This is a genomic window from Mesorhizobium sp. CA15, from assembly GCF_020165215.1.
GTDB lineage: Bacteria > Pseudomonadota > Alphaproteobacteria > Rhizobiales > Rhizobiaceae > Mesorhizobium.
Map to the genome: position 1 here is coordinate 1 of NZ_JAIUHQ010000004.1, position 57,479 is coordinate 57,479.

The 57,479-nt window shown below is 63.9% G+C and carries 51 protein-coding genes and 1 pseudogene (1 of these 52 running past the window's edge); 29 read left to right on the forward strand and 23 right to left on the reverse strand.

Going from position 1 to position 57,479, the window contains the following annotated elements:
- Positions 1–177 precede the first annotated feature (177 nt).
- The 6 genes from LB515_RS09300 to LB515_RS09325 form a co-directional block, all read right to left on the reverse strand.
- Entirely contained in the window at positions 178–1,017 is an 840-nt protein-coding gene (locus LB515_RS09300; RefSeq protein WP_224707519.1) for an alkaline phosphatase family protein, read from the reverse strand.
- Between the two features lie 220 nt (positions 1,018–1,237).
- Positions 1,238–2,893, reverse strand: a complete 1,656-nt coding sequence (locus LB515_RS09305; protein WP_224638057.1) for an ABC transporter ATP-binding protein — start codon at positions 2,891–2,893, stop codon at positions 1,238–1,240.
- Positions 2,893–3,717, reverse strand: a complete 825-nt coding sequence (locus LB515_RS09310; protein ID WP_224532594.1) for an ABC transporter permease — start codon at positions 3,715–3,717, stop codon at positions 2,893–2,895. The genes LB515_RS09305 and LB515_RS09310 overlap by 1 nt, the downstream gene beginning before the upstream one ends.
- An 11-nt stretch (positions 3,718–3,728) precedes the next feature.
- Positions 3,729–4,688, reverse strand: coding sequence for an ABC transporter permease (locus LB515_RS09315; RefSeq protein ID WP_095769415.1), 960 nt, complete (start codon positions 4,686–4,688; stop codon positions 3,729–3,731).
- A 16-nt stretch (positions 4,689–4,704) separates the two neighbouring features.
- On the reverse strand, positions 4,705–6,291 hold the full coding sequence (locus LB515_RS09320) for an ABC transporter substrate-binding protein (RefSeq protein ID WP_095769414.1): 1,587 nt from the start codon (positions 6,289–6,291) through the stop codon (positions 4,705–4,707).
- Between the two features lie 148 nt (positions 6,292–6,439).
- Positions 6,440–8,425, reverse strand: coding sequence for a CocE/NonD family hydrolase (locus LB515_RS09325; RefSeq protein ID WP_224638058.1), 1,986 nt, complete (start codon positions 8,423–8,425; stop codon positions 6,440–6,442).
- Positions 8,426–8,610: 185 nt separating this feature from the next.
- Here LB515_RS09325 and LB515_RS09330 point away from each other — a divergent pair.
- Positions 8,611–8,864: pseudogene (locus LB515_RS09330) on the forward strand (BrnT family toxin).
- A complete protein-coding gene (locus LB515_RS09335) occupies positions 8,851–9,162 on the forward strand; it encodes a BrnA antitoxin family protein (protein WP_140679043.1) in 312 nt (103 codons plus the stop codon). The pseudogene LB515_RS09330 and the gene LB515_RS09335 overlap by 14 nt, the downstream one beginning before the upstream one ends.
- Positions 9,163–9,172: 10 nt before the next feature.
- Here the strand turns inward: LB515_RS09335 and LB515_RS09340 are convergent, their stop codons facing one another.
- The 4 genes from LB515_RS09340 to puuE are packed head-to-tail and all read right to left on the reverse strand — an operon-like array spanning position 9,173 to position 12,569.
- Entirely contained in the window at positions 9,173–9,766 is a 594-nt protein-coding gene (locus tag LB515_RS09340) for a nucleoside deaminase (RefSeq protein WP_224638059.1), read from the reverse strand.
- A gap of 15 nt (positions 9,767–9,781) precedes the next feature.
- Positions 9,782–10,273: an ureidoglycolate lyase gene (locus LB515_RS09345; RefSeq protein ID WP_224707520.1), complete on the reverse strand. Its 492-nt coding sequence runs from the start codon at positions 10,271–10,273 to the stop codon at positions 9,782–9,784.
- A complete protein-coding gene (locus LB515_RS09350; protein ID WP_224707521.1) occupies positions 10,270–11,130 on the reverse strand; it encodes a bifunctional allantoicase/(S)-ureidoglycine aminohydrolase in 861 nt (286 codons plus the stop codon). The genes LB515_RS09345 and LB515_RS09350 overlap by 4 nt, the downstream gene beginning before the upstream one ends.
- Positions 11,131–11,144: 14 nt before the next feature.
- Positions 11,145–12,569, reverse strand: a complete 1,425-nt coding sequence (gene puuE / locus LB515_RS09355; protein WP_224707522.1) for an allantoinase PuuE — start codon at positions 12,567–12,569, stop codon at positions 11,145–11,147.
- Positions 12,570–12,738: 169 nt separating this feature from the next.
- Here puuE and uraH point away from each other — a divergent pair, with 169 nt between their 5' ends.
- Genes uraH through xdhC form a run of 4 tightly spaced genes read left to right on the forward strand, consistent with a single transcriptional unit; the run spans position 12,739 to position 17,911 of the window.
- Entirely contained in the window at positions 12,739–13,113 is a 375-nt protein-coding gene (gene uraH, locus LB515_RS09360; protein WP_224532603.1) for a hydroxyisourate hydrolase, read from the forward strand.
- A 3-nt stretch (positions 13,114–13,116) separates the two neighbouring features.
- Positions 13,117–14,592, forward strand: coding sequence for a xanthine dehydrogenase small subunit (xdhA, locus tag LB515_RS09365; RefSeq protein WP_224707523.1), 1,476 nt, complete (start codon positions 13,117–13,119; stop codon positions 14,590–14,592).
- A complete protein-coding gene (gene xdhB / locus LB515_RS09370; RefSeq protein WP_224707524.1) occupies positions 14,592–16,955 on the forward strand; it encodes a xanthine dehydrogenase molybdopterin binding subunit in 2,364 nt (787 codons plus the stop codon). The genes xdhA and xdhB overlap by 1 nt, the downstream gene beginning before the upstream one ends.
- 53 nt (positions 16,956–17,008) lie before the next feature.
- Positions 17,009–17,911, forward strand: a complete 903-nt coding sequence (xdhC, locus tag LB515_RS09375; RefSeq protein WP_224707525.1) for a xanthine dehydrogenase accessory protein XdhC — start codon at positions 17,009–17,011, stop codon at positions 17,909–17,911.
- A 37-nt stretch (positions 17,912–17,948) separates the two neighbouring features.
- Here the strand turns inward: xdhC and dps are convergent, their stop codons facing one another.
- Complete coding sequence (dps, locus tag LB515_RS09380; protein ID WP_140628686.1) at positions 17,949–18,437, reverse strand: DNA starvation/stationary phase protection protein Dps; 489 nt, start codon at positions 18,435–18,437, stop codon at positions 17,949–17,951.
- A 225-nt stretch (positions 18,438–18,662) separates the two neighbouring features.
- On the opposite strand from dps, the gene LB515_RS09385 reads away from it, so the two are divergent.
- The gene (locus LB515_RS09385; RefSeq protein ID WP_224707526.1) at positions 18,663–19,493 is read left to right on the forward strand and encodes a PhzF family phenazine biosynthesis protein; all 831 of its coding nucleotides are present in this window, start codon (positions 18,663–18,665) and stop codon (positions 19,491–19,493) included.
- 90 nt (positions 19,494–19,583) lie between these two features.
- Here the strand turns inward: LB515_RS09385 and LB515_RS09390 are convergent, their stop codons facing one another.
- Positions 19,584–20,504: a LysR family transcriptional regulator gene (locus tag LB515_RS09390; protein WP_140844725.1), complete on the reverse strand. Its 921-nt coding sequence runs from the start codon at positions 20,502–20,504 to the stop codon at positions 19,584–19,586.
- A gap of 275 nt (positions 20,505–20,779) precedes the next feature.
- Here LB515_RS09390 and LB515_RS09395 point away from each other — a divergent pair, with 275 nt between their 5' ends.
- From LB515_RS09395 to LB515_RS09410, 4 genes are all read left to right on the forward strand, one after another.
- Entirely contained in the window at positions 20,780–22,006 is a 1,227-nt protein-coding gene (locus tag LB515_RS09395) for a urate hydroxylase PuuD (protein ID WP_224707527.1), read from the forward strand.
- A gap of 2 nt (positions 22,007–22,008) precedes the next feature.
- Complete coding sequence (gene guaD / locus LB515_RS09400; protein ID WP_224707528.1) at positions 22,009–23,325, forward strand: guanine deaminase; 1,317 nt, start codon at positions 22,009–22,011, stop codon at positions 23,323–23,325.
- 307 nt (positions 23,326–23,632) lie between these two features.
- On the forward strand, positions 23,633–24,136 hold the full coding sequence (locus LB515_RS09405; protein ID WP_224707529.1) for a heme-degrading domain-containing protein: 504 nt from the start codon (positions 23,633–23,635) through the stop codon (positions 24,134–24,136).
- Positions 24,133–25,392, forward strand: coding sequence for a glycerate kinase (locus LB515_RS09410; RefSeq protein ID WP_224707530.1), 1,260 nt, complete (start codon positions 24,133–24,135; stop codon positions 25,390–25,392). Before LB515_RS09405 ends, LB515_RS09410 begins: the two co-directional genes overlap by 4 nt.
- A 275-nt stretch (positions 25,393–25,667) precedes the next feature.
- Here the strand turns inward: LB515_RS09410 and LB515_RS09415 are convergent, their stop codons facing one another.
- The 5 genes from LB515_RS09415 to LB515_RS09435 all read right to left on the reverse strand — a co-directional run bounded on the left by LB515_RS09415 (position 25,668) and on the right by LB515_RS09435 (position 31,627).
- Positions 25,668–26,462, reverse strand: coding sequence for a UdgX family uracil-DNA binding protein (locus LB515_RS09415; RefSeq protein WP_318012618.1), 795 nt, complete (start codon positions 26,460–26,462; stop codon positions 25,668–25,670).
- Positions 26,463–26,489: 27 nt separating this feature from the next.
- Positions 26,490–27,896, reverse strand: coding sequence for a glutamine synthetase family protein (locus tag LB515_RS09420; RefSeq protein WP_224707531.1), 1,407 nt, complete (start codon positions 27,894–27,896; stop codon positions 26,490–26,492).
- A gap of 11 nt (positions 27,897–27,907) precedes the next feature.
- On the reverse strand, positions 27,908–29,284 hold the full coding sequence (locus LB515_RS09425; RefSeq protein ID WP_224707532.1) for an aspartate aminotransferase family protein: 1,377 nt from the start codon (positions 29,282–29,284) through the stop codon (positions 27,908–27,910).
- Positions 29,285–29,379: 95 nt separating this feature from the next.
- Entirely contained in the window at positions 29,380–30,354 is a 975-nt protein-coding gene (locus tag LB515_RS09430; RefSeq protein WP_224707533.1) for a WD40 repeat domain-containing protein, read from the reverse strand.
- 229 nt (positions 30,355–30,583) lie between these two features.
- A complete protein-coding gene (locus LB515_RS09435) occupies positions 30,584–31,627 on the reverse strand; it encodes a CobW family GTP-binding protein (protein WP_224707534.1) in 1,044 nt (347 codons plus the stop codon).
- 372 nt (positions 31,628–31,999) lie between these two features.
- Between LB515_RS09435 and LB515_RS09440 the strand changes: the two genes are divergently transcribed.
- Positions 32,000–32,473, forward strand: coding sequence for a MarR family winged helix-turn-helix transcriptional regulator (locus LB515_RS09440; protein WP_027169177.1), 474 nt, complete (start codon positions 32,000–32,002; stop codon positions 32,471–32,473).
- Positions 32,474–32,732: 259 nt separating this feature from the next.
- On the opposite strand, the gene LB515_RS09445 is transcribed toward LB515_RS09440, so the two are convergent.
- The gene (locus LB515_RS09445) at positions 32,733–33,593 is read right to left on the reverse strand and encodes an AraC family transcriptional regulator (RefSeq protein WP_224707535.1); all 861 of its coding nucleotides are present in this window, start codon (positions 33,591–33,593) and stop codon (positions 32,733–32,735) included.
- A gap of 44 nt (positions 33,594–33,637) precedes the next feature.
- Here LB515_RS09445 and LB515_RS09450 point away from each other — a divergent pair, with 44 nt between their 5' ends.
- The 5 genes from LB515_RS09450 (at position 33,638) to LB515_RS09470 (ending at position 37,984) form a co-directional block, all read left to right on the forward strand.
- A complete protein-coding gene (locus LB515_RS09450) occupies positions 33,638–34,045 on the forward strand; it encodes a DUF2000 family protein (protein WP_095769391.1) in 408 nt (135 codons plus the stop codon).
- A gap of 426 nt (positions 34,046–34,471) precedes the next feature.
- Complete coding sequence (locus LB515_RS09455) at positions 34,472–35,356, forward strand: DMT family transporter (RefSeq protein ID WP_224638127.1); 885 nt, start codon at positions 34,472–34,474, stop codon at positions 35,354–35,356.
- Positions 35,357–35,422: 66 nt separating this feature from the next.
- The gene (locus tag LB515_RS09460) at positions 35,423–36,445 is read left to right on the forward strand and encodes a LacI family DNA-binding transcriptional regulator (protein WP_095769389.1); all 1,023 of its coding nucleotides are present in this window, start codon (positions 35,423–35,425) and stop codon (positions 36,443–36,445) included.
- Positions 36,442–37,422: a 2-hydroxyacid dehydrogenase gene (locus LB515_RS09465; protein ID WP_224707536.1), complete on the forward strand. Its 981-nt coding sequence runs from the start codon at positions 36,442–36,444 to the stop codon at positions 37,420–37,422. Before LB515_RS09460 ends, LB515_RS09465 begins: the two co-directional genes overlap by 4 nt.
- Positions 37,423–37,597: 175 nt before the next feature.
- The gene (locus tag LB515_RS09470) at positions 37,598–37,984 is read left to right on the forward strand and encodes a hypothetical protein (protein ID WP_224531570.1); all 387 of its coding nucleotides are present in this window, start codon (positions 37,598–37,600) and stop codon (positions 37,982–37,984) included.
- A gap of 18 nt (positions 37,985–38,002) precedes the next feature.
- Here LB515_RS09470 and LB515_RS09475 read toward each other — a convergent pair whose 3' ends face one another.
- Positions 38,003–38,776, reverse strand: coding sequence for a gamma-glutamyl-gamma-aminobutyrate hydrolase family protein (locus LB515_RS09475; protein WP_224707537.1), 774 nt, complete (start codon positions 38,774–38,776; stop codon positions 38,003–38,005).
- Between the two features lie 267 nt (positions 38,777–39,043).
- On the opposite strand from LB515_RS09475, the gene LB515_RS09480 reads away from it, so the two are divergent.
- Complete coding sequence (locus LB515_RS09480) at positions 39,044–40,153, forward strand: TRAP transporter substrate-binding protein (protein ID WP_224707538.1); 1,110 nt, start codon at positions 39,044–39,046, stop codon at positions 40,151–40,153.
- Positions 40,154–40,385: 232 nt separating this feature from the next.
- Here the strand turns inward: LB515_RS09480 and LB515_RS09485 are convergent, their stop codons facing one another.
- From LB515_RS09485 to LB515_RS09500, 4 genes are all read right to left on the reverse strand, one after another.
- Positions 40,386–41,414, reverse strand: coding sequence for a zinc-dependent alcohol dehydrogenase family protein (locus LB515_RS09485; protein ID WP_224707539.1), 1,029 nt, complete (start codon positions 41,412–41,414; stop codon positions 40,386–40,388).
- 8 nt (positions 41,415–41,422) lie between these two features.
- On the reverse strand, positions 41,423–43,213 hold the full coding sequence (locus tag LB515_RS09490; RefSeq protein WP_224707718.1) for a TRAP transporter large permease subunit: 1,791 nt from the start codon (positions 43,211–43,213) through the stop codon (positions 41,423–41,425).
- Positions 43,213–43,818: a TRAP transporter small permease subunit gene (locus tag LB515_RS09495; protein WP_224707540.1), complete on the reverse strand. Its 606-nt coding sequence runs from the start codon at positions 43,816–43,818 to the stop codon at positions 43,213–43,215. Before LB515_RS09495 ends, LB515_RS09490 begins: the two co-directional genes overlap by 1 nt.
- A 187-nt stretch (positions 43,819–44,005) precedes the next feature.
- The gene (locus LB515_RS09500) at positions 44,006–44,911 is read right to left on the reverse strand and encodes a branched-chain amino acid ABC transporter permease (RefSeq protein ID WP_224707541.1); all 906 of its coding nucleotides are present in this window, start codon (positions 44,909–44,911) and stop codon (positions 44,006–44,008) included.
- A gap of 93 nt (positions 44,912–45,004) precedes the next feature.
- On the opposite strand from LB515_RS09500, the gene LB515_RS09505 reads away from it, so the two are divergent.
- The 11 genes from LB515_RS09505 to LB515_RS09555 all read left to right on the forward strand — a co-directional run.
- Positions 45,005–45,613: a CGNR zinc finger domain-containing protein gene (locus LB515_RS09505; RefSeq protein WP_095769381.1), complete on the forward strand. Its 609-nt coding sequence runs from the start codon at positions 45,005–45,007 to the stop codon at positions 45,611–45,613.
- On the forward strand, positions 45,606–46,136 hold the full coding sequence (locus LB515_RS09510) for a hypothetical protein (protein ID WP_224707542.1): 531 nt from the start codon (positions 45,606–45,608) through the stop codon (positions 46,134–46,136). The genes LB515_RS09505 and LB515_RS09510 overlap by 8 nt, the downstream gene beginning before the upstream one ends.
- A gap of 207 nt (positions 46,137–46,343) precedes the next feature.
- Entirely contained in the window at positions 46,344–49,817 is a 3,474-nt protein-coding gene (locus tag LB515_RS09515) for an indolepyruvate ferredoxin oxidoreductase family protein (protein ID WP_224707543.1), read from the forward strand.
- A 149-nt stretch (positions 49,818–49,966) separates the two neighbouring features.
- Complete coding sequence (locus tag LB515_RS09520) at positions 49,967–52,282, forward strand: putative bifunctional diguanylate cyclase/phosphodiesterase (RefSeq protein WP_095769378.1); 2,316 nt, start codon at positions 49,967–49,969, stop codon at positions 52,280–52,282.
- Positions 52,283–52,649: 367 nt separating this feature from the next.
- Positions 52,650–53,342 carry an N-acyl amino acid synthase FeeM domain-containing protein gene (locus LB515_RS09525; protein WP_224545347.1) on the forward strand — a complete coding sequence of 231 codons (693 nt, stop codon included), beginning with the start codon at positions 52,650–52,652 and terminating at the stop codon, positions 53,340–53,342.
- A 149-nt stretch (positions 53,343–53,491) separates the two neighbouring features.
- On the forward strand, positions 53,492–53,641 hold the full coding sequence (locus tag LB515_RS09530) for a DUF3096 domain-containing protein (protein WP_023729728.1): 150 nt from the start codon (positions 53,492–53,494) through the stop codon (positions 53,639–53,641).
- A gap of 149 nt (positions 53,642–53,790) precedes the next feature.
- Complete coding sequence (locus tag LB515_RS09535) at positions 53,791–54,015, forward strand: aa3-type cytochrome c oxidase subunit IV (protein WP_095769375.1); 225 nt, start codon at positions 53,791–53,793, stop codon at positions 54,013–54,015.
- 85 nt (positions 54,016–54,100) lie between these two features.
- On the forward strand, positions 54,101–55,378 hold the full coding sequence (locus tag LB515_RS09540) for a Re/Si-specific NAD(P)(+) transhydrogenase subunit alpha (protein ID WP_224707544.1): 1,278 nt from the start codon (positions 54,101–54,103) through the stop codon (positions 55,376–55,378).
- A complete protein-coding gene (locus LB515_RS09545; protein WP_140545871.1) occupies positions 55,378–55,797 on the forward strand; it encodes an NAD(P) transhydrogenase subunit alpha in 420 nt (139 codons plus the stop codon). Before LB515_RS09540 ends, LB515_RS09545 begins: the two co-directional genes overlap by 1 nt.
- A 1-nt stretch (position 55,798) precedes the next feature.
- Complete coding sequence (locus LB515_RS09550) at positions 55,799–57,196, forward strand: NAD(P)(+) transhydrogenase (Re/Si-specific) subunit beta (RefSeq protein ID WP_224545349.1); 1,398 nt, start codon at positions 55,799–55,801, stop codon at positions 57,194–57,196.
- Positions 57,197–57,225: 29 nt separating this feature from the next.
- Positions 57,226–57,479: the beginning of a phosphotransferase family protein gene (locus tag LB515_RS09555; RefSeq protein WP_224707545.1), read on the forward strand. The gene runs 607 nt beyond the window's last position; only the first 254 of its 861 coding nucleotides appear in the window; it begins with the start codon at positions 57,226–57,228; the stop codon falls past the right edge of the window.

Sequence of the window (57,479 nt, forward strand, 5' to 3'; positions counted from 1 at the left end):
GTGGCCAGTCGGGCCGCTCTCCCTTCTCCCCTTGTGGGAGAAGGTGTCGCCGAAGGCGACGGATGAGGGGTGCTCCAGGGAATGCCGACGTCTCACTGCGCTGGAACACCCCTCATCCGTGTCGGCGCTGCGCGCCGATCCACCTTCTCCCACAGGGGGAGAAGGGAGAGGTGGCGCTTACCCCAAAAACGCCTTCGCCTTCATCGTCTCCGGTATCGTCACGCCAAGCCGGCTCAGCACCGTCGGCGCAAGCTGCAGCTGGTCGAGCAGCGTGTCGGCCTCGGGCCCATTCGCAGGTCCGAAATAATAGAGCGCGAAATCCTGCATCTCGTCATCATGGCCGCCATGGTGGCCACGGTCGGTCTGGCCATGGTCGGCCGTCACGATCACTTCATAGCCGGCTGCGCGCCATTGCGGCAGGAAGGCGGCGAGCATTCCGTCCATCGCGTAGCAGGCATGGTCCATCTCGTGGCAGTCATGGCCGAAGCGGTGACCCATCGAATCCAGCGTGCAGGTGTGCAGGATGCCGTAGTCGATGCGATGGCGTTTGGTCAGCATCGTCAGCGTCGCGAACAGGTCGACATCGCTTGGCGTCATCTGATTCTTGAGATTGTAGCCGGTCATGGTGTGGAAGCGGCCATGCGTGATCGGCCCGCTTGGCTCGTCGAACTCCATGTCCTCGATAAGGTCGAACGGATACGAGCGGAAGAATTCCGACCAGTAGGAATGGGTCACGGCGCCCGTCCTGCCGCCGGCCTTGCTCACTTCCGAAAAAATGTCCGGCTGCGTGACGCGAAAGCGGTTCTCGTTGGAAAGAATGCCGTGCACCTGCGGCGTGACACCGGTGTGGATCGAGGCGTAGCAGCAGGCGGACGTCGACGGCAGCACCGAGCGCATCTTCCACACCTGCGCCTCGCCCGATTGTGCCCAGCCCTCGAGATTGCCCATCAGCCGGCGCCAGTTCCGGTAGGGCACGCCGTCGAGGATGATGAGCAGCAGTTTGGATTTGAGCGCCACGGAACGTTCCTGGGATTGTTCTTCGAAACGAGAGCGCCGCGTGTCGCGGACACGCGGCGCCCTTGGATAGCGTGATATCAGGCGTTCAGCCAGCACTCGCAGAGCGCGTAGCCGTCCGTCATCTCGCCATCGGGGTTCTTCACCAGCCACCGACCTTCTTGGTGTTGGCGGCGACGCTACTCCGTGCGGAAAGCCGCTTAACAGTTCTGCGGGAATTGCGTCAGTTGCCGGCGCTTTCCATGCGCCGGCCCTTGATGGCCTTCTCCAGCCAGCCGATTTCCATTTCGGGAACGGAGGACAACAGAAGGTCGGTGTAGGCGTCGAAGGGCGGCGTCAGAACCTTGCTCTTGGAGCCGTAGCGCACCACCTCGCCGCGATACATCACCGCGATCGAATCGGCGATCGACTTCACCGTCGCGAGGTCGTGGGTGATGAAGAGGTAGGCCACCTCCTCGATCTGCTGCAGGTTGAGCAGCAGCTTGAGGATGCCGTGGGCGACCAGCGGATCGAGCGCCGAGGTCACCTCGTCGCAGATGATCAGCTTCGGCTTGGCGGCGAGCGAGCGGGCGATGCAGACGCGCTGCTTCTGGCCGCCGGAAAGCTCGGCCGGATAGCGGTCGATGAAGCCCTTGCCCATCTCGATCTCGTCGAGCAGTTCGGCGACGCGCTTGTCGCGCTCGCGGCCCTTCATGCCGAAATAGAACTCCAGCGGCCGGCCGATGATGGTGCCTACCGTCTGGCGCGGATTCATCGCCACGTCGGCCATCTGGTAGATCATCTGCAGCTGGCGAAGGTCCTCCTTCGGCCGGTCGGCGAGCCTGTTGGCAAGCGTGCGGCCGTCGAAGACGACGCTACCTTTCTCGGGCGGCAAGAGACCGGTGATGGCGCGCGCCAGCGTCGATTTGCCGGAACCGCTCTCGCCGACCACGGCCAGCGTCTGGCCCGGAAAGATGTCGACCGAAACGTTCTTCAGCACCTTGACGTGGCCGCCGCCATAGGCGGCCGTCACGTTCTTCACCGATAGCATCGGCGTCGTGCCCGGCTGCTGTTCCTGGTGTTCGATCTGATGCACCGAGACCAGGGCGTTGGTGTATTCCTGGCGCGGCTCCTTGATGATCTGGCGGGTGCCGCCCCATTCGACGAGCCGACCGTGACGCAGCACCATGATCTCGTCGGACACTTGTGCCACGACGGCTAGATCGTGGGTGATGTAAAGGGCCGCGACATGGGTGTCGCGGATGGCATCCTTGATCGCTGACAGCACGTCGATCTGCGTCGTCACGTCGAGGGCCGTCGTCGGCTCGTCGAAGACGATCAGGTCCGGCTCCGAGCACAACGCCATCGCCGTCATCACGCGCTGCAGCTGGCCGCCCGATACCTGGTGCGGGAAGCGTTGGCCGATCGTTTCGGGATTGGGCAGGCTGAGCTTCCTGAACAGGGCGACGGCGCGTTTCTCGGCTTCGGCGCGGGTCGCGGTGCCGTGCAGGAGGGTAGCCTCCACCACTTGGTCCATCAGCCGGTGCGCCGGATTGAAGGCCGCCGCAGCCGACTGGGCGACATAACAGACTTCGCGGCCGCGCAGCTTGCGCAGGCCTTCCTTGCCGCCTTTCAGTATGTCGCGGCCGTTGAGGATGACCTCGCCGCCGGTAATCCGAACGCCGCCGCGGCCATAGCCCATCGACGACAGGCCGATGGTCGACTTGCCGGCGCCGGACTCGCCGATCAGCCCAAGCACCTTGCCCTTCTCCAGCGTCAGCGAAACGTCGTGGACAAGCGTGATGGTCCTAGGTGCTTCGCCCGGCGGATAGACCGTCGCTTCGATGCGCAGGTTGCGGATGTCGAGGAGAGGACCGGACTTTGCTTTGCCGTCAACCATCAGCCGCGTCCTCCCTTCAGGCTCGTCGTGCGATTGAGCACCCAGTCGGCGACGAGATTGACCGAGATCGCCAGTGCCGCGATCGCCGCCGCCGGGATGAGCGCCGCCGGAATGCCGAACACGATGCCGTCCTTGTTCTCCTTGACCATGCCGCCCCAGTCGGCATCCGGCGGCTGCACGCCGAGGCCGAGGAAGGACAGTGTCGACAGGAACAGCACGGCATAGATGAAGCGCAGGCCTAGTTCCGAGACCAGCGGCGACAGCGCATTGGGAAGGATCTCGCGGAAGATGATCCAGCCGCTGCCTTCGCCGCGCAGCTTCGCTGCCTCGACATAGTCCATGACGTTGATGTCGACGGCGACCGCGCGCGACAGTCGGTAGACGCGGGTCGAATCGAGGATGCCCATGACCAGGATCAGCGTCACTAGGTTCGACGGCAGCACCGAAAGCACGACGAGGCCCATGATCAGCGTCGGGATCGACATGAGGAGGTCGACGAGCCGCGACAGGATCGTGTCGTACCAGCCGCCGAATACCGCCGCCGAAAAGCCGAGAATGGCGCCGAGCGAGAACGACAGCGCCGTCGCCAGCACTGCGATGAACAGCGTGATGCGGGCGCCGTAGATCATGCGCGACAACAGATCGCGGCCGAGATTGTCGGTGCCCAGCCAGTGCGCGGCCGACATCGGCTCCCACACGTCGCCGATGATCTCGGCGTTGCCGTGCGGCGCGATCAAGGGCGCGAAGATTGCCGCCAGCACGAACAGCGCGGTCAGCACCAGGCCGACCAGCGATGGCAGGGGGATGCGTCTGATATCGAGCATATCGGCCGCCCCTACTTCGGATGCCTGAGTCGCGGATTGGCGACGATCGCCGCAATGTCTGCGATGATGTTGAGGGTGATATAGACGGCGGCGAAGATCAAGCCGACCGCCTGCACGACCGGCACGTCGCGCTTCGTGACGTGGTCGACCAGATATTGCCCCATGCCTGGATAGACAAAGATCACCTCGACCACGACGACGCCGACCACCAGATAGGCAAGGTTGAGCATGACGACGTTAATGATCGGCGCGATCGCGTTCGGGAAGGCATGCTTGCGGATAACGGCAGCGGCCGACAGCCCCTTGAGTTCCGCCGTCTCGACATAGGCCGACTGCATGACGTTGAGGATCGCCGCACGCGTCATGCGCATCATATGGGCGAGCACCACCAGAGTCAGCGCCGCCGCAGGCAGCGCGATAGCCTGCAGGCGCTCACCCAAAGGCATTCCGTCATAGACGGTTGAGATGGCCGGGAACCACTGGTGCTGGACTGCGAAGTAGAAGACGAGCAGATAGCCGATGAAGAACTCCGGGAAGGAGGTCGAGGCAAGCGCCACGCCGGAGATCAGCTTGTCGACCCAGCCATTGCGGTAGCGCACCGCGATCAACCCAAGCGTGATCGCCAGCGGGATAGCCACGATGGCCGCCCAGAAGGCCAGGAACAGCGTATTCCACAGCCGTTCCTTGATCGAAGTCGCGATGTCCTGGCCGCTCGACATGGCGGTGCCGAGATCGCCGGTCAGCACGCCGCCCAGCCAGTGGAAGTAACGGATATAGGCAGGCTGGTTGAGCCCGAGCTGCTCGCGCAGATTGGCCAGCGACTCCGGGGTCGCCGATTGTCCAAGGATGGCTTGCGCGACGTCGCCGGGCAGAATCTGCGTGCCGGCGAAGATCAGGACCGAAACGGCCAGCAGAAGGAGGATGCCCAGCGCAATGCGCTGGGCCACCAGTTTCACGATGGGTGAGGACATCTCCGCAAGGCCGTGCTCAGGCTTCGAGCCAGCACTTCGCCAGCGCGTAGCCGTTGCAAAGCTCCTGATGCGGATCCTCCACCCAGCCAGCCACCTTGGGGCCTGTTGCGTCGATGAACTGATTGAACATCGGCAGGATCAGGCCGCCTTCGTCGCGCACCATGACGGCCATGTCGTGGTAGATCGCCTTGCGCTTGGCCTCGTCGAGTTCGGCGCGCGCGGCCAGCACCATCTTGTCGAAGTCCGGGCGCTTGAAACGCGTGTCGTTCCAATCGGCGGTCGACAGATAGGCGGTCGAGTACATCTGGTCCTGGGTCGAGCGACCGCCCCAATAGGAGGCGCAGAAGGGCTGCTTGTTCCAGACTTCGTTCCAATAGCCGTCGCCGGGCTCGCGCTTGAGCTCGATCTTGATGCCGGCCTTTGCGGCGCTCTGCTGGAAAAGCTGGGATGCATCGACAGCGCCCGGGAAGGCGACGTCTGAGGTCCTAAGCAGCACAGGGCCGTCATGGCCGGACTTCTTGTAGTGGAATTTGGCCTTGTCCGGATCGTACTTGCGCTGCTCGATCTCGGTGAATAGCGGGTAGGAGGCGTTGATCGGGAAATCGTTGCCGAGCGAGCCGTAGCCGCGTAGCACTTTTTTCAACATCTCCTCGCGGTCGATCGCCAGCTTCAACGCCATCCTGAGATCGTTGTTGTCGAACGGCGCCGTGTTGCAATGCATGATGAACACGTAGTGGCCCGGACCGGAGTGGTTGCGGATGGTGACGCCAGGCACGCGCTTGATCAGATCGACGATCTTTGGCTCGACGCGGTTGATCATGTTGACCTGGCCGCCCTGCAGGGCCGCCGTGCGCGCTGTCGCATCGTTGATGACGATGATTTCGATCTGGTCGGCGTGGCCCATCTTGTCGCCCTGCCAGTAATTGGCGAAGCGTTCGCCGCCATGGCGCACGCCGGGCTCATTGACCTTGACCTTGTACGGACCGGCGCCGATGCCCGCATCGGCCTTGTCCTTGCCGCCGTTCGGCTGCACGATCAGGTGATAGTCGCTGAGGAGGTAGGGGAGGTCGGCGTTGGGCTCCTTCAGCGTCAGCACCACTTCCTTGCCGTTGACCTTGATGGTGTCGATGCCCTTCATGTAGCCCAGCGCGCCGGACTTGGACTTCTCGTCCGAATGACGCTCGAGCGTGGCAGCGACGTCTTCTGCGGTAACCGTCTTGCCGTTGTGGAATTCGATGCCGTCGCGGATTTTCAGCGTCCAGACCTTGGCGTCGTCCGAAGAGCCGATCTCCTCGGCGATGCGGTTCTCCAGCTTGCCGTCGGGCGAGAGCTCCACGATCAATTCGCCCCACATTTTGCCGAAGGCGAAGGGCACCTGGGTCATGAACAGGGCCGGATCGAGGCTGTTGGTGGATTCTCCGCCGACCAGGCCGGCCTTCAGCGTGCCGCCCTTGACCGGGCCGGCAGCGCGCACGGCGCTGGAGAGCAGCGAGTTGGCGAAGGTAGCGGTGACGCCGAGCGCCGCGGCGCGACCGAGAAAATCGCGACGGCTAAGTTTTCCGGCCGCGACTCGCCGGCTGAGATAGTCGAGTTCGTTGGACATTCTGGTTCCTCACTCTGGGTATCCGACCTTATGGTCGTTTCTTGCTATTGGAGGAGATAATGACCGTAAGGGAAAGCGGCAGGCAAGACCGAATGCGACATACGGTGGCGTAAATCGCACGTCGCATTTGGACCAATCTTGTTCCGACTCAAACCAGCGAGCGGGGAATCGCTTGCTCGAAGTCGCGTTTGAAGATCAGCTTTTCGCCCTCATAGGCTTCGATTCTGGCGCTGACGATGAAGTTTGCGGCGTCCGATCGCATCTCGGCAAAAGTCTCGGTCCGCACCGACCATTCATTGCGCGACAAGGTCTGCGTCCAATGCGTGGCTCCGGTGGCCGACAGCGGGTCGTCGGGATGGATCGTCCATGTCTCGCGCACGATGCTGCCATTGGCCAGCCCATGGTCGATGTCGCGCACCTCGCCGAAATCGTCGGTTATGGAAAGCCTAACCAGCCCGGTCTTCTCGTCGCGATCGACATGGCGTTCGGAATTCGGCTGCCTGATCGTCTCGGTCGCCCACGGCGTCGCGCCTTCCGGCTCAGGGAATGAAACCTCATCCCCTCTTGCCAGCGGACGCCGCGGCAGCTTCAGCGTCGCCTTGACGAGATCCAGCCGTACCGGTTCCGGTGAGGGCCAGATCATCGGCCAATAAGCGGTCGAAACGGCGATGCGCAATTTGTGGCCGGCCGGCACACGATAGGCGCATTGGTCGAGCACGACGCGCGCCGAAACCGTCTGCCCGGGAACCAGCGGTTCGGGGAATTCATGCGAGTTGCGGTGCGTGAGATTGAGCACGCCATAGGAGATCAGCTCCGAGGCGCCGTCCGGATGCACGTCGCAGAGCCGCACCGCGATGTTGGCCTGCGGCCGGTCGGAGGCAAGCTGGACATCGAGCTCCGGCGCCCCGACTATGTCGATCGCTTCGCCGAGCTCGGGTTGATCGAAACAAACCGACAGCGCGTCGTCGGGGCGTTGGTCGCCCGGCAGTTCCGGCCCGAAGGTGAAGGGAAAATATTCGCCGCCGGCAAGTCCGCAGGTCTGCGGCGACGCGACGATCGCGGGCTTGGCGCCGTCGGGGATGAGCTCGATCGTCTCAAGCTTGATGTTGGCCGACGGCCAGGTCTGCTCGGCCACCCAGCGGCCCAGCCGCTCGGGATGCCAGCGCGCCGGGCGCACGCTGTCCATCACGTAGGCGCGGTAGGCCGGATCGGCCTCGACGCCGGTTTCAGCGCCCTTCAGCCAGCGGTCCCACCAGCGCAGCGCTTCCTGCAGGAAGCCGATCGCCGGCTTGGGCCCGGCGTAATGCGGGTATTTGTGGATCCAGGGACCGACGATACCTTTGACCGGCGACTCGATGTTGGTGACGAGATTGGAGATCGTGTTGCGGTAGCCGTCATGCCAGCCACCGATCGACAGCACGGCCGCCTGAACAGCCGAAAAATCCTCGCAGATCGAGCCGCGTTTCCAATAGGCGTCGCGATGCTGGTGGCCGAGCCAGAGCGGCAGAAGGAAAGGCTGGTTCTCCAGCCGGTTAAGCCACAAATCCCGCCAGCGGTTGCCGCCGGCAATCGCCGGATCCGGAGGCCGCGACGAATAGGACAGCATCGTCGAGGCCCAGCCGAAATTTTCCAAGAGCAGGCAGCCGCCCTTGTAGTGGATGTCGTCGGCATAGCGGTCGACCGTCGAGCATAGGCTGATCACCGCCTTCAGCGCCGGCGGCTGCTTCGCCGCCACCTGCAGGCAGTTGAAGCCGCCCCATGAAATGCCCATCATGCCGACATTGCCGTTGCACCAGGGCTGCGCGGCCGCCCAAGCGATGACGTCGCAGGCGTCCTGCAATTCCTGCTCGGAATATTCGTCGTCCATCAGCCCTTCGGAATCACCATTGCCGCGCATGTCGACGCGGATCGAGGCGTAGCCGTGCCCGGCGAAATAGGGATGGGTGAGCTGATCGCGAAAGATGGTGCCGTCGCGCTTGCGGTAGGGCAGGTGCTCAAGGATCGCCGGCACCGGATCGTCAGTCGCGTCCTCCGGCATCCAGACGCGCGCCGACAGCCGGCAGCCATCCGGCATGACAATGCCCATATCGGGAAATTCGACGACTTTGCGGGGGAATTCGGTGACGGTTTTCATGGGGCGCATAACGCTACGCGGTGCGCCGACTTTCAATCGCCATTCGCGACTGGAGCATCAAAAAATGCGACCTGGGTCGTTAGCGAACGCAGCCTCGATTATCCGGCTTCCTCTTGCATCCCCCGGGTAATTTATGTATTACGTTTATTCACGTGGTCCGACGCAGACACAATGGATGATCTCGCCTGAAAATCGTTTGGGATGAGCCAAAACGGGTGACGAATCTCGCAAGCCGGGGTCTCGACTTCGCCGATCTCGATATCGAGTTTTTTGCCACGTCAATCGTCCTCCCGGCAAAGCCGGTCGGCTGAAGGCGATTGGAGAATATGGAGAGATCATTCTCGCCGTGATCTTCAAGCCGCTTGGTTCCGAAGCGATCTCGGTGATCTCGATGCGTCATGCCAGCCGAAAGGAAAGGTCCGTATATGAGCAACACTAAGTCACACATTCGGCGGCTTACCGATGCCGAGGAAGCCGAAATTCAAAGACAGATTGCTGCCGATCCCGAGGACGGGGAGGCGACCGACGAACAGCTGGCACAAGCCAAGCCTTTCGCGGAAGCGCTCCCGGAACTTTTCGAGAGCATAAGGCGTTCCCGTGGCCGACCCGCCCTGGAGAAACCAAAGCAAGTCGTCTCCATCCGCCTCGACCAGGACGTTGTCAGAAAATTCAAGGCGACCGGCAAGGGTTGGCAGGCTCGGATAAATGAAGTGCTGAAAAACGCGAAGGTAAGGTAGGCTACACACTTCAGTTCAGCGGAATGTCGTTGTCGGCCTTGCTTGCCTGATAGGCCTCCGACAGCTCGTCATAGCGCGCCGAAATCCTGCCGATCCGAGCCTCCAGCCGCTTGCGCTCAGCGTCGGGCAAAGCCCTGACCAGCCTGCGTATGGAAAAGCTCTTCCAATAGGCGTTCTCAGCATTGTAGCCGCCCGGATCCAGGGTGAAGACCTCTTTCAGGATTTTCAGATCATGCGGGATGGCAAAACTGTCGCGCGAATCCTCATGGCTGAAGAGGTAGTAGAAATTGTCGAAACCGGTCCAGGTGATCGCCGACAGGCAGAGCGAGCAGGGCTCGTGCGTGGCGACGAACAGCGCATCCTTGGTGTCGATGCGCTCGGCCTTGGGCATCTCGTAGAAGCGCTTCAGGCAGTGCACCTCGCCATGCCAGAGCGGATTTTCCATCTCGTTGTTGGTCTCGGCCAGCACCAGCGAACGGTCGTCTTTCCGCAGGATCGCGGCGCCGAACAGCTTGTTGCCATGGGCGACGCCTTGCGCCGTCTTCGGCACGATGTCGTGCTCGATCACATCGAGTAGGCGGTCGATCAGCGAAATGTCGGTCATGGGAATCGCGAGCTTTCAGGGAAGGTGGATCTCGTAAGGATGCGAGAAATAGAACTCTTCGAGATTGGAGCCGTCGCCGCCCCGGTCGACGATGAGGAAATCCTGTTCCTCGCCGATCGGCGTCAGCACGCCGTGCCAGAGGTTGCGGCGGTAGTTGATGCCTTGTCCGGGGCCGGCGAGAAAGGCATGCGGCTCACCCGGACCGTCCTTGGTGTCATGGCAGACGACCACCAGGAACGGCCGCGGCGACAGCGGGATGAAGGCCTGGCTGCCGAGCGGATGACGCTCGACCATGGTGAGCTTGAGCGGCATCTCATAGGGCGTGCCGCGCACCATCGAGATCAGCACGCGCGCATTCGGGCCTGCGGCCTCGGCGGTGGCGAGGTCGTGATAACGCATCGCCTTGCCGCCATTGATCGGGTAGTGGTTGTCGCCGCCCATGTCGATGACGTCGCCGAAGGGCGCGAAGTTCTCGCGGGTCAGCGGTCGGGCGACGATGCGGCTCACCGTGCCTTGCCCCCAAGATAGCCGGCAAGCCTGGCGTGCCTGTTGACGTCCTTGTAGAGCAGGTAGCGGAAATTGCCGGGGCCGCCGGCATAGCAGGCCTGTGGGCAGAAGGCGCGCAGCCACATGAAATCGCCGGCTTCGACCTCGACCCAATCCTGGTTGAGGCGGTAGACCGCCTTGCCTTCCAACACATAGAGTCCGTGCTCCATGACATGGGTTTCGGCGAAGGGGATGACCGCGCCCGGCGTCAGCGTCACGATGGTGACATGCATGTCGTGGCGCATGTCGGCCGGGTCGACAAAGCGGGTCGTTGCCCAGCGCCCTTCGGTGCCCGGCATCGGGCTTGGCGCAACGTCCTGATCGCTGGAGAAGAAGGCTTCCGGCGCGTCGAGGCCGTCGACAGCCTCATAGGCCTTGCGAATCCAGTGGAAGCGAACGGCGGTGCCGCTCTCGTTGCGCACCGTCCAGCCGCTCGACGGCGGCAGGAAGGCAAAGCCGCCGGGGGCAAGCACATTTTTTTTGCCGGCAAGCGAAACGGTGAGCTCGCCCTCGACGACGAACAGCACACCCTCGGCGCCGGCGTCGAGTTCGGGCCGGTCGCTGCCGCCCCCAGGCAGAACTTCGACAATGTATTGCGAGAACGTCTCGGCGAAGCCCGAGAGCGGCCTTGCGATGATCCAGGCCCGCGTCTCGTCCCAGAACGGCAGTGGGCTGGTGACGATGTCCTGCATCACGCCCCTGGGGATGACCGCATAGGCCTCGGTGAAGACGGCGCGGCCGGTCAGAAGCTCGTTCTGGCCGGGATGGCCGCCATGCGGGGCGTAATAGGTTCGCTCGGCAGTCTTGATCATATCCATGGGGATCCCTGGCGTTATTGCGGGAGCATGTCTTTCAGGCGAAGCAGTGCGATGCGCTCGACCTGTTTGCAGGCGGTTTCCAACTCGGTGCCGCGGCTGTTGCCGATCCGCGCCTCGAACTCCGCCAGGATTTCGTCCTTGGTCTTGCCCTTGACCGCGATGATGAAGGGGAAGCCGAAGGTGGTGACATAGGCGGCGTTGAGTTTCGAGAACAGCTCGCGCTCCTTGTCGGTCAACGCGTCGAGCCCGGCGGAGGCCTGCTCCTTGGCCGACTCCGGCGTCAGCCGCTTGGCCGCCGCCAGCTTGCCTGCGAGGTCCGGATGAGCGTTGAGGACGGAAAGCCGTTGGGCTTCCGTTGCCGCGCGGAAGACGCGGCAGAGCGCATTGTGCAGGCCGCCCGCGCTGTCATGCGCGGGCCCGAGTTCCAGTTCGTAGGCGCGCTCGGCGATCCAGGGCGAATGCTCAAATACTCCGCCGAAGGCATGCACGAATTCCTCGAACCCCATCCGCGACGGCCGCAGCGCCGGTGCCTCGTAGGGGTGCGTCTCGCGCCAGTGTTTGGCGATGTCGATGCGCCGTGTCAGCCACACCTTGTCATGCGATTTCACATAGTCGACGAAGCGCTTCAGCGCCGCGACCCGTCCGGGACGGCCGACCAGCCGGCAATGCAGGCCGATATTCATCATGCGCGGCCTGCCCGCCTTGCCCTCGGCATAGAGCGTATCGAAACTGTCCTTCAGATAGGCGAAGAACTGGTCGCCGGAGTTGAAGCCCTGCGGCGTCGCGAAGCGCATGTCATTGGCGTCGAGCGTGTAGGGGATGATGAGCTGCGGCTTCTCCAGCCCGTCGCGGTCGAACCAGTAGGGCAGTTCGTCGTCATAGGTATCGGAGACGTAGTCGAAGCCGCCTTCCTCGGCGACGAGCCGTACCGTGTTGACCGAAGTGCGGCCGGTGTACCAGCCGGTCGGCCGCGCGCCGGTCACCTCGTAATGCAGCTTGATCGTCTCTTCGAGATCGCGCCGCTCGTCCTCGGCCGAGTGGTCGCGATAGTCGATCCATTTCAGGCCGTGCGAGGCGATTTCCCAGCCGGCCTCCTGCATCGCCGCGACCTGGTCGGGCGAGCGCGCGAGCGCGGTGGCGACGCCATAGCAGGTCACCGGCACCTGCGCTTCGGTGAACAGCCGGTGGAGCCGCCAGAAGCCGGCCCGCGCGCCGTATTCATAGATCGATTCCATGTTCCAATGGCGTTGGCCAACCCAGGGCGCCGCGCCGACGATTTCGGACAGGAAGGCTTCCGAAGCCTTGTCGCCATGCAGCACGCAGTTCTCGCCGCCCTCTTCATAGTTGACGACGAACTGCACCGCGACGTGCGCGCCGCCGGGCCATTTCGGATCCGGCGGATTTGCCCCGTAACCGCGCATGTCCCGATCGTAACGCATTGCCGCTCCTGCCCGATGGTCGAGATGAAGATATCGAAAGGAGTGTGCATGCATTCCCCCGAAAATTTTTGAAAGTGCTTTTTGCCACGCTCCGCTCGACCGGGGCTTATGCATAGCCTTTAATTGGCGCACAATTGACCTGAAACTGAACCGGGATGGGAGGCGGCCAGTGGCAGAGACGTCGAAAGCCGATGGCGGGCGCCTGACGACCCATGTGCTCGACACCGCGGCCGGCCGGCCTGCAAAGGGCCTGTCGATCGGCCTTTTTCGCATCGAGGGCCAGGGCCGCACGCACCTCAAGACCGTCGCCACCAACGATGACGGGCGCTGCGACGCGCCGCTGCTTGCCGGCGCCGATTTCCGCACCGGCGAATATGAACTGGTCTTCGCCGCCGGCGACTATCTGCGCGGCCAGGGGATCGACCTGCCGCAACCTGCTTTCCTCGACATCGTGCCGATCCGCTTCGGCATGGCGGAAGCACGGCACTACCACGTCCCGCTCTTGATTTCGCCTTACGGCTACTCGACCTATCGGGGGAGCTGAGACATGGCTGAAACCCGCAACGAAATACGCTTCATCCTGAACGGCAGCGACGTGGCGCTGAAAGACGTCGCGCCCGATGCGACCTTGCTCGACTGGCTGCGGCTCAACCGCTCGCTGCGCGGCACCAAGGAAGGCTGCGCCGAGGGCGATTGCGGCGCCTGCACGGTGCTGGTCGGCAAGCTCTCCACCGAAGGTCTCGTCTACGAAAGCGTCAATGCCTGCATCCGCTTCGTGGGCTCGCTCGACGGCACCCATGTCGTCACCGTGGAGCATCTGCGCGGCGACGGTGAAAAACTGCATCCGGTGCAGCAGGCGATGGTCGATTTCCACGGCTCGCAATGCGGCTTCTGCACGCCGGGCTTCATTATGTCGCTCTACGGACTGTGGATGAAGACGCCCGACCCGTCCAACGCGGCGATCGAAAAGGCTCTGCAGGGCAATCTGTGCCGCTGCACCGGCTATGAGGCGATCATGCGCGCCGCGCACGCCATTTCGAGCTATGGCAAGTCGGCTAAGGATCCGCTGGCCGTGGAGCGCGACGACATCACCGCGCGGCTGAAGGCACTGCGCGATGGCGCCAGGGTCGAGATCGGGTCGGGCAAGGCGCGGCTGATCGTGCCGGCCAGCGTCGACGATTTCGCAGCCTTCCTCGAGAAGGAACCGGGCGCCACCATCGTCGCCGGCTCGACCGATGTCGGCCTGTGGGTCACCAAGCATATGCGCGACATCTCGCCGGCGATCTTCATCGGCGGCCTCGACGGCTTGCGTACGACCTCGGAAAAAGACGGCGTCATCACCATCGGCGCCGGCGTGACCTACACCGAAGCCTTCGAGACGCTGTCGAAGCGTGTCCCGGCATTGGGGCCGCTCGTCGACCGCATCGGCGGCGAGCAGGTGCGCAACATGGGCACCATCGGCGGCAACATCGCCAACGGCTCGCCGATCGGCGACATGCCGCCGCCATTGATCGCGCTCGGCGCGCAGCTCACGCTGCGCAAGGGCGAGGCCCGCCGCACCATACCGCTCGAAACCTTCTTCATCGCCTATGGCAAGCAGGACCGTCAGCCCGGCGAATTCGTCGAATCCGTGCATGTGCCGGTGCCGGCAAAGGACACGAAGTTTGCCGTCTACAAAGTTACCAAGCGCCGCGACGAGGATATCACCGCGACGCTCGGGGCATTCAACCTGACCTTGGCCAAGGATGGCGCGGTAGCCGACATCCGCATCGCCTATGGCGGCATGGCGGCGACGCCGAAGCGCGCCGCGGCAGTCGAAAAGGCGCTTATTGGCAAAACCTGGAGTGAAGCGACAGTGGAGGCCGCGATGGCGCAATACGCCAGCGACTTCACGCCGCTGACCGACATGCGCGCGACCGCCGAATACCGGGCGCTGGCGGCAAAGAACCTTCTGCTGCGCTTCTATATCGAGACGACCGGAACGAAAGCGCCGTTCCAGGTCTCGCGCAACGAGGCCGCCTGATGAACAAGCACGCCACTCCCAATCTCAAGGCGGAAAAGATCGCAGGCGGTGTCGCCACCGACCAGCGGCACGATTCCGCGCACAAGCATGTCAGCGGCGCCGCCGTCTATATCGACGACATGCCGGAGCCTGCCGGCACGCTGCATATTGGCCTCGGCCTGTCGAAGATCGCGCACGGCACGCTGAAAAGCGTCGACCTGTCGGCCGTGCGTTCGGCGCCGGGCGTGGTCGATGTGCTGACCTATGCCGACGTGCCCGGCGAGAACGATGTTTCGCCGAGCAACATGCATGACGATCCGGTGCTCGCCGAGGGCAAGATTGAGTTTTACGGCCAGCCGATCTTCGCCGTGGTTGCCGAGACGCGTGAGGAAGCGCGCCGCGCGGCGCGTTTCGCAAAAATCGAGTATGACGAGCTTCCGGCCGTCATCGACATCTGGAACCTCGACCCGGTCAACGACAAGCAGGTCACCACGCCGTTGATCCTGAAGCGCGGCGATGCCGCCGCGGCGATTGCCGCCGCTCCGCGCCGCATCAAGAACCGCATGTGGCTCGGCGGCCAGGATCATTTCTATCTCGAAGGCCAGGTCTCGCTGGCGATCCCCGGCGAGGACGACGAGGTCGTCGTCTATTGCTCGACGCAGGGCCCGAGCGAGACGCAGCATCTGGTTGCCCATGCGCTCGGCGTGCCGAGCCATGCGGTGACAGTCGAAGTGCGCCGCATGGGCGGCGGCTTCGGCGGCAAGGAAACGCAGGCCAATCAGTGCGCGGCCATCGCGGCGATCGCCGCCAAGAAGCTGAAGCGCGCGGTGAAAATCCGGCTCGACCGCGACGAGGACATGACCGCCACCGGCAAGCGGCATGACTTCGCCATCGACTATGAGGTCGGCTTCGATGACGAGGGTAATATCCTGGGCGTCGACTTCACCTATGCGTTGCGCTGCGGGTTCTCCGCCGACCTCTCCGGTCCGGTCGGCGACCGCGCGCTGTTCCACTGCGACAACGCCTATTTCTATCCTGCGGTGCATGCGAAATCGGCGCCGCTCTACACCAATACTGTCTCCAACACCGCCTTTCGCGGCTTCGGCGGCCCACAGGGCATGGTTGGCGCGGAGCGCGTCATCGACGAGGTTGCCTTCGCCGTCGGCAAGGACTCGCTCGAGATCCGCAAATTGAATTTCTACGATCCGATGGAGGCGATCGGCGAGCGCAGCGTCACGCCGTACCATCAAAAGGTCCAGGACTGCATCATCCAGCGCATCGTGGCCGAGCTGGAGGAAAGCGCGAGCTATGCGCGGCGACGCCGCGAGATCAGCGCCTTCAACAACAACAGCCGCTTCATCAAGCGTGGTCTGGCGCTGACGCCGGTAAAATTCGGCATCTCCTTCACCAAGACGGAAGCCAACCAGGCCGGCGCGCTGGTGCATGTCTATGCCGACGGCTCCGTCCATATGAACCATGGCGGCACCGAGATGGGCCAGGGCCTGCACCTCAAGGTGGCGCAGGTCGTGGCCGAGGAGTTCCAGATCGATCTTGACCGGGTCAAGATCACCGCCACCACCACCGCCAAGGTGCCGAACACCTCGCCGACGGCCGCGTCGTCCGGCGCCGACCTCAACGGCATGGCGGCGCAGGACGCCGCCCGCCAGATCCGCAAGCGGCTGACCGATTTCGCCGCCGACAAGTATCAGGTGCCGCACGATCAGGTCGTGTTCCTGCCCAACCGGGTGCGCATCGGCAACCAGGAAGTGGCGTTCAACGATCTGGTCAAGCAGGCCTATATCAATCGCATCCAGCTCTCGGCGGCCGGTTTCTACAAGACGCCGAAGATCCATTGGGACCGCAGCAAGGGCCGCGGCCATGCCTTCTACTATTACGCCTATGGCGCGGCCTGCTCGGAAGTCTCGGTCGACACGCTGACTGGCGAATATGTCGTCGAGCGCACCGATATCCTGCATGACGCCGGCCGTTCGCTGAACCGGGCTATCGACCTCGGCCAGGTCGAGGGCGGCTTCATCCAGGGCATGGGCTGGCTGACGACGGAGGAGCTGTGGTGGGACGACAGCGGCCGGCTGCGTACGCATGCGCCGTCGACTTACAAGATTCCGCTCGCGTCCGACCGTCCGAAGATCTTCAACGTTAAGCTGACCGACTGGTCGTCTGCCTATGAACCGACTATCCACCGCTCCAAGGCTGTAGGCGAGCCGCCGCTGCCGCACGGCATGTCGGTGCTGCATGCGCTGTCGGACGCGGTGGCCAGCGTCGCGGATCACAAGATCTGTCCGCGCCTCGACGCGCCGGCGACGCCCGAACGGGTGCTGATGGCGATCGAGAGGTTGAAGCGGGAAGCCGCGAAGCCGGCTTAAAACGTGCAATTCGGGCCGAAAAACCCTATATTTCCCAAGTGGAAATGCAGACGATGAACTCGAAAGCGCAACAGCTGAAGGAATTCCTCGGCCGGGTCGGCCAGGCTGCGTTGGTTGAAGTGGCGGCGACGAAGGGTTCGACGCCGCGCGAAGCCGGTGCCTTCATGCTTGTCTCGGCATCGTCGATTTTCGGCACCATCGGCGGCGGTCAGCTCGAATACATGGCGATCGACAAGGCGCGGCAGGTATTGAATGCAGGGCAGCGGTCGCGATCTCCGGCCGGTGAAGCCCGTACCGAGGTCGATGAGATCTGCGCAACGCTTGACGTTCCGCTCGGGCCGGAGATCGGCCAATGCTGCGGCGGCCGCGTGAAGGTGTCGATCCGCCTCGTCGATGCTTCGCTGGAGCAGCAGCTGATCGCCAACGCTGAATCGGAAGAGGCGCGTCTGCCGCATGTCTATCTGTTCGGCGGCGGCCATGTCGGTCAGGCATTGGCAGCTTCGCTGGCGCTGCTGCCGATTCATGTCTTCGTCGTCGAGACCCGCGCCGAGGCGCTGGAAGGCATGCCGGAAACGGTGGAGACGCGGCTGACATCGTTGCCCGAAGCCGTGGTGCGCGAGGCGCCGGCGGGATCGGCCTTCGCGATCCTGACCCATGATCATGCGCTGGATTTCTTGATCGTCGCCGAGGCGCTGAAGCGCGACGACAGCGCCTATGTCGGCATGATCGGCTCGAAGACCAAGAAGGCGACCTTCAGGAACTGGTTCCTGAAATCCGCCGAGGGCAGCGAAGCGCAGTTCGCCCGGCTCATCTCACCGATCGGCGGCAATGCGGTGAAGGACAAGCGCCCGCCGGTGATTGCAGCGCTCGCCGCCGCAGAGATCATGACGGCGCTGGTGTCGCACGGCGCCCAGCCGGCTGCTTCGGCCGCGCCCGAAAAGACGATGGCGGGCTAACCTGCCGGCCATGTTGTGAAAGCCGGGAAGCGCCTGGCTATTCTTTTTCCTGCGTGTGCGCCTCGAGGAACCACAGCAATTTGTCGAGCGAGCGCGAATAGGCGGTGAAGATGTCCGCCGTATCGCGATCGCCGGCGTCGTCGGCCTCGTCGATTGCTTCGCGGGTCAGCTTGGCGGCCGTGGCATAGCGGTCGATCAACGCCGCCAGATGATCCTTGGTCTTGTGGATGTCGGTCGGATAAGGCCTCAGCTTGGTCGCCTTCGACACTTCCTGCGAGGTGCCGTGCGCGGTGCCGCCGAGCTGCACGGCGCGCTCGGCGATGATGTCGACATGGCCGTCGATCTCCTCGCGGAATTCGTCCAGCATCTCGTGGATGGCGATGAATTGCGGGCCCTTGACGTTCCAATGCGCCTGCTTGGTGATCAGCGCCAGGTCGATGGCGTCGGCAAGCCTGGCGTTGAGCAGATCGATCGATTCCTTCTTGGCATCGGATTTGAGGTCGTTCTTGGTGACGATGGCGTCCATGGTCGGCTCCTGTCCCGCTGCGTCGCATGATGAAAGCTGAAGGCGGCCCGAACGACCGCCAACCGTCAGAACGGTGATGACCAGAATTTCGTTCCGCGTTGGATCGAGGGGCGCCATCCCCGATTGCAGGTGTGACTGGCGCTCACCGCTGCTTGCTGCTTTCCTCATTTCCCAAAGCGGCGCGAAACGTGTTTGTTGCGCCTCACGGATAACGGGGTCAGGAACATGGACATATTGAAGATCGCCGCATTTTCGGACGGGAACACCGGCGGCAATCCCGCCGGCGTGGTGATTGGCGAGACGCTGCCCGACGTCGCCGACATGCAGCGTGTCGCGGCGGATGTCGGTTTCTCGGAAACCGCCTTCGCGGCGCCCGAGGGCGACGTCTGGCGCGTGCGCTATTTTTCGCCGGAGTCGGAAGTGCCGTTCTGCGGCCATGCCACGATCGCGCTCGGCGCGGCGCTGGTCGGAAAGTTCGGAGACGGCATCTTCAGGCTGATTCTCAACCAGGCCGGCATCACCGTCGAAGGCTTTCGCGATGGCGCCAACTTTGCCGCCGCCCTGCAGTCGCCACCGACGCGCAGCAAGGCCGCATCGTCGGAACTGGTCGGCGAAGCGCTCGCCTTGCTTGGCTATGAGCCGGGCGATCTCGATCCCGCCAATCCGCCGGCGCTCATCCATGGCGGCGCCGATCATCTCGTGCTGGCGCTGAAGTCGCGCCAGGCGTTGGCGGCCATGGCCTATGACTTGAAGCAAGGCCAGTCCTTCATGCGGCGCGAAGGCCTGGTCACCATCCTTCTCGCCCATGCCGAGACGCCACGCCTCTTTCATACGCGCAATCCCTTCGCGTCCGGCGGCGTCTACGAGGATCCGGCGACGGGCGCTGCGACCGCTGCCTTTGCCGGCTACCTGCGCGACCTCGGCTGGCCGCATGGCGGCGCGATCGATATCGTCCAGGGCGAGGATATGGGCATGCGCTCGCGCCTTCACGCCGACATTCCGCCGGCGCCGGGCAGCTCGATCAGGGTGTCCGGAACGGCCAGGCTAATGGACTGATCTGAAGCAATTCCAGACAAAATGCGCCGCAGTTAGGGTCGGCGCCTTTCGCCGTAGCCATTCCGTCCGGAATGGCGACGCCACCGGCCGTTACTTCCCGGCCAGGAGGTCCTTGATCAGCCGCTGGCAGCGCTCGGCCATGAAGTCGAGCAGCAGCCGCACCTTCGGATCCTGCAGCTTCTTGTGCGGATAGACGGCGGCGAACTGCACCGGCGTCGGCGGCGCCTGGGGCAGGATCACCTTCAGCCGCCGGTCGCGGATGAACGGCTCGACCTCGAAACGCGGCTTGTTGATGATGCCGCGCCCCGATAGTGCCCAGCCGGTCAGAACGTCGCCGTCGTCGGTGTCATAGGGACCGTGCACCTCGAATTTCTGCGGTCCGTTCGGCGTCTGCAGCGTCCAGACATATTCGCGCGCGCCGGCATAGCGCAGCATCAGGCAGTCGTGCTTTTTACCGATCAGCTCCTGCGCCTCGGTCGGCTCGCCGCGCGCTTCCAGGTATTTCGGCGCCGCCACCAGCACGCGCTCGCATTCCATGATGCCGCGCATCCTGAGGCTCGAATCCTCGATGATTCCGAGCCGGAAGGCGACGTCGATGCCTTCCTTCATGATATCGACATTGTGGTCGGAGAGCCGAAGCCTCACCTCGATATCGGGATATTTGTCATGGAAATCCGGGATGCCTGACGCGATCAGCCTCCGGCCGAGGCCGAGCGGCGCCGTGACCCTGATGGTCCCGCGTGGCTGGCCGGAGAGCGCCGCGACCGCCGCTTCCGCCTCAGTGATCGCGTCCAGCACCTGCTTGGCGCCGGTGTAGAACACGGTGCCATGCTCGGTCGGCATCAACTGCCTTGTCGTACGGTTGAACAGCCGCACCCCAAGATGCTTCTCCAACTCCTTGATCCGGTTGGAGGCGACCGCCGGCGAAATGCGCATGTCGCGCCCCGCCGCCGACAGATTGCCGAGCTCGACGACACGAACGAAGACAGCGATGTTGTCGAGATAGGCCATGTGTGGCTCTCAAGCGGCTGCGCGAAGGTGTGTGGAGATTCAGCTGATGCCGGCCTGCAAACGCCGGGTTCCTGCGCTTCCGGTGCTCACGTACTTCAACTACGCTCCGCCCCGGTTCTCGAAACGCGCCGTTTTCGGCTCGGCCTGACCTGAATCCTCACACACCTTAGGCACCCTAGTATTTTCCATTTTTTTTTGAAAGTCATCGCGCACCTCGCCTCTTTTCGTTTGCGCGCCAGACCGTAAAGTCGCTCTCATCGGCAGGGACGAGTGCAATGATGGATTTCGCGATTTTCTGGGACTGGCTGAGCTTCGCGGTCCGCTGGCTGCATGTCATCACCGGCATCGCCTGGATCGGCTCGTCCTTCTATTTCGTCGCGCTCGACCTCGGCCTGCGCCAGCGGCCCGGCCTGCCCGCCGGAGCCTTCGGCGAGGAATGGCAGGTGCATGGTGGCGGCTTCTACCACATCCAGAAATATCTGGTGGCACCGGCCGAGATGCCGGAGCACCTCACCTGGTTCAAATGGGAATCCTACGCCACCTGGTTGTCGGGCTTCGCCATGCTCTGCGTGGTCTATTACGCCGGAGCCGATCTCTTCCTGATCGATCCCAACGTGCTCAACATCTCGGTGCCGGTCGGCATCCTCTTGTCGCTGGCCACCATCGGCGTCGGCTGGATCGTCTACGACCTGCTCTGCCGCTCGCCGCTGGGCAAAAGCGACACCGGGCTGATGCTGGTGCTTTATTGCGTGCTGGTGTTCATCGCCTGGGGGCTGACGCATCTTTTCACCGGCCGCGCCGCCTTCCTGCATCTTGGCGCCATCACCGCCACGATCATGTCGGCCAATGTCTTCATGGTCATCATCCCCAACCAGAAGATCGTCGTCGCCGCCCTGATCGCCGGCCGCAAGCCGGACCCGAAATACGGCAAGATCGCCAAGCAGCGCTCGCTGCACAACAACTACCTGACTTTGCCGGTCCTGTTCCTGATGCTGTCGAACCACTACCCGCTGGCCTTCGGCACTGAGTTCAACTGGGTCATCGCCTCGCTGGTCTTCATCATCGGCGTGCTGATCCGGCACTATTTCAACACCGTGCATGCAAGGAAGGGCAACCCGACCTGGACCTGGCTCGGCGCTGCCGTGCTGTTCATGATCATCATTTGGCTGTCGACCGTGCCGAAGGTGCTGACCGGCGAGCCAAAAATCTCCGCCGCATCCGCCGCCGCGCAGGTCTACATCGCCTCCGCCCATTTCCCGGCCGTGCGCGACACCGTGCTTGGCCGCTGCTCGATGTGCCACACGCAAGAGCCGGTCTATGAAGGCATCTACCATGCGCCGAAGGGCGTGCTGCTCGACACCGACGAGCGCATCGCGGAGCATGCGCGCGAAATCTACATCCAGGCCGGCCGGGCGCATGCCATGCCGCCCGCCAACATCACCCAGATCACCGACCAGGAAAGGGCCCTTCTGGTCGCTTGGTTCGAAGGCGCCGGAAAGTAAGCATGACAGCGAAAATTCTGCGCGGCCGCACGCTCTCCTTCCTGCGTTGGCCCGAATCGATAGACGACTATTCCGCCTGGCGCTACGAGGAAGATGGCGGACTGCTGATCGACAATGGCAAGATCGTTGCCGCCGGTTCCTATGCGGAGGTCTTGAAGAAGGCGGGCACCGGCATCGAGACGATCGACCATCGTCCGCATCTGATCCTGCCGGGTTTCCTCGACGCCCACGTTCATGTGCCGCAGATGCAGATCATCGCCTCCTACGGCGCCGAGCTGCTCGACTGGCTGAACAAATACACCTTTCCCGAAGAGTCGAAATTCCAGAACGCGCAGCATGGCCGCCGCATCGCCAGGGTCTTCCTCGACGAGATGCTGCGCCAGGGCACGACGACCGTCGTCGCCTATTGTTCGGTGCACAAGTCTTCGGCCGAGGCTTTCTTCGCCGAGTCGCATGAGCGCAACATGCTCAACATTGCCGGCAAGGTGATGATGGACCGCAATGCGCCCGACGGCGTGCTCGACACGCCGCAGATCGGCTATGACGATACGAAGGCGCTGATCGCCGAATGGCACGGCAAGGGCCGCCAGCTCTATGCAATCACGCCACGCTTCGCCATCACGTCGTCGCCCGAGCAGATGGAAATGGCCGGCGTGCTCTGCCGTGAGCATCCCGATCTCCACATGCAGACGCATCTGTCGGAAAACCACGCCGAGATCGCCTTCACCCAGGAGCTCTATCCCTGGTCGCGCGACTACACTGACGTCTATGAGCATTACGGCCTGCTCGGCAAAAAAAGCCTTTTCGGCCATTGCATCCATCTGTCGGAACGCGAGGCGGATGCGCTGTCGCAATCGGGTTCGGTGGCGGTGTTCTGCCCGACCTCAAATCTCTTCCTGGGCTCCGGCCTGTTCGACTATCAGCGCTATCGCCGGCGCGAGAAGCCGCTCAGGATAGCCGCGGCCACCGATGTCGGCGGCGGCACCAACTATTCGATGCTGCGCACCATGGATGAAGGCTACAAGGTGATCGCGCTGAACGGCGAGAAGCTCAATCCGTTCCAGTCCTTCTGGCAGCTGACGCGCGGCAATGCCGAAGCGCTGTCGGTGGCCGACAGGGTCGGCACGCTGGACGAAGGCAGCGATGCCGACATCGTAGTGCTCGATGCCCACGCGACGCCAGGCATGCGGCTCAGGATGGAGACGGTGGAAACGCTGGCGGAAGAGCTCTTCCTGCTGCAGACGCTGGGCGACGATCGTGCCGTGCGCGAGGTCTATGTGGCAGGCCGGCCGGCGAAGAGCGCGATTGTGGCGGGATAAGTCCCGACAATGGGGTAGAGATCTTGGAGTAGGGCAAGATGATGACTGCGCCTGGTTGCCAAGTGGTTCCCCCACTCCGTCGCCGCTTCGCGGCGCCACCTCTCCCCCCTCCGGAGGGAGAGGAAAGGGGCCAACTGGAAAGGCGCCAGCTTGAATCGCTTCGCGCCCTTCCTCTCCCCCGTCGATCGGGGGAGAGGTGTCGAGCGAAGCTCGACGGAGTGGGGGTCGACCCTGGCGCGCCCGCGACGGATGCTTGACCAGACAGAGCTTGTCGTACAAACGACGGTGGGATTTCGGAGAAAGAGACATGGCCACCGCCGACGACATCGCTCTGATCAAGAAACAGGAAGCCACGCTGGTCTTTCCGGCCTTCGATGAGGCTGTCGCCTTCAAGATCGGTTCTGACATCAGGGACCGGGCGCTGAAGGAAGATCTTCCGATCATCGTCGACATCAGGACTTTCGATCGGCCGCTCTTCTATGCGGCCATGCCGGGTTCCAACGCCTCAAATCCCGATTGGGCGCGGCGCAAGATCAACGTCGTGAAGCGCTATCTCAGAAGCACCTATCGGCTGGTGCTGGAGCAGCAGCGCCCGGACCGCACGTTCAAGGTCGGCGAAGCGCTCGACATTGCCGATTATGTGCTCGCCGGCGGCGGCTTTCCGGTCACGGTGAAGGGCGCCGGGGTGATCGGCGTCATCGCCGTCTCGGGCCTGCCCGAGCGCGAGGATCATGGCGTCGTGGTCGACGCGCTCTGCGCGCATCTTGGCATCGATGCGAGCGCGCTCGCGCTGCCGCAGGAAGAAAAATGACCGACCCGAAAAGCTTTCTCACCTCGATCTTCGACGCCGCCGTCGCCGCCGCCGATCCGGAAAAGACGATCCGCAATCATTTGCCGGCGAAGCCGAAAGGTCGCACCGTCGTCATTGGCGCTGGCAAGGGCTCGGCGCAGATGGCGGCCGCCTTCGAGAAGGTCTGGGACGGACCGATCGACGGCTTGGTTGTCACCCGCTACGGCTATGGCGCCAGATGCGAGCGCATCGAGATCATCGAGGCGGCGCATCCGGTGCCGGATGCCGCTGGCCTCGAGGCGTCGCGCCGGCTGCTGGAGAAGGTGCGGGGCCTGACCGCTGACGACCTGGTGGTGGCGCTGATTTCCGGCGGCGGTTCGGCCTTGCTGCCGTCGCCGGCTCCCGGACTGACGCTTGCCGATGAGATCGCCGTCAATGAAGCGCTGCTTGCCTCCGGCGCGCCGATCGCGGCGATGAACACCATCCGCAAGCATGTCTCGACCATCAAGGGCGGGCGCCTGGCCGCCGCTGCCCATCCTGCGAGGGTGGTGTCGCTGGTCGTCTCCGATATCCCCGGCGACAATCCGGCGCTGGTTGCCTCGGGACCGACCGTTCCCGACACCAGCAGCCGCGCCGATGCGCTGGCCTCGATCGCCGCCTATGGCATGAAGCTGCCGGACTCCGTCATGGCCCACATCAATTCGTCCGCCGCCGACGCGCCGCGCCCCGACGATCCGCGTTTCGCCGGCAACGAGGTGCACCTGACCGCCTCGGCCGGCGTCTCTCTGGAAGCCGCTGCCGCCGAAGCGAAGCGGCAAGGCATCGAGGCCGTCATCCTGTCGGACGCGATCGAGGGCGAGGCGCGCGAGGTCGGCGGCGTCCATGCCGCGATCGCCCGCGAGGTGGCGACGCGCAATCGCCCGTTCGCTAAGCCGGTGCTGATCCTCTCCGGCGGCGAAACGACCGTGACGTTGCGGGCAAAAGGCAAGGGCGGCCGCAATTCGGAATTCCTGCTCGCTTTCGCCATCGGTATCGACGGCGTGAACGGCATCGATGCCTTGGCCGCCGATACCGACGGCATCGACGGCTCGGAGAACAATGCCGGCGCCTTCGCCAGCGGCTCGACCGTGGCGCGCATGCGCGCGGCAGGCGTCGACGCCAAGGCGATGCTCGCCGGCAACAATGCCTGGACGGCCTTCAAAGCGGTCGGGGATCTGTTCGTGCCGGGCCCGACCGGAACGAATGTGAATGATTTAAGGGCGATTCTTATCCGCTAGCGGCAAAGCCGTCATTCCAGGGCGAAGCAGGAGCGAAGCTCCGTCGCGAAGACCCTGGAATCCATTCCGTGACGTCGGGCAAGGAATGCAGCGGAGCAGAATTCTGAACCGTTGCGGCGCATCGAAGTCACGGAATGGATCCTCGGGTCTGCGCGCGTCGCTTCGCTCCTTGCTCCGCCCGTGGATGACGAAGCGATAGGCGCTTCGGCTAATCTCCAACGCCGCAGAGCCGTTCAAAAGCGCACGCCCACCGGTCCCTCGGGTGCGTAGAACGATCAAGCAGCCATCAGCCCTTTCACCTTCCGCATATCATGCAAAAACCGGTCCCTCTCCGCCTCCTTGTCCTCACGATCGCGGATGCGCAGGATGAAGGAGGGGTGGATGGTCACAAACACGCGCAAGCCATCCTCGCGCTCGATCACATCGCCGCGCATCTTGGTGATCGGCACGGCCTTGCCGAGCAGCGACTGCGCCGCCGTCGCGCCGAGCGCCACCACGAGGTTCGGCTTGACGAGGTCGAGCTCCTTGTCCAGCCACCAGCGGCAGGCCTGGATTTCGCCCGCATTGGGCTTGGAATGGATGCGCCGCTTGCCGCGCGGCTCGAATTTGAAGTGTTTGACCGCATTGGTCACATAGACCTTGCGGCGATCGATTTCGGCGTCGTCCAGGATGCTGTCGAATATTCTGCCGGCCGGGCCGACAAATGGTTTGCCGGCCAGATCCTCCTGATCGCCTGGCTGTTCGCCGACGAAGACCACGTCCGCGCTTTCCGGTCCTTCGCCGAACACGGTCTGCGTTGCGTCATGCCAAAGCGGGCAGCGGCGGCAGCCCTTCGCCTCTTCGCGCAACTCCGGAATATCTTCGGCTTCAGGCGCCACCACATCGGCCGGCTCGGGCGTCGGCCAATGCTTGGCCTTCACCTTGGCATGGCGCGGTACTGGGGTGGTTGGCATCCGGTCGATCATCTCTGACGCGGCTCTGTCTGCTCCTGCTATCAAATCTGGAATGAGCGAGGCCACGGGAAGGTTCCGCCAATACTTCTTCGGCATCTCCTGCCGTCGGCAAAACATGATTGCCGCGCCTGTCAGGCCCTGTGCTCAAACCTCATGCAGATAAAGATGATAGTCCAGCTCGCTGACGGTCCGCGCAACGCGCAGATATTCCGCCTGCTTGATCGCCACGAAGGTTCTGTGCAGGTCGGGGCCGAGCGCCGACTTCAGGAAATCGGAGCCTCTGGCCGCCTCGATTGCGGCGCGCCAGTCGGCGGGCATGGTCGATTTCTCCGTTGCCTGTTCATAGCCGTTCCCGGTGGTCTCGAGGCCTGGGTCCAGACCCTCGTCCAGGCCCTTGACGATGCCGGCCAGCACCGTTGCGGCGACAAGGTACGGATTCGCGTCGACGCCCGATGGCCGGTGCTCGATGCGGCGATTCCTGGCGTCGCCCGCCGGCACGCGCAGCGCCACCGAGCGATTGTTGACGCCCCAACTGGGCGCCACGGGGGCATAGGATTGCGAGACGAAGCGGCGCCATGAATTGGCGTGCGGCGCAAACACCAGCATGGATTCCGCCATGGTGTGGATGAGGCCGCCAAGCGCGTTGAGCAGGCTTAGCGACCATTTCTCGCCGGCTGCCTCGGTGAAGACGTTGCGGCCGGCATCGTCCTGCAGCGAGACATGGAAATGCATGCCCGATCCGGCATAGGCCTCGATGGGCTTGGCCATGAAGCAGGCGGTGACGCCGTGCCGCCGCGCCTGCGCCCGTACCAGCCGCTTCAGCATGACGAGATCGTCGGCCGCCTGCATCACGTCCTTGCGGTAGTTGAGCGTCAGTTCGTACTGGCCGGGCGCGTATTCGGAAATCACGGTTTCGGCCGGAATGCCTTGCGCCTTGGCCGCAGCGTAGATGTCGGAAAACAGCGGCTCCATGCCATGCAGATGGTCGACCGAATAGACCTCGGTCTTGGCCGAGCGGCGGCCGTCGAGCACCGCGCGGGCAGGCTGAACCTTGCCATCCGCGTCGCGCTCATTGGACAGGAGGAAAAACTCAAGCTCGAAGGCGCCGGCCGGATGCAGGCCGCGCGCCGCCAGCAATTCCACCTGCCTTGCCAGCACCAGCCGCGGGTCGGAGGTCATCGGCTGGCCGTCGAGATGGTGCATCGACATCAGCACCTGGCCGCGCGGCGGGTTGGTGCCGAAGAGCGGCACAAGCGTGCCGGGGATCGGCCATGCCCTGAGGTCGCCGTCGCCGGTGTCCCACACCAGCCCGGTTTCATGCACATCCTCGCCGGTGATGTCGAGGCCGAGGATCGAGATCGGCAGATGCCGGCCGTTCTCGAAAATGCCCATCAGCTCGTGCCGGCGCACGATCTTGCCGCGGCCGATGCCGTTGGCGTCGGTGAGCACGATGTCGAACGCCTCGATCTCGGGATGCGCGTCGAGAAACGCCTTCGCCTCGGCGGGAGTCGAGCCGGAAGGGGAGGTGGCAGCGGCGTTCAGATTGTCCATCGCCGCTTTTCTCACGCCGCAAGCTTGCCCGCAACCGCGGCGAAGGCGGCGATCAGTCGGCTCACCTGCGCCGAAGTCGTTGCCGGTGAGATCAGCATCATGTTGTGGAACGGCGCGATCAGCACGCCGCGATTGACCAGCGCGACATGGATGGCGGCTTCCAGCTCCGGCGCATGCGCTTTTTCCGCCTCGCCGCCATTCCCGAGCGGTCCGGGCGCGCAGATGAACTCGACGCGGGCGCCGACCCGCGCGACATGCCAGGGCAGCTTGTTTCGCTGAATGACGGCGGAGAGCCCCGCATCGAGGCGGCGCGCCAGCCGGTCCATATGGGCATAGGCCTCCTCGGTCATCACCTCTTCCAGAGTGGCGCGCATTGCCGCGAATTGCAGGGGGTTGGCCGACAGTGTCGTACCCATGCCGGAATAGCCGGGCTCCTTGGTCTGGTTGTAGGCGCCATAGCGCGTGGCGACCTCTTCGCTCATGCCCCAGATGCTCGCCGGCACGCCGCCGGCCACCGGCTTGCCGAGCACGAACAGGTCCGGCTCCAGCCCGTGCTTGCGCGTATAACCGCCCGGGCCCGTCGAAATGGTGTGCGTCTCGTCGATCAGCAGCAGCGTGCCGGCCGCGCGGGTCAGGCGCCGCAGCGCGTCGTGGAAGCCGGGTTCCGGCAGCACCATGCAGGAATTGGTCAGCACCGGCTCAGTGATGACGCAGGCGACGTCGCGGGCCGCAAGCGCTGCCTCGAGCGCGGCAATGTCGTTGAACTCGACGATCTTGGTCGCTCGCGTCAGGTCGCGGAATTCGCCGGCCAACCCAGGCCGGTTGACCGGTTTGCCGTCGATCAGCCGCACCATCGTCTCGTCGACCGAGCCATGATAGCAGCCGTTGAAGACCAGGATCTTCTCGCGCCCGGTCACCGCGCGGGCGACGCGCAGCGCAAAGCGGTTGGCGTCGGTGGCGGTGGTGGCGATCTGCCAGTAGGGCAGGCCGAAGCGCTGCTGAAGCAGTGGGCCGATCGCCAGCGCATCCTCGCTTGGTAGCATATAAGTCAGACCCCGAGCGGCCTGCCGGCGGATCGCGCGGGCGACCGCCGGCGGCGAATGGCCGAGCATCGAGCCGGTGTCGCCGAGGCAGAAATCGTCGAGCCTATTGCCGTCGATGTCAGTGATGGTAGCGCCCTTGGCGCCGTCGACCAGGATCGGGAACGGCGTCGGCCAGTCGCTCATCCAGTGCATCGGCACCCCGCCGAGGAAACCGGCAATGCCGTTGCCGAGCTTCGCCTCGGATTTCGGCCGCGCCTTGCGGAAGGCGGCCGCTTCCGCTTCGCGCAACTCGGCGATGCGGGCGATGTCGATGCCGCCGATGGAAGTCCGGTGGATTGAATGCATGAAGCCCCCCTCAGGCAGTAGGCAGTAGGCAGTAGGCAGTAGCAGTAGGCGGTAGGTGCCGTCGTCCCTAAGCCCTACTGCCTATTCCCTACTGCCTACGCGGTGATATCGATCACGCCGCAGTCGCCGGCGGCGCTTCCGAAGACGATGCGGCGTTCTTCCTTGTCCCACATCATCGACGTGATGGCGCCCGTGCCGGGCCGGCGCAGCAGCACCTCCTTGGCGTCGGCAAAGCGCGCCGCGATCACCATGCCATCCTCATAGCCGATGGCCGTGACATCCTGGCCGGGATGGCAGGCGACGCAGGTCACCATGGTATTGCCGCGCGTGCCGAGTTCCAGCGGCGCCTTGCCCATCGGTCCGTCTTTGCTGGCAAACGGCCACACGATCGCCGCCGGCGCGCCGGAGCTCGCCAGCCATTTGCCCTTCACGCTCCAGGACAGGCTCTTCACCTTGCCCGGATAACCCGACATGCGCATGTGCTTGCCGTCGGCGAGCTTCCAGCCATGCAGCGCGTTTTCCTGCATGGTGGTGACGAGGAAGGCGCCGTCCGGTGAAAAGGTGATGCCGGTATGGGCGCCGGCCCATTCGAGCTCCACCGGCTTGCCCTCGGCGGCCGGGAAATGCAGCGTCGCGCCATTGTAGCGGGCGACGCCGAAGCGCATGCCCTTGGGCGAGAAGGCGAGCCCCTCCACCGAGCGCGGATGGCTAAATTCCTTGATCTTGCCGTCGGCGAAACGCACGAAGGCCGTCTTGCCCGAAGCATAGGCGATCGCGCCCTGCGGCCCGGCGCTGACGCTGGTGATCCACTTTTTGCCGGCGCTGGCCAGCTCGCTCACCTCGCCGCCGGCCTTCACGGCAAACACCTTGCCATCCTCGCCGCCGGTGATCAGCCGGTCGTTGGCCGCGTCATGGAAGGCGGCAAGCAGGCCGTCATTGGCCTGAACCGTCTTGTGCCCATTATCGAGCCGGTGGATCGCGCCGTCGGCGAGCGCGAAATGCGGCACGTCGTTCAAGAAGACGGCGGCAACGCAATGGCCTTCGAGATCAAGCGGGGCGACTGTGGGCATGCAAACGGTCCGTTCGAGATTAGCCAGCGCGGCTAGGTGCGGCCTTGCCTTCTCCCCTTGTGGGAGAAGGTGGATCGGCGCGCAGCGCCGAGACGGTTGAGGGGTGGGTGACGGAACGCCGTCATCGCCGAACTGGAGCACCCCTCATCCGACCTCGCTTCGCGAGGCCACCCTCTCCCGCAAGGGGAGAAGGAAGAACGGGCAGCGCTAGCGCTTGAAAGTCAGGAAATCAAGCCGCCTGGCAGGCCTCAAAACTCTTCCTGAGCCGCTCGGCGTCGAGATCGCGGCCGATGAAGACCAGCCGGCTTTCGTGTTTTTCGCCATCCTTCCAGGCGCGCTGGTGGTCGCCTTCGAGGATCATGTGCACGCCCTGCAGCACATAGCGGTCCTCGTCGCCCTTCAGCGCGATGATGCCCTTCAGCCGCAGGATGTTCGGTCCTTCCATCTGGGTCACCTTCTCGATCCAGGGAAAGAATTTCTTGGGATCCATCTCGCCGCCGCGCAGCGACACCGACTTCACCGTCACGTCATGGATGTCGGAAGCATGATCGTGATGGTGATGATCGTGACCGTCATGATCATGATCATGATGATGGTCATGGTCATGGTCATGGTCGTGCGCGTCGAGGAAATGCGGATCGTTCTCCAACGCCCGCGACAGGTCGAAGGCGCCGCGGTCGAGCACTTCGTCAAGCGCCACGCCGGAACGCTGCGTGCGATGGATTTTTGCCGCCGGGTTGATGGCGCGGATCGTCGCCTCGACCTTTTCGAGCTCGTCCGGCGTGACGAGGTCGGTCTTGTTCAGCACCACCACGTCGGCGAACGCGATCTGGTCCTCGGCTTCCTTGGAATCCTTCAGGCGCAGCGGCAGGTGCTTGGCGTCGACCAGCGCCACCACCGCGTCGAGCTTGGTCTTGGTGCGCACGTCGTCGTCCATGAAGAAGGTCTGCGCCACCGGCACCGGGTCGGCGAGGCCCGTGGTCTCGACGACGATGGCGTCGAAGCGGCCCGGGCGTTTCATCAGGCCTTCGACCACGCGGATCAGGTCGCCGCGCACCGTGCAGCAGACACAGCCATTGTTCATCTCGTAGATTTCCTCGTCGGACTCGACGATCAGGTCGTTGTCGATGCCGATCTCGCCGAACTCGTTGACGATGACGGCGTAACGCTTGCCGTGGCTCTCCGACAGGATGCGGTTGAGCAGTGTCGTCTTGCCCGCGCCGAGATAGCCGGTGAGAACGGTTACGGGGATTTGCGTCTGTGCGTCGCTCATGGGTTGCCTCGAAAATCCTGGATTGTCGGCCTGATATAGGATGGGTGTCGAGCTTTTGCACGCGCCAAACCGATGGGCCAGGCCGACCCTCCAAGCGGAGCGGCGCCACGCACGGATCGGCGGCGGCCGAGGCAGGCCAGACGGAGGAACTGCTCGGGCGCCCAAGCGCCTTCATCAGCGTCCGCTGTGAATCTCGCCGGTGCAAAAGTCGTTTGTCATCTAACTGAAATAAACATCTGGCATCACCTGCGCGGGCACCGCAATGCTTGCCGGCAAAGCGTTCCGCAAGCCGGACTCTTTAAATCGTCATTTGCCAGCCGTCGGACAGCCTCTATGCTTGTCCGCGCCGGTTCGGCCGAAGAGGGAACGACCATGGCCAAGGCGGACAAGACAGCGACAATGAGCCGGCTGCATTCGGCGGCAAGGCTGGCGCGTACAGCGCTCGCCGCGCGGCTTCTAGCGCACGGCTTCTATGCCGGCCAGGACCAGATCATGCTGGCGCTCGACCGCGAGGACGGCCAGACCCCCGGCAACCTCGCCGGCCGGCTCGGCGTGCGCCCGCCGACCATCACCAAAACCATCAACCGGCTGCAGGCGCAGGGCTTTCTGGAAAAGCGCGCCTCCAACGCCGATGCCCGCCAGGCCCATATCTTCCTCACCGAGTCCGGCCGCGAAACCATCCGCGCCATCGAGAAGTCGGTCAAGAAGACCGAGAAACAGGCGCTGAGAGGCCTCGACAAGAAGGACCAGAAGGCGCTGTTCAAGCTGCTCGCCCGCATCGAGGCGAATCTATCGAACGAAGATCTGGTGCTGATCGACGATGACGCGGAGTTGGATGAAGCGTGACGCGTGAGCGTCATCACTCAACCGCGAGACGTTCCCATTAACGAGCGACGCGAAGCGTCGTCTCGAGCTAAGCGCGATGCGCAGCATCGTCGCTCCACACGCCATCTAAGCAACGGCTTAGCGGAAAAAGGCGACGATGCTGCGCATCGCGCCCGGGCTACCACGCTGCGCGTCGCGCTTACGCGCTTACCGCCGGACGTCTCGCGGTTGAGCGACGATGCTGCGCATCGCGCCTGAGCGACGACGCTGCGCGTCGCGCTTACGCGTCGCGCACCAGCGCTGCCCAGCGCCCCGGCGTCATGCCGAACGCCTTCTTGAAATGCCGGTTGAAATGGCTCTGGTCGCTGAAGCCGGCGCCGGCGGCGATTTCCGCCAGCGACTCGCCCTCGGCGATCATGCGCCGCGCCTTTTGCAGCCGGCGCATCAACAGGAAGCGATGCGGGCTGGTCGAATAGGTCGCGCGAAAATGGCGCGACAGCGCGTAGCGGTCGAGGCCGGTGACGGCTTCCAGCTCATCGGAGCGCACCGGTCGCTCGGCATTCTCCTCGAGATAGTCGCGGGCAAGCGCGGCGGCGCGCCATGCGGTCTTGCCCGTTGACTTTGCCGGCTGCCCGGCATGGCGTTTGAGGTGTTGCGCCAGCTGCGCAACGAAATCTGCCACGAACAGGTCGCCGAGTGCCTCGTCCAGCGGTGCCAGCGCCGACAGCAGCGTGTCGCGCAAGCGAGGATCGTCGACCACGGCGTCGCGAACGAAAGGCAGCGGCTCGCCATCGAGGCAGTCGAGCAGCAGGGACGGCTCCAGATACAGGATCCTGTAGCGCAGGCCGTCTTCCGTGCCGGCGCCGCCATCGTGCAATTCATCCGGATGCAGCACGACCGCCTGGCCGGGCAGGCTGTGTCGCAGCGCGCCGCGATAATGGAAGCGCTGCACGCCATTCAACGTCACGCCGATGGCATAGGTGTCGTGCCGGTGCAGCTCGAAGGCGTTGCCATGGAAGCGCGCCTCGATGCGTTCGAGACCCGAGCCGCCCGGAGCCGAAACGATGCGATCGCCGTTGGCCCCATCCGCGCACGAACGTTCAAGACCTTCCTTCGCTTCTTCGCTTAGAGCCTGCGCCATCGCCTGTCCCGCCCGTCACGGGCCGTCTTGGAGACTCAATCTTGGTGTTCGACACGAAAATTGCAATTGTTCTCAGAGAGGACCTGCCGGTGTGGCAGAAGCTCAACGTCACCGCGTTCCTGACCAGCGGCATCGTTGCGCAGTTCCCCGAAATCATCGGCGAGGCTTACCGTGATCGTGCCGGCAACCTCTACAACCCGATGTCGATCCAGCCGGTCATTGTCTTGTCGGCCGATGCGGCGACGCTAGGTACGATTCACCGCCGGGCATTGGAACGCGGCGTGACGACATCCGCCTATGTCGAGGAGATGTTTTCGACCGGGCACGACGTCGCCAACCGCGCCGTCTTCGCCGAATTCGCCCCGGACGACGCCAAGGTCGTCGGCATCGCCATGCGCGGCGAGAAAAAGCTCGTCGACAAGATCACCAAGGGCGCCCGCATGCATGGCTGATTTATGCCATCTTGAACCGTCGAGATTGGCAGCGAACTCACCAACTTCGTCATCCACGGGCGGAGCGGGAGCGAAGCGGACGCGGAGACCCGAGGATCCATTCCGCGACCTTAGCCGGAGTGTGCAACGGGGCAGAATTCTGCGCCGCTGGCGGAGCGTCAATGTAACGGCATGGATCCTCGGGTCTGCGCGCGTCGCTTCGCTCCTTGCTTCGCCCGTGGGTGACGACTGCGCGAACTGCTCAGGCCATCGCCAACCGACAATGCGCTCTAAGCCTGTCCGAAGCGCTTGTTGGGCCAGTCGCTTTTGGCTTGCTGGCAAGGGCCGATTGCCTCAGAAGGGTACCGTCTATCTTCCTTCGGCCCGACCTTGAGCGCTCCCAGAAACAATGACGACAGCGCAACGCCGCCCGCGGCGATGCTTCTGATGCTGTGCGTCTATGTCTGCTTCACCTTTCTCGACACCTCCAGCAAATATCTGGTGCTGGCCGGCGTCTCGGCCCTGATCGTCGCGTGGGCCCGCTTCACCATGCATGTCCTGCTGGTCGGCATCTTCCTGCGCGGCTGGCGCGAGCCGGTTCGCTTCCGCGCCAACAACCTGCCGGCGCACCTCTTGCGCGGCGTCCTTTTGTTCGGCTCGACCATGTTCAATATCCTGGCGCTGCGCACGCTGCAGCTGGCCGAGACAACGTCGATCTATTTCTTCGGCCCGATGGTCATCACCGCGCTTGCCGGCCCGCTGCTCGGCGAATGGGCCGGCTGGCGGCGCTGGCTGGCGATTCTCACCGGCTTTGTCGGCGTGCTCATCATCACCAGGCCTGGCGTCGGCGTGTTCGGCATCGGTCATCTTTTCGCGCTGGGCTCGATGCTGTCGAACAGTTTTTACGTGATCATGACGCGGCGCATGTCGTCGACGGAGACCTCGGAGAGCCTGATCCTCTTTTCGGCGCTGGCACCCGCCGTGCTGCTCCTGCCGCTGCTGCCTTTCTCGCTGTCATTGCCGCAGGATGGCTGGCACTGGGTCATCCTGTTGATGCTCGGCGTCTTCGGCGCCGGCGGCCACTATTTGCTGGTCCGGGCCTATCGTCTGGCGACCACGACCCAGCTCGCGCCCTATCCCTATTCGCAGATGGTGTGGATGATCATTTCCGGCTGGCTGATCTTCCACCAGTTCCCCGACCGCTGGACGCTGCTCGGCGCCGCCATCATCGTTGCCAGCGGGCTCTACATCATCCATCGCGAGCACCGGCTTCGCGTCCGCAACTCCGCCTCGCTCGACACCGAGGCCGAGGCGCTGGCGAAAAAACTTTGATTTGCGCCGAATCCGGTGGCATAAGGCCGTTTTAAAAAATTTAAAGACCCTGGGGAGCGAAGGGCACTGGCACAGAAGATCAAGCTTTCGACGATCGCGGATGCGCTCGGCGTGTCCACGGCAACGGTGTCGCTGGCGCTGCGCGACAGCCCGCTGGTCGCCGGCACGACGCGCGAGCGCATCAAGGAGCACGCCCGCGCCATCGGCTATATCTACAACCGTCGCGCCGCCTCGTTGCGCACCTCGCGCTCCGGCATCGTCGGCGTCGTCGTGCACGACATCATGAACCCGTTCTTCGCCGAGATACTGCGCTCGATCGAAAGCGAGCTCGACCGCAGCCGCCAGACCTTCATCCTGTCAAACCACTACGACCAGCTGGAAAAGCAGCGCACCTTCATCGACACGCTGCTGCAGCTGGGCGCCGACGGCGTCATCATGTCGCCGGCCATCGGCACGCCGGCCGAGGACATCATCATGGCCGAGGAAAACGGCCTGCCGGCAGTGCTGATCGCGCGCACCGTTGCCGGCGCCGATGTGCCGGTGTTCCGCGGCGACGATGCCTATGGCACCGCGCTTGCCACCAATCATCTGATCTCGCTCGGCCACAAGCGCATCGCCATGGTCGGCGGCACCGACCAGACCTCGACCGGCCGCGACCGCTACCAGGGCTATCTCAACGCGATGGAGGCGGCCGGCCTGGAGGTGAAGCCGTCCTGGCGCATTCCCGGGCCGCGCACCAAGCAGGCGGGTTTCGAGGCCTCGGGACAGTTTCTGGCGCTGAAGGACAGGCCCACCGCTGCCTGCTGCTGGAACGATCTGGTCGCGATCGGGTTGATGAACGGCATCGCGCGCGCCGGCCTCGTGCCGGGCGTCGATATCTCGGTCACCGGCTATGACGATCTCGAGGAGGCGGCAATCGCGACACCGGCCCTGACCACGGTCTGGAACGGCCAGCGCGAGGTCGGCCGCCGCGCCGCCAGCGCCCTGCTCGACAAATTGAACGGACAGGCAGTGCGGCCCTCGCAGGAGCTGATCAAGCCGGAACTGCATGTGCGGCAGTCGACCGGCAAGCCAGTGGAGCGTGCATGAAGGCCGAAGGAAAATTGCCGGTCGCCATCCTTGTGCCGGGCGATTTCAACGACCATGCCCTCGGCCGCATCGACGAGGCGTTCAAATGTGTGCGGATCGAACGCGCCGATCCGTCTTTGGTTACGGACGAGATCCGCGCCACGGTGCGCGGCATAGCCTCCTATGCAGGCATCGACGCGGCGATGATCGATGCGCTGCCCAATCTTGAGATCATCGCCAGTTTCGGCGTCGGCTATGATTCGGTCGACGCCAATCATGCGGCCAAGCGCGGCGTCATGGTCACCAACACGCCCGATGTCTTGACCGAGGAGGTCGCCGATACTGCCATCGGCCTTCTGATCAACACTGTGCGCGAGCTCTACGCCGCCGAGAAATGGCTGCGCGACGGCGACTGGGCGACCAAGGGCAATTATCGCCTGAGCCGGCTTACATTGCGTGGCCGCCGCGTCGGTATCTTCGGCATGGGCCGCATCGGCCGGGCCGTCGCCCGTCGCCTTGAAGCCTTCGGCCTGCCGATCGCCTATCACAACCGCCGCAAGGTCGAAGGCCTGGCATACGAATATCATGCCACTTTGAAGGGGCTTGCCGAAGCCGTCGACACGTTGATCTGCATTGCCCCGGGCGGCACCTCCACCGAGAAAGCGGTCAATGCCGAGGTCCTGTCGGCGCTGGGTTCGAACGGCGTCTTTGTCAATATCGGCCGCGGCTCGACGGTGGACGAGGCAGCCCTCGCTGCCGCCCTCAAGAGCGGCACCATCGCAGCCGTCGGGCTCGACGTCTTTGCCGACGAGCCGAACGTGCCGCAGGCCCTGCTCGATGCTCCCAACGCCTCGCTTCTGCCGCATGTCGGCTCGGCGTCGGTCCACACCCGCCGCGCCATGGCCGATCTGTGCGTCGACAACCTCGTGTCGTGGTTTACCGACCGCCGGCCGCTGACACCGGTGCCCGAGACGCTCAACGTCAAGGCGCGAGCCTGAGGCGTTTCTCGGTCCTCACGAAAACGGCAAACCGCCTGCCTCTTTGTTTCGGTGTAATTCCGGACGGAAAGCCGTCCTGGAAATTGCTCCAATCCGCACCCGTCGCCACATTTATTAACGCCCACTTAACCCTTTGGAATCATTCTGCATACTTGGTTATGTGCGGAGAGGCAGGGTGAAGCTGTTCGTTGGCTTGGCAGCATCGGTAGCGTTGTTCGGGGGCGTTCAGTTCCTGCATGGCGGCAACGGCCAAAGCGAGGCCACCGAACTCATCCCGACAAACGCCTATCGGCTGACCGCCAATGGCGATGAAGCGGCCTGCGCCATCCACCGCGGCGCCGAAGTCTCGAAAGGCCTGTCGTTGCTTTCCGTCGCCCCGAACTGCCGCAAGCTGATGCCTGGCATCGAGCACGCGAAATTCTGGCGCGAGCAGGCGGATGGTTCGGTCGCTTTCAGTGACGACGGGGTCGATCCGATCGTCACCTTCGGCGTTGCCGATGGCGACGGCTACGAATCCTACGCGCCGGCCGCGCCGCTTCTGGCGCTGAGCACAAGCGAATAGCCGCAGAACTGTCCAGGCTTACTCTGCCGCGGCGCGAGCCCCTGTTTTGGCGGCCGCATGCAGGCGCACCGCATCGCCGAAGGCCTTGAAGATCTTGGCGGAATTGCTGTCCGACTTCACCCAGTATTCGGGGTGCCATTGCACGCCGACTGCGAAGGCACGGGCATCCTTGACGGAGACTGCTTCGATCGTGCCGTCGCTGGCCAAAGCCTCGACCTGGAGCCTGGAGCCCAGCAGGTCGATTGCCTGGCGATGCAGCGAGTTCACCTTGATCTCGCTGGCGCCGAACACGCCGGCAAGGCAGCTTCCGGGCTTGATCGAGATCGTCTGGTGGATGCCGAAGCGCTCGTCCTGATTGTCGCTCACCGGCGCGCGGTGGTCGAGCGAGCCATCGCGCTCCTGGATCTCGGTGCCCAGCGTGCCGCCGAGCGCGACGTTCAGCTCCTGGATGCCTCGGCAGATGGCAAGCAACGGCACGCCGCGCTCGATCGCCTTGCGGATCAGCGGCAGCGTGGTTGCGTCGCGCGCCGTATCGTAGGGGCCGTTGGCCTCGCTGGGATCGCCGCCATAGAGCGAGGGATGCACGTTGGACTTCGAGCCCGTCACCATGACACCGTCGACCGACGACAGCAGCTCGTCGAAATCGAGCCGGTCGCCGAAGGACGGCACCAGCAGCGGAAACACGCCGGCGCCGGCAACCGCCGCTTCCAGATACTGCTGGGGTGCCGCGTGCCAGGTGTAGTTGTCGAACTGGCGGACGTCGGACGACACTGCGACGAGCGGTTGCTGCATTTTGGGTTTGGGTTCCTTCGAGAGCTAAGGAGTTAATCTGCCTACAAAATAGGCGATCTGAAGGCAGTTTGCCATGGCAAGTTTCGCTGCCTTGCGTGGTCCAGCGGCAGGCTCGTTAGACTATAGTTGCACGCGGCGCCGGAATGGCTGCAACCCTCGCCCGCAACACTGGACTCGACTCTTTGCCTGTGTATGTTTCTTCCCCAACCGATCCGGGCACGAGGATGGCCTGACGTCGGTCAGCTGATCCGCAAGGGAGGAAACTTAATGGATCGTCGTTCTTTCATTCGCAAGGCCGCTGCGTCCGGCGTCGGTGCTGCAGCTGCGGCCGCAGCGCTTGCCACGCCGGCAATAGCCCAGTCCAATCCGAAAGTGACGTGGAGATTGGCATCGTCTTTCCCGAAATCGCTCGACACGATCTATGGCGGCGCCGAAGTCTTCTCAAAAATGCTGTCGGAGGCGACTGACGGCAATTTCCAGGTCCAGGTCTTCGCCTCCGGTGAGCTCGTGCCCGGCCTGCAGGCTGCGGACGCCACCACGGCCGGCACAGTCGAGGCCTGCCATACGGTCGCATACTATTACTGGGGCAAGGACCCGACCTGGGCGCTCGGTGCCGCAGTGCCCTTCTCGCTCAACGCGCGCGGTATGAATGCCTGGCACTATCATGGCGGCGGCATCGACCTGTTCAACGAGTTCCTCGCCACGCAAGGCCTGTTCGGCCTGCCGGGCGGCAATACCGGCGTTCAGATGGGCGGCTGGTTCCGCAAGCAGATCAACACGGTGGCCGATCTCTCGGGCCTCAAGATGCGCATCGGCGGCTTTGCCGGCAAAGTTGTGCAGAAGCTCGGCGTCGTGCCGCAGCAGATCGCCGGCGGCGACATCTATCCGGCGCTGGAGAAGGGCACCATCGACGCCGCCGAATGGGTCGGCCCCTATGACGACGAGAAGCTCGGCTTCTATAAGGTCGCGCCCTACTACTACTATCCCGGCTGGTGGGAAGGCGGCCCGACCGTGCATCTGATGTTCAACAAGGCCAAATACGAAGAGCTTTCGCCGGCCTACAAGTCGCTCGTGCATACCGCCGCGCAAGCGGCGGACGCCAACATGCTGCAGAAGTACGACTATCTCAATCCGGCGGCGGTGAAGCGGCTTGTGTCGAACGGTGCTAAGCTGGCGCCGTTCAGCCAGGAGATCATGGCCGCCTGCTTCGAGAAGGCCAACGAGGTCTATGCCGAGATGGAATCCAACAACGCGCCGTTCAAGAAAATCTGGGAATCGATCAAGGCCTTCCGCAAGGAGCACTATCTCTGGGCCCAGGTCGCCGAATACAATTACGACACCTTCATGATGGTGCAGCAGCGCAACGGCAAGCTGTAGACCGCCGCCCTCCTTCTCCCCTTGTGGGAGAAGGTGGATCGGCGCGAAGCGCCGAGACGGATGAGGGGTATTGGAAGGATCGCCGTCCTTGCCAAGCTGGAGCACCCCTCATCCGTCGCCTTCGGCGACACCTTCTCCCACAAGGGGAGAAGGGAAAACCGCGCCTAGCCAGATGACGGGCAGCGCCAGCGCCTGTACATCAGTGAACTGGAACGCTTTCCCAGGAAGTGGGTCAGCCTCGGCCCGGCACCACCAGCACCTTGACCTCGCCCGGCGCCGGCGGATTGGCGATCACGTCCGGTGCCTCTTCGAGGCTGACCTGCTTCGAGATCAGCCGGTCGATCTCGATCGCGCCGGAGGCGATCAGTTGCGCCGCCCGTCCATGCGTAAACGGGTTGAGGAAGGAGCCGAGCACCTTCAATTCGCGAAACAGAAGATCGAACGGCTCGATCTCCACCTTCATGCCTTGCGGCACGACGCCGACGATCACCACCGTGCCGCCCGCCTTTGCCATGCGCATCGACTGCTCCACCGTGTCGCGGACGCCGGCGCATTCCAGCACCACGTCGACGCCGCCGGGCGCCAGGCCATTCGGCCCGGCGACGGCCGCGATCGGGTCGCCGGCGCTTGGGTCGATCGTCGCGGTCGCGCCGAGTTCCTCGGCGAGCGCACGACGCGAAGCCTGCCGGGTCGACAGAATGATGGTCGCCGCGCCCGCGAGCTTGGCCAGTTGCACGACGAGCAGGCCGATGACGCCGCCGCCCAGCACCACGACCGATGCGCCCGGCCGGATCGCGGCCAGGTCGACGCCGTGCAGGCAGCAGGCGAGCGGCTCGCAGAAAGCGCCATGCATCGGCTTGAGGTTTGCGGGCAGTCGGAAGGCTTGGCTTTGCGGCATCAGCACGTAATCGGCGAAGCCGCCGTCGCGGTGGATGCCGATGGCGCGCAGATTGCTGCAGAGATTGACGCGGCCGGCGTGGCAGTGGGCGCAGCGCCCGCAGGCAATGTTCGGATCGCCGGTGACGCGGTCGCCGACGGCAATGCCCGTCACCGTCGCGCCGACCGCTTCGACGATGCCGGAGAACTCATGGCCGAGCGTCACCGGTGGCGTGCAGGGAAATTCGCCATGGAAGAGGTGGCGGTCGGTGCCGCAGACGCCGCAGGCCTCGAGGCGCACCAGAACGTCCTCAGGCCCGGGAACGGGTTTTGCGACCTCGCGCAACCCGATCTTACCTACCGCTTCCAGCCGCACGGCTCTCATGGGTATCCTCAATTGAATTTGGGCGGCTGCGAGAGATCGGGCGCTGGCGCCGCCGGCTTGGCCGGCGCATCGCCGAAGCTCGGCGGCTGCGACAGGTCGGGCGTGCCGGCTGCCGCCGGCGCGCCGCCATTGGATGGCGCAGCTCCATTGTTGTTCGCGGGGGGCGTTCCGAGCGGCGACAGCGAAGGCATGTCGGGCAGCCTGAGGTCGATGGTGCTGGGCTCCACCGCGGCACCCTTGTAGCGCATGACCATCTGCGGGAAGGCGATGGTCAGCCCGATCATGATCACCTGGATCAGGACGAACGGCACGGCACCCCAATAGATCTGCCCGGTGGTGATCGGCGCGATCTGCTTGCCGGTGATCCTGTCGAGGTAGGGCACGCGGGCCGCGACCGAGCGCAGGTAGAACAGCGCGAAGCCGAAGGGCGGGTGCATGAAGCTGGTTTGCATGTTGACGCCGAGCAGCACGCCGAACCAGATCAGGTCGATGCCGAGCTTGTCCGCCGCCGGCGCCAGCAGCGGCACGATGATGAAGGCGAGTTCGAAGAAATCAAGGAAGAAGGCAAGCACGAAGACCAGGATGTTGACGCCGATCAGGAAGCCGGTCTCGCCGCCGGGCAGCGAGGTCAGCAGGTGCTCGACCCAGATATGGCCGTTGACGCCATAGAAGGTCAGCGAAAACACGCGCGCGCCGATCAGGATGAACAGCACAAAGGCGGAAAGCCGGGTCGTCGAGGCCAGCGCCTGGTTGATGACGTCCATCGTCAGGCGGCCCTTCATTGCCGCCATGATGAGCGCGCCGACGGCGCCCATGGCGCCGCCTTCCGTTGGCGTGGCGATGCCGAGGAAGATGGTGCCCAGAACCAGGAAGATCAGCGCCAGCGGCGGGATCAGCACGATCACCACCTGCTGCGCCAGCTTCGACATGATGTTGATACGGAGCCGCTGATCGAGGATGGCGACGACATAAATGATGATGACGCCGACGGCGAAGCCGAGGATGTCGGCATTGTCGCCGTGGGTCGGCGCAAGGTAGCGATAGGCCACGTATGAAATCGCGCCCGTCACCACAACTGCCACCAGCAGAGATATCACACCGTGGCCGAGCGTACGCGCCTCGAGCGGCAGCGCCGGCATCGAGTTCGGCCGGACGATCGACATGATCAGGATGTAGAGCATGTAGATGCCGGTGAGCACGAGGCCGGGGATCAACGCGCCGGCATACATGTCGCCGACCGAGCGTCCCAGCTGGTCGGCCAGCACTATCAGCACCAGCGACGGCGGGATGATCTGCGCCAGCGTGCCGGAGGCGGCGATGACCCCCGAGGCCACGCGCCGGTCGTAGCCGTAGCGCAACATGATCGGCAGCGAGATCAGGCCCATGGCGATGACCGAAGCGGCCACCACGCCGGTCGTCGCGGCAAGCAGCGCACCGACGAAGATCACCGCATAGGCGAGCCCGCCGCGGATCGGCCCGAACAGCTGCCCGATCGTGTCGAGCAGATCCTCGGCCATGCCGGAGCGCTCCAGCACGATACCCATGAAGGTGAAGAATGGTATCGCCAAGAGCGTGTCGTTCGACATCACCCTGGTGCCGTAAAAATTGTCGGGAAGCGCATGCAGCAGCGGCCAGGCAAGGTTGATCGACCCGCCGGAATAGGGCGACAGCACGACACCGATGAAGAAGAACATCAGCCCGTTGGCGGCGAGCGAGAAGGCTACGGGGTAGCCGATCAACAGGAAGATGACCAGCGAGGCGAACATGATCGGCGCCATGTTCTGCGCGATGAATTCGATCACGAGCGCACCTCGCCCGCGTGCGCCTTGGCTTCCTCGGCCAGCGCCTTGGCCTCGAGCTCGGCCTGCTCATGGGCCGAGATGAAAGGAGTGGGATCGTCCATGTCGCCACGCATGATGGCGATCTTCTTGATGATTTCGGAAATCCCTTGCAGCGCGAGCAGGAAGAAGCCGACCAGCAGGATGGCCTTGGCCGGCCACACGATCAGGCCGCCGGCATTGGTCGACATCTCGCCGCTGCGGAAGGAAAGCGACACATAAGGCACGAAATAGATCACCATCAGCACCACGAACGGCATCAGGAAAAAGACATGGCCGAAGAGGTCGATCCAGTGCTGCACACGGCGCGAGAACATGCCGTAGACGATGTCGATGCGGATATGGTCGTTCTGTTTCAGTGTGTAGGCGGCGGCCAGCATGAAGGCGGCCCCGAACAGGTACCACTGCAGCTCCAGCCAGGCGTTGGAGGAGATGTCGAACACCTTGCGGATGACGGCATTGCCAGCGCTCACCAGGATCGCGAGCAGGATCAGCCACGAGACCCAGCGGCCGATGAACTCGTTGATGCGGTCGATCGTCCTGGATAGAGCGAGCAGCCCTGCCATGCATAGTCCTCCCTGGTACCGGCAGCGCGCCCGATTCCCCCTCCGGTGTCGCGCCGCTTGGCCCAACGATATGCAGTGCGTGGTCCGGCAGGTCAACATGACAAAGCGACGGCAAACAGATCGGCAAGCCGCGCAGAGGCGGAATGCCGCCGCATGACGCCACGTCATGCAACCAAAGTCTGGGAGCTCAGGCGATCTTGGCCTGGTCGCGCCCGGCGCCGATCAGCACCAGCATGGCGACGAGGAAGAGATAGATCCAGGCGTCGCGCCATTCGAGCGGGAAATAGCCGGCCCAGAGCGATTCCGCCATACCGAAGGCCGCGGCACCAAGCGCCGCCTTGAGCGGCGACAGATAACCGCCGACCGCCGTCACGAACAGGATCTTGAGGCCGTAGACCAGCCCGGTGCCGAAGGAGACATTGCCATAATAGAGACCGGCAAGCACGCCGGCCAGGGCGGCGCAAAAGCCGCTGAACAGCACGGCGCGGCGGAACACGACGGTGACGTCGATGCCGCACATCGCCGCCGCTTTCGGATCGTCGGAGACGGCGCGCCAGGCGCGGCCGAAATGCGAATGCGAGAACAGCCAGGCCGCCAGCGCCACCACCGCGACGATACAAGCGCAATCGAGCAGCTGGATCACCGTGAGCGTCACCTTGAAGCCCTCACCCTGGGCAAAGATGACGGGGTTGGCGAGCATCGGCGGCAGCCACAGGTCATGCGTGTCGGCGGCGATGCGGCTCGCTTCCGACAGGAAGATGAGAATGCCGAGCGTCGTCACCACGATGGCGTTGGGCGAGCGGTCGGCGAGCCTCTCGAAAACGCTGCGCGACAGGACATGACTGATCAACGCGGCATAAAGCACGGCGGCGGCGACGCCGAGCATTACCGCGGCGGCCAGCGTCAGCCACAGCGCCTGATAGCCGAAGGCGGCGGTCAGGATCATCGTCTGGCCGCAGAAGGCGAACAGCGCGCCGTAAGCCAGGTTGGTGCGATGCAGGATGCCGTTGGTCAGCACATAGCCGAAGGCGAGCAGCGCATAGAGAGCGCCCGAATGCAGCCCGTTCAGCACCTGCTGGAAGAAATAGAGCATGCGATATCCTACAGGTCGTATGACGCGACCCCGCCGGACCGTTGCACTCGGAATCTAACTTGTCAAATGCGTTTTATCGGTTAGATTTCTGTCATGACGGTTTCCTGGACCCCGCACCGCTTCACCGGCGGCATCCTTGCGCTCGACACGGCGAACACCGTCGTGCTGCGCAACGATCCGCAAAAGTCCTTTGACCGTTTTGACGATCCGGCCGAGATCGCCCGCTTCGCCGAGGCGGCGAGCGGCTTTCGCGCGGCCGAGCTCGGCGGCCGAAGGCTGCAGGCGCCGGAGCCGGGCGAGATAAAGCCAGCCGTCGTCTCGATTCGCGAAGCGACCGACCGCCTGTTTCGCCATGCCGTATCGAACGGCGCGATTGCGACCAGCCACTTGCCGGACTTCCTCACGGCCTGCGCCGGCGGGCTGTCCGGCAGCGCGACCGAGATCGGGGTGCCGGGCCAGCCTTTCGGCGATCCGCAAACGCCGATTGCCTTCGAGGCGGCTTTGGCCGTCTCGGCGCTGTCGCTTCTGCGCGACGAAACGGTGGCGAGGCTGAGGATCTGTCCCAATTGCAGCTGGCTGTTCGTCGACCGCAGCCGCAACGCCAGTCGCCTCTGGTGCGACATGGCGGTTTGCGGCAACCGCCAGAAGGCAAACCGCTATTACCGCCGCCGCACAGCGGCGAGGGAGGTCAGCAATGCTTAGGAAATTGTCGCGTTCGGCTCTGGTCGGCGTCGCCTTGATCGCTGCATTCGCGCTTGGCGCCTGCCGCGACACCGGCAAGGAGCAACTCTTCGCCATCTCCGGCAAACTGTTCGAGTTCAATTACCGGCTCGCCATCGCCACCTACGTCATCACGCTGAAGCCGCTGCGGCCGATGGTCGACGGCCAGATCGCGGTGGTGAGCTTCCAGAACCCGGCCGGCGGCGATCCGCTCGTCGTCAACCAGAAGATCTGGCCGAAGCTGCCCTATATCACGCTCACCAGTCCGCCGCTCTCCTGCGTGGTCAAGGACAAGCCTTACAAAGTCTCGATCCGCATCCAGGATGCCAGCGGCACATTGCTGCAAAGCATCGACACCACCATGACCTCGTCGGAGGATCAGACGATGCTGCCGGACCGGCCGCTGGTGATCGGCCCGAAATACGAGCTCAACCCGGACCTTGCCGGCCATCCTGACGGCAGGCTGCCCGATGCGCAGAAGCCGGATTGCTCGAAAGCGACCTGAAACGCCCAGCGCTCACGAAATTTTTGTTCTTCGGGAAGCGGTTAGCGCGGTCTTGCGTGCGCCGTCGGCCACTCGCCAGACCGTTTGTTGCGTGTTATCTGGCTGCTGCGATTTTGTTTGACCTCTCCGCCAAGGGAAGAAAGACTGCGGCGTCCCACTCCGACGTTGGCTGCCTGATTTGAGCCGCCTCCGCAGAGGAAATACCTGATGACGCTGCACGACGTCGCGCTCGACGACAAGTTCGACCTTGGCAAGGAGCGCGTCTTCCTGTCCGGCGCGCAGGCGGTTGTGCGCATGCTTCTGATGCAGCGCGAGCGCGACCGCCGCGCGGGCCTCAACACGGCGGGCTTCGTCTCCGGCTATCGCGGCTCGCCTTTGGGCGGCCTCGATATGCAGCTGTGGCGGGCCAAGAAGCAGCTTGCGGCTGCCGACATCGTCTTCCAGCCCGGCCTCAATGAGGAACTCGCCGCCACCGCCTGCTGGGGTTCTCAGCAGACCGAATTGCTGGGCGAGGGCACGCATGATGGCGTCTTTTCCGTCTGGTACGGCAAGGGGCCGGGCGTCGACCGTTCCGGAGACGTCTTCCGCCACGCCAATCTTGCCGGCTCGTCCAAGCACGGCGGCGTGCTTGCCCTGATGGGCGACGACCACATGGCCGAATCCTCGACGAATGCGCATGCCACCGAATTCCTGTTCGTCGACACCATGGTGCCGATCCTCAACCCGGCAGGCGTCCAGGAGATCATCGACTACGGCCTCTACGGCTTTGCAATGTCGCGCTTCGCCGGCACCTGGGCGGCGATCAAATGCGTCAAGGACAACATCGAATCGACCGCCTCGGTCGACGCCTCGATCGAGCGTCTGGGCATCGTCATTCCCGAATTCGACATGCCGCTGGGCGGCCTCAACATCCGCCACGAGATCGACATGCTCGGCCAGGAAGAGCGGCTGCACGAGTACAAGCGCGCCGCCGCCTCCGCCTTTATCCAGGCCAATGGTCTCAACCGCATCGTCTATTCCGGCGGCCGCAATCCCAAGCTCGGCGTCATCACCATCGGCAAGAGCTATCTCGATGTCCGCCAGGCGCTGGAGGATATCGGCATCGACGAGGCGGCCGCCAACCGCATCGGCATCCGCCTGTTCAAGGTCGGCTGCCCGTGGCCGCTCGATTTCCAGCATATCGCCGAGTTCGCCCGCGGCCTCGACACCATCGTCGTCGTCGAGGAAAAGCGCTCTTTGATCGAGGTTCAGCTGCGCGAGAACCTCTACGGCACCGCCACGCAGCCGGTGATCGTCGGCAAGAAGGACGAACGCGGCGACTGGCTGTTTCCGGCCAAGGGCGCGCTCGATCCGAACGAGATCGCCATCGCGCTCGGCGAACGGATTCTGCGCACCATCGGCCCGTCGGAAGAAATCGCCGCGCGGCTGGCGAAGCTGCGCCAGTTCCAGGCGATGCTCGCAGACACTGTCGATATCGGCTCGCGCACGCCTTTCTTCTGCTCGGGCTGCCCGCACAATTCGTCAACCAAGGTTCCGGACGGCTCGATCGCCGCCGCCGGCATCGGCTGCCATTTCATGGCGCTGTGGATGGACAGGAATACGGTCGGCTTCACCGCCATGGGCGGCGAGGGCGCGCAATGGGTCGGACAGGCGCCGTTCTCGAAGCGCGACCACATCTTCCAGAATCTCGGCGACGGCACCTATAACCATTCCGGCGTGCTGGCGATCCGCTTCGCGCTGTCCTCGGGCGCTAACATCACCTACAAGATCCTTTACAACGACGCCGTCGCCATGACCGGAGGCCAGCCGCATGAGGGCGGCCTGACCGTCGACATGATCGCCAGACAAGTGCGCGCCGAGGGCGTCGAGCGCATCGCCGTCGTCACCGACGAGCCCGACAAATATGCCGGCAAGGCCGATTTCCCGGCCGGCGTCAGCATCCATCACCGTGACGACCTCGATCTCGTCCAGCGCGAGTTGCGTGGGCTCAAAGGCGTTTCCGTTCTCATTTACGACCAGACCTGCGCCGCCGAGAAACGCCGGCGCCGCAAGCGCGGCACCTTCCCCGATCCGGACAAGCGCGTCTTCATCAACGAACTGGTCTGCGAAGGCTGCGGCGATTGCGGCGTCCAGTCGAACTGCGTCTCGATCCAGCCGGTCGAGACCGAATTCGGCCGCAAACGCCGGATCGACCAGTCGAGCTGCAACAAGGACTTCTCCTGCCTCAACGGCTTCTGCCCGTCCTTCGTCACCGTGCATGGCGGCAAGATCAGGAAGGCAGAGGGCATTGCCGGCAAGGCCGATCCTCTCGACGGCGTGCCCGCGCCGGCTGAATTCCGCATGGGCACCCAGGGCTGGGCGGGGATCATCGACGGGGTCGGCGGCACCGGCGTTGTCACCGTCGGCGCGGTGCTCGGCATGGCCGCGCATCTTGAAGGGAAGGGCTGCGGCATGATCGACATGGCCGGCCTCGCCCAGAAGGGCGGCTCGGTCTTCACCCATGTCCGCATCGCCCCGACGCCCGAGGACATCCACGCCATCCGCGTTTCGGCCGGCAAGGCCGACCTTGTGCTCGGCTGCGATCTCGTCGTCTCCGGCGCCAAGAAGGTGCTGGGCGCGGTGCGCGAGGGCCACACGATCTTCCTCGCCAACACCGCCGAGATCATGCCCGGCGAATTCACCCGGTCCGCCGACTTCTCGCTGCCGGTCGAGCGGCTGAAGAAGGCGATCCGGGCGGCGGCCGGCGACGACAAGGCGCATTTCTTCGACGCCACCCGCACGGCGACGGCTTTGTTCGGCAATTCGCTGGGCGCCAACATGTTCATGCTCGGCTTCGCCTTCCAGCATGGCGGACTGCCGCTTTCCGCCGAAGCCGTTGAAAAGGCGATAGAATTGAACGGCGAGGCGGTGCCGATGAACATCGCGGCCTTCCGCTGGGGCCGCCGTGCCGCGCATCAGCCCGATTTCGTGCGCGGCCTGGTCAGCCAGACGGACAAGCCGGCTTCCCGACCGGCGGAGACGCTGGACGATGTCATCGCCCGCCGTGTCGCCTTCCTTACCGCCTATCAGAACGCAGCCTATGCCAGGCGTTACGCCGACCGCGTGGCGACGTTGCGCGCCGCCGAAGCCAAGGCCGTGCCCGGCTCGACCGCAGTGACCGAGGCCGTCGCCAGGAACCTCTTCAAGCTGATGTCGATCAAGGACGAGTATGAGGTGGCGCGGCTCTACACCGACGGCACTTTCGCCGCCGACCTCGCCAAGCAGTTCCAGAGCTACGACAAGCTCGAGTTCCATCTCGCGCCGCCGATCCTCGGGCGGCGCGGCAATGACGGCACGCCCCACAAATCGAGCTTCGGCCCGTGGATGATGAAGGGCTTTCGGCTGCTGGCGGCGATGAAGGGCCTGCGCGGAACCGCCTTCGACCTTTTCGGCTACACGGCCGAGCGGCGCATCGAGCGGCAGTCGCTGAGAGCATACGAGGCCGATCTCGACCTGATCGCCGGCGCGCTGGCGCCGGGCAGGGTGGAAGCCGCGACGGCCCTCGCCTCCGTGCCGGCGCTTATCCGCGGCTACGGCCATGTCCGGCAGGCCAGCGCCGACAAGGCGGCGGGCGAGCGCTCGCGTTTGATCGAGCGTTTGAAGCAAGCCCCCGCGGAGCCTTCGCTTCGGGCGGCGGAATGATCGCGCCGGCGCGTTGGACGCCGCGCCAAAATCCCGAATCCCTTATCCGTCCTGCTCACAGCAACCCTCTGCAACCGTCGCCGCGCGCCGTTCTAAGCCTTTCTTAAGGCGGGGTGTGGCATGACAAGGCGTAGTGTTGGGCCGAGTGTATGGGCAGAGCGAAGACCGAGAGCATCCCGGCGGACGTCTATATCCAGTTCGTGCGGGCATTGTTCGACAACGCCGGCATGGTGGCGATCGGCGGCGTATGCTACTGGATTGTCGGTTTCATGGTCTACCTGCGCACGCAGGATCTGCTTTATCTGGCCTTGGCTTTCGTTCTGCTATCGGCCAGCCTCTGGCGGTACTTCAGCATCCAAGGCTTCCACAGAGCGGGCGGCACCATAGCAAGTGTCGCAGAGGCAGAAGCGATAGAGCGCAACTACATTATCAAAGGCAGCGCCCAGGGCCTCGCATTGGGGTCATTCTGCTTCGTGTCGATCTACCTGCGTCCTGACCAGTTTGGTGAACTGGCGTCCGTGTCGTTGTCGTTGACGACCCTGGTAACGGTTGTCGGGCGAAGCTACGGGTCCATGCGCATGGTCCAGATTTTCTCCTTGACCCTCGTCGGGCCGGCGGCTCTTGCGCTCATCCTGCGCATGGATATGGCTTCTGTCGTCCTCGGCTTAATGATCATCCCGCTGACGTTCGTCACGATCAGCAGCGCTGACCATGTCCGCAACGTGCTCTTCTCCGCGGTCATTGGCCACAAGCAGGCGAGGAACCTGACGCGCCGGTTCGACCGCGCGCTCAACACCATGTCGCACGGCCTGGTTATGCTAGGCCCGGACGGGCGCGTCGCGGTGGCCAATGCCGAGGCTGCCCATCTGATGTCGCTGAAATCGTCCGAGGCGCTGCTCGGGCGCTCGATTCACAGCCTGCTGATGCGCGGCGTTGCCGGCGGCATGCTGGCGCCAAAGGACTGCCGCTACATCGAGGCGCAGCTGACGCGCGCCTTGCGCGAAGGCCGCGACCGCAAGGTGCTGGTTTCGCTTGCCAATGGCCAGCACTATGAATTTTCCGCGCGCGAAGGCAGTCAGGAATTGGGCGTCATCACCTTCGAGGACGTGACGGCCCGCGTCGAGGCGGAGGAAAAGATCCGCTTCATGGCGCGCTACGACAATTTGACGGGGCTGCCGAACCGCGCCTATTTCAACGAACTGGTCGGCGAAGCCATGGCGTCCGGCGACCGCGACCGGCTCTGCGGCCTCGCCGTGCTCGACCTCGACGATTTCAAGAGCGTCAACGACACACTCGGCCATCCGGTCGGCGATGGGCTGATCTATGCCTTGGCCGAGCGGCTGGCTGCGGTCGCCGGGCCAGGCATCAATGTCAGCCGTTTCGGCGGCGACGAGTTCATGGTCTTCTTCGACCGCATCGAGGACGAGAGCCATCTCAACGATTTGCTCGACGAGATCTTCGTCAACCTGCAGGGGGAGGTGGATGTCGCCGGTCACAGCCTACGCATCCAGGCCAGCGGCGGCGCCGTGTTGTCCAGGGTCGAAGACACCGATGTCGACGCCATGATCGTCAAGGCCGACCTTGCCCTCTACAAGGCCAAGGAACTCGGCAAGAACAGCTGGCGGCTGTTCGAGGCATCAATGGATGCTGCGTTCCGCAGTCGTCAGCTGATGAAGGCCGACCTGCGCAATGCCGTGCAGGCCAGGGAGTTGCGCGTCGTCTACCAGCCGATCGTGGCCATCAGCACCATGCGCATCGCCAGTTGCGAGGCGCTCTGCCGCTGGGACCATCCCGATCTCGGCCCGATCTCGCCCAGCGTCTTCATCCCGCTCGCCGAGGAGATGGGCATCATTGCCGACATCAGTACTTTCGTGTTGCAGGCGGCCTGCGCCGAATGCGCCAAATGGCCGACGCAGACCAGCGTATCGGTCAACCTTTCGGCCAAGGATTTCCGCAACCGCGATGTCGTGCAGAAGGTTCGTGACGCGCTGGCGGCGTCAGGCCTTGCGCCGCACAGGCTCGAAATCGAGGTCACCGAGACCGCCTTGCTCGACGACAAATCGCTGACGCGCGAGCTGATCGAAGAGATGAAGACGCTTGGCGTCCGCATTGCGCTCGACGATTTCGGCACCGGCTATTCCAGCCTCAGCTATTTGCACAAGCTGCCGCTCGACAAGATCAAGATCGATCGCTCCTTCCTGATCGATTTGAACCAGAACCGGCAGTCGCTCGATCTTCTGAAGGGCATCGTCGGCCTGTCCCGGACGCTGGGTCTTTCTGTCACCATCGAAGGGGTCGAAACCTTCGAGCAGCTGAAGACGCTGGTCCATCTGGTCAAGCCGGACTTCGTGCAGGGCTTCCTCTTCGGCGCCGCGCTCAGCGCGTCGGGCATCGAGACGATGTCGAGTGTCACGTGGCCGTTTGCAGCGGATCTGTATATCGCCGGCAAACGGACAGCCAGCTGAACGCTATTGCGTTCAAAAAACAGATCGAATGTTCACCCAATGAAAGGATGACAGCTCGGGCGCTGTCTAAATCCGCCACGTCCTGGTGCGCGCAGACCTGATTTCAGAATCACCGCGGTGATCGCCGCCAGTTCGGATCAGACAACCCGGCTGCACGATCCTGCATTTTTACATGAGATCGCCGAACGATTCACGGCCGTTAAGGTTAACAACCGGTAAACCAGCGATATCGAATTTTCAGCTTGTGTCTCATTTCAACTCGAATAGCTTATTTATAAGCGGAATTCGAGGACAGACTATGGTTGTTGCTAGAAAGAGCGCGTCGGTCGACGCCAGCGCTAGAATCGACTCGGCGCTCAACCGATCCATGATGCAACTGCTGGATCATGTCGAATATCGTCTCATCACCGGGGGTGAAGATCAGGAGGCGATATACCGGCTCCGCTACAATTCCTATCGGCGCTCAGGTATGTGTGGTCCGATCGCGAGCGGTATGTTCGAGGATCGCTGGGATAATCTGCCCAACGCCTACCGGTTCGGTGTCTATTGCTATGGCCAATTGGTCAGCACACTGCGTTTCCATTATATTACCAGCGAGTGCCCGTTCTCGCCCTCCGTCGATGCCTATCCGGAAATATTGAGGGAGCGGCTTGCGCGCGGAGAAACCTTCATCGATGGAACCCGGTTCGCAGCCGATCCTGCCAGCGCACCGTCGCCCGGAGTGATACCTTTCCTGACACTCAGGATTGCCATGGTCGCCTCCTGTTATTTTGGCCAGGACTCGGTGCTGACGCCGGTCAAGATGGAGCATTCCGCTTTTTACGTTCGTTACTTTCAGGCCGTGCAGAGGACAGAGGCTAAAGTATTTCCGGGCGTTCTTCCCCCGCTCGCACTGTTCGAAATCCCGGCCGGCGAAAACATGCGCCTGACGCTCAAACGATTGCCGTTCTTCAGATCGACGCCGATGGAGCAGCGGATGATGTTCGGCAATCCGGCCATCAACCGGCTGACGCCCCTCACCATTCTGCCGACGGCGAAATATTACCGCGCCGCTGCCTGAAGACAGGCCATGAACCTTTCGCCGGCGGCGGCGTTGTCAGAGCAATTCCAGGAAAAGTGTGAGCGGTTTTCCGTCCGGAATTGCGTCGATACAAGCTCCGCAGCCCGGTCTGCCCAGGCGATCGCGCCTGTCATAAGAAAGGATCCCGCATGACCATCCACTCGCTCGCGCTGACGCCGCTGATCTCGCTGATCGCCGGCGTGCTGATCCTTGTGATGCCTCGGCTCCTCAATTACATCGTCGCGCTTTACCTGATCGTTGTCGGCCTGCTCGGCCTTTTCCCTCATCTCGCCGGCTGAAATCCCGCGCCGGCCGCGTCGACATCGCGCAGCATTCGATTTCAACTTTCGTTTGAGGCTGTTGTCGCGGACTGTGCGGCAATAGCGCCATTGCTCTTGGTTCGGCTTTTCGCTATGTGCCTCGAAGGCATTTTCGAAGGGGTACTTCCATGGCTGATCACACGCCGACCGGTCCTGTCGAGCTGGGCGCGCAGATGGACTATGCCGAGCACGACCGTACCTACAAAGGCTTCCTCGGTCTTGCCAAATACGGCTCGCTGTTCTGTGCCGCCGTCCTTATTGCAATGGCCTTCGGTTTCTTCGTCGGCGGCTTCTTCTCGGCGACCATCCTGTTTATCCTGATCATGGCCGTCGGCACTCTCATTCTGCGGTAGACTTCCCAAGCCCATTGCCCTCGACGTCGCCGGACGTCCGGCCGACGCCTTGCGCAGTCAAGGTTCCAGCCGAAAGGATCATCCGGTGGGACAAATCGTATTCATCCCTCGAGAGATTGACCCGAACGAGCCGCGCGTCGCGGCCTCGCCGGAGACGGTCAAGCGCCTGGCGGGTCTCGGCTTCGACGTGATCGTCGAGAAGGGTGCCGGCCTCGGCTCACGCATTCCCGACCAGGATTTCACTGCTGCCGGCGGCGCGATCGGAACGGCGGCCGACGCCAAAAAGGCCGATGTGGTGCTGAAAGTGCGCCGGCCGACGGATGGCGAGCTCAAGGGCTACAAGCCGGGCGCCGCCGTCATCGCCATCATGGATCCTTACGGCAACGATGCCGCTGTCGCCGCGATGGCCAAGGCCGGCATCACCGCCTTTTCGATGGAATTCATGCCGCGCATCACCCGCGCCCAGTCGATGGATGTGCTTTCCTCGCAGGCCAATCTCGCCGGCTACCAGGCGGTGATCGACGCGGCCGCCGAATATGACCGCGCGCTGCCGATGATGATGACGGCGGCAGGCACAGTGCCGGCGGCGAAAGCTTTCGTCATGGGCGTCGGCGTCGCCGGCCTACAGGCCATCGCCACCGCGCGGCGGCTAGGCGCCATCGTCACCGCTACAGACGTGCGTCCGGCGGTGAAGGAGCAGGTGCAATCGCTCGGCGCCAAATTCCTGGCGGTCGAGGACGAGGAGTTCAAGGCGGCCGAGACGGCCGGCGGCTACGCCAAGGAAATGTCGAAGGAATACCAGGCCAAGCAGGCGGCGCTGACTGCCGAGCACATCGCCAAGCAGGACATCGTCATCACCACCGCGCTGATCCCTGGCCGTCCGGCGCCGAAGCTCATCTCGGCTGCCATGGTCGCCTCGATGAAGCCGGGCTCGGTGATCGTCGACTTGGCGGTGGAGCGCGGCGGCAATGTCGAGGGCGCCGTGCCCGGCAAGGTCGTGACGACGGAAAACGGCGTCAAGATCGTCGGCCATCTCAACGTGCCCGGTCGTGTTGCTGCTTCCGCCTCGCTGCTCTACGCCAAGAACCTCTACGCCTTCCTCGAGACGATGGTCGACAAGACCGCGAAGACGCTCGCCATCAAGCGCGACGACGAGTTGGTCAAGGCCACCATGCTGACTGACGCTGGCCAAGTCGTGCACCCGAATTTCGCCAAGGCGGCGCAAGAGCCGCGCGTCGAACCGGCCGCCGTTCCTGCCAAGACCATGGTCGCCGACGCCTCCAATCCTGCTCCGAAGAAGACAGCGGCAAGGAATCCTGCCGCTGCCAAGTCGCCCTCGTCTAAGTCTGAAGGGACCGCGTGATGGAACAGCTGCAGAAAGCCCTCGACCAGCTCGATCAGGCGACCGCCGCCGTCCGTCTTGCGGTGCAGGATCTCGCCAACGCGCCCGCCGGCGAGGCTGCCGGCAACGCCGCGCATGCGCTTTCGGGCGGCGCCATCGATCCCTTCGTCTTCCGTTTCGCCATCTTCGTGCTGGCGATCTTCGTCGGCTATTATGTCGTCTGGTCGGTGACGCCGGCGTTGCACACGCCGCTGATGGCCGTCACCAACGCCATCTCCTCGGTCATCGTCGTCGGCGCGCTGCTCGCCGTCGGCATCGCCGCTTCGGGCCTGGCCGCGGGCTTCGGCTTCGTCGCGCTGGTGCTGGTCTCGGTCAACATCTTCGGCGGCTTTCTCGTCACCCAGCGCATGCTCGCCATGTACAAGAAGAAGGAAAAGTGACGTGAACGCCAACTTCGCTTCCTTCCTCTATCTTGTCTCCGGCATCCTGTTCATCCTGGCGCTGCGCGGCCTGTCGCACCCGACCACCAGCCGCCAGGGCAATCTTTACGGCATGATCGGCATGGGCATCGCCATCGCCACAACGCTGGCGCTGGCGCTGCCTTCGGCCGGCCGCTTCGGCCTGATCGTGCTCGGTCTCGCCATCGGCGGCGGCATCGGTGCCGTCACCGCGCGCCGCATCGCCATGACCTCGATGCCGCAGCTGGTCGCCGCCTTCCACAGCCTCGTCGGCTTCGCCGCCGTGATGGTGGCGGCTGCCGCCATCTACGCGCCCGAAAGTTTCGGCATCGGCACGGCAGGCGACATCCACGCCCAGGCGCTGGTCGAAATGAGCCTGGGCGTCGCCATTGGCGCCATCACCTTCACCGGCTCGGTCATCGCCTTCCTGAAGCTCGACGGACGCATGTCCGGCAAGCCGATCATGATCGGCGGCCGTCACCTCATCAACATCGCGCTCGGTATCGCCCTGGTGGTGCTGATCGTGCTGCTCGTGACCACCGAATCCAAGCTCGTCTTCTGGCTGATCGTCGCCGCCTCGCTGGTGCTCGGCGTGCTCTTGATCATCCCGATCGGCGGCGCCGATATGCCGGTCGTGGTGTCGATGCTGAACTCCTATTCCGGCTGGGCGGCGGCGGCTCTCGGCTTCACCCTCGGCAACCTGGCGCTGATCATCACCGGCGCGCTGGTCGGCTCGTCGGGCGCGATCCTGTCCTACATCATGTGCAAGGGCATGAACCGGAGCTTCATCTCGGTCATCCTCGGCGGCTTTGGCGGCGAGACCGCTGCCGTGGCCAGCGACGGCATCGAGCGCACCGTCAAGCAGGGCTCGGCCGACGACGCGGCTTACCTGATGATGAACGCGCAGAAGGTCATCATCGTGCCGGGCTACGGCATGGCGGTCGCCCAGGCGCAGCATGCGCTGCGCGAAATGGCCGACAAGCTCAAGGCCAACGGCGTCGAGGTCAAATACGCCATCCACCCGGTCGCCGGCCGCATGCCCGGCCACATGAACGTGCTGCTCGCCGAGGCCAACGTGCCTTATGACGAAGTGTTCGAGCTCGAGGACATCAACTCGGAATTCGCGCAGGCCGACGTCGCCTATGTCATCGGCGCCAACGACGTCACCAACCCGTCCGCGCGCGACGACAAGTCCTCGCCCATCTACGGCATGCCGATCCTCGACGTCGACAAGGCCCGCACCTGCCTGTTCGTCAAGCGCTCGCTCGGTTCCGGCTATGCCGGCATCGACAACACGCTGTTCTACAAGGACGGCACCATGATGCTCTTGGGCGACGCCAAGAAGATGACCGAGGAAATCGTCAAGGCGTTTGATCACTGATCGGCGTATCCGTAGCCACGGACGTGCCGGTGGAATGCAGGCACGCAATCATTGCGGCCCATCCGCATCTGGCTGGCGCAACATTCGCGATCGCCGGCCGTGGCTGGCACAGCCTCGCCGTCGAGGTCGACGGCCGCCTTATCTTCAAGTTCCCGCAAGGGGAAGTGGCCGAGGCCGCGCTGCTGCGGGAGGCGCGGCTGCTCGGAGCCGTGCGGCCGTTCGTGATGACACCGGTGCCGGATATGACGATCCATTCCGGCCCGCCGCTGTTTTCCATGCATGG

Coding starts and splice junctions, on each gene's coding strand:
- LB515_RS09350 (WP_224707521.1), bottom strand. CDS start 11,130: ATGGATATGATCAAGACTGCCGAGCGAACCTATTACGCCCCGCATGGC.
- xdhB (WP_224707524.1), top strand. CDS start 14,592: ATGAACAAGCACGCCACTCCCAATCTCAAGGCGGAAAAGATCGCAGGC.
- LB515_RS09390 (WP_140844725.1), bottom strand. CDS start 20,504: ATGGCCTATCTCGACAACATCGCTGTCTTCGTTCGTGTCGTCGAGCTC.
- LB515_RS09305 (WP_224638057.1), bottom strand. CDS start 2,893: ATGGTTGACGGCAAAGCAAAGTCCGGTCCTCTCCTCGACATCCGCAAC.
- LB515_RS09535 (WP_095769375.1), top strand. CDS start 53,791: ATGGCTGATCACACGCCGACCGGTCCTGTCGAGCTGGGCGCGCAGATG.
- LB515_RS09505 (WP_095769381.1), top strand. CDS start 45,005: ATGACGGTTTCCTGGACCCCGCACCGCTTCACCGGCGGCATCCTTGCG.
- LB515_RS09545 (WP_140545871.1), top strand. CDS start 55,378: ATGGAACAGCTGCAGAAAGCCCTCGACCAGCTCGATCAGGCGACCGCC.
- LB515_RS09420 (WP_224707531.1), bottom strand. CDS start 27,896: ATGGACAATCTGAACGCCGCTGCCACCTCCCCTTCCGGCTCGACTCCC.
- LB515_RS09530 (WP_023729728.1), top strand. CDS start 53,492: ATGACCATCCACTCGCTCGCGCTGACGCCGCTGATCTCGCTGATCGCC.
- LB515_RS09335 (WP_140679043.1), top strand. CDS start 8,851: ATGAGCAACACTAAGTCACACATTCGGCGGCTTACCGATGCCGAGGAA.
- LB515_RS09310 (WP_224532594.1), bottom strand. CDS start 3,717: ATGCTCGATATCAGACGCATCCCCCTGCCATCGCTGGTCGGCCTGGTG.
- LB515_RS09510 (WP_224707542.1), top strand. CDS start 45,606: ATGCTTAGGAAATTGTCGCGTTCGGCTCTGGTCGGCGTCGCCTTGATC.
- LB515_RS09465 (WP_224707536.1), top strand. CDS start 36,442: ATGAAGGCCGAAGGAAAATTGCCGGTCGCCATCCTTGTGCCGGGCGAT.
- puuE (WP_224707522.1), bottom strand. CDS start 12,569: ATGCGTTACGATCGGGACATGCGCGGTTACGGGGCAAATCCGCCGGAT.
- LB515_RS09315 (WP_095769415.1), bottom strand. CDS start 4,688: ATGTCCTCACCCATCGTGAAACTGGTGGCCCAGCGCATTGCGCTGGGC.
- LB515_RS09500 (WP_224707541.1), bottom strand. CDS start 44,911: ATGCTCTATTTCTTCCAGCAGGTGCTGAACGGGCTGCATTCGGGCGCT.
- dps (WP_140628686.1), bottom strand. CDS start 18,437: ATGGACGCCATCGTCACCAAGAACGACCTCAAATCCGATGCCAAGAAG.
- LB515_RS09385 (WP_224707526.1), top strand. CDS start 18,663: ATGGACATATTGAAGATCGCCGCATTTTCGGACGGGAACACCGGCGGC.
- LB515_RS09405 (WP_224707529.1), top strand. CDS start 23,633: ATGGCCACCGCCGACGACATCGCTCTGATCAAGAAACAGGAAGCCACG.
- LB515_RS09520 (WP_095769378.1), top strand. CDS start 49,967: ATGGGCAGAGCGAAGACCGAGAGCATCCCGGCGGACGTCTATATCCAG.
- LB515_RS09325 (WP_224638058.1), bottom strand. CDS start 8,425: ATGAAAACCGTCACCGAATTCCCCCGCAAAGTCGTCGAATTTCCCGAT.
- LB515_RS09445 (WP_224707535.1), bottom strand. CDS start 33,593: ATGGCGCAGGCTCTAAGCGAAGAAGCGAAGGAAGGTCTTGAACGTTCG.
- LB515_RS09320 (WP_095769414.1), bottom strand. CDS start 6,291: ATGTCCAACGAACTCGACTATCTCAGCCGGCGAGTCGCGGCCGGAAAA.
- LB515_RS09515 (WP_224707543.1), top strand. CDS start 46,344: ATGACGCTGCACGACGTCGCGCTCGACGACAAGTTCGACCTTGGCAAG.
- LB515_RS09495 (WP_224707540.1), bottom strand. CDS start 43,818: ATGGCAGGGCTGCTCGCTCTATCCAGGACGATCGACCGCATCAACGAG.
- xdhC (WP_224707525.1), top strand. CDS start 17,009: ATGAACTCGAAAGCGCAACAGCTGAAGGAATTCCTCGGCCGGGTCGGC.
- LB515_RS09440 (WP_027169177.1), top strand. CDS start 32,000: ATGGCCAAGGCGGACAAGACAGCGACAATGAGCCGGCTGCATTCGGCG.
- xdhA (WP_224707523.1), top strand. CDS start 13,117: ATGGCTGAAACCCGCAACGAAATACGCTTCATCCTGAACGGCAGCGAC.
- LB515_RS09415 (WP_318012618.1), bottom strand. CDS start 26,462: ATGTTTTGCCGACGGCAGGAGATGCCGAAGAAGTATTGGCGGAACCTT.
- LB515_RS09340 (WP_224638059.1), bottom strand. CDS start 9,766: ATGACCGACATTTCGCTGATCGACCGCCTACTCGATGTGATCGAGCAC.
- LB515_RS09435 (WP_224707534.1), bottom strand. CDS start 31,627: ATGAGCGACGCACAGACGCAAATCCCCGTAACCGTTCTCACCGGCTAT.
- LB515_RS09455 (WP_224638127.1), top strand. CDS start 34,472: ATGCTGTGCGTCTATGTCTGCTTCACCTTTCTCGACACCTCCAGCAAA.
- LB515_RS09430 (WP_224707533.1), bottom strand. CDS start 30,354: ATGCCCACAGTCGCCCCGCTTGATCTCGAAGGCCATTGCGTTGCCGCC.
- LB515_RS09395 (WP_224707527.1), top strand. CDS start 20,780: ATGATGGATTTCGCGATTTTCTGGGACTGGCTGAGCTTCGCGGTCCGC.
- LB515_RS09480 (WP_224707538.1), top strand. CDS start 39,044: ATGGATCGTCGTTCTTTCATTCGCAAGGCCGCTGCGTCCGGCGTCGGT.
- LB515_RS09485 (WP_224707539.1), bottom strand. CDS start 41,414: ATGAGAGCCGTGCGGCTGGAAGCGGTAGGTAAGATCGGGTTGCGCGAG.
- LB515_RS09425 (WP_224707532.1), bottom strand. CDS start 29,284: ATGCATTCAATCCACCGGACTTCCATCGGCGGCATCGACATCGCCCGC.
- guaD (WP_224707528.1), top strand. CDS start 22,009: ATGACAGCGAAAATTCTGCGCGGCCGCACGCTCTCCTTCCTGCGTTGG.
- LB515_RS09410 (WP_224707530.1), top strand. CDS start 24,133: ATGACCGACCCGAAAAGCTTTCTCACCTCGATCTTCGACGCCGCCGTC.
- LB515_RS09525 (WP_224545347.1), top strand. CDS start 52,650: ATGATGCAACTGCTGGATCATGTCGAATATCGTCTCATCACCGGGGGT.
- LB515_RS09475 (WP_224707537.1), bottom strand. CDS start 38,776: ATGCAGCAACCGCTCGTCGCAGTGTCGTCCGACGTCCGCCAGTTCGAC.